The organism is Mariniflexile sp. HNIBRBA6329 (assembly GCF_043558645.1).
Taxonomy (GTDB): domain Bacteria; phylum Bacteroidota; class Bacteroidia; order Flavobacteriales; family Flavobacteriaceae; genus Mariniflexile.
In genome coordinates, this window is the sequence record NZ_JBIFXS010000006.1 from 1 (window position 1) to 57,671 (window position 57,671).

30 protein-coding genes (1 of these 30 running past the window's edge) are annotated in these 57,671 nt (G+C 33.5%); 3 read left to right on the top strand and 27 right to left on the bottom strand.

What is annotated here, in order from left to right; all coding sequences use genetic code 11:
* From ACGK9U_RS09005 to ACGK9U_RS09090, 18 genes are all read right to left on the bottom strand, one after another.
* Window positions 1–2,201 (bottom strand): SusC/RagA family TonB-linked outer membrane protein (locus tag ACGK9U_RS09005; protein ID WP_394466042.1); only part of this gene is annotated, 2,201 nt, incomplete at its 3' end.
* A gap of 22 nt (window positions 2,202–2,223) precedes the next feature.
* A complete protein-coding gene (locus tag ACGK9U_RS09010; RefSeq protein WP_394466043.1) occupies window positions 2,224–3,654 on the bottom strand; it encodes a fasciclin domain-containing protein in 1,431 nt (476 codons plus the stop codon).
* Window positions 3,655–3,693: 39 nt separating this feature from the next.
* On the bottom strand, window positions 3,694–5,370 hold the full coding sequence (locus ACGK9U_RS09015; protein ID WP_394466044.1) for a fasciclin domain-containing protein: 1,677 nt from the start codon (window positions 5,368–5,370) through the stop codon (window positions 3,694–3,696).
* Window positions 5,371–5,384: 14 nt separating this feature from the next.
* Entirely contained in the window at window positions 5,385–6,869 is a 1,485-nt protein-coding gene (locus ACGK9U_RS09020; protein ID WP_394466045.1) for a RagB/SusD family nutrient uptake outer membrane protein, read from the bottom strand.
* Between the two features lie 19 nt (window positions 6,870–6,888).
* The gene (locus ACGK9U_RS09025) at window positions 6,889–10,167 is read right to left on the bottom strand and encodes a SusC/RagA family TonB-linked outer membrane protein (RefSeq protein WP_394466046.1); all 3,279 of its coding nucleotides are present in this window, start codon (window positions 10,165–10,167) and stop codon (window positions 6,889–6,891) included.
* Between the two features lies 1 nt (window position 10,168).
* Window positions 10,169–12,406, bottom strand: coding sequence for a fasciclin domain-containing protein (locus tag ACGK9U_RS09030; protein WP_394466047.1), 2,238 nt, complete (start codon window positions 12,404–12,406; stop codon window positions 10,169–10,171).
* A 282-nt stretch (window positions 12,407–12,688) separates the two neighbouring features.
* Window positions 12,689–13,996, bottom strand: coding sequence for a rhamnogalacturonan acetylesterase (locus ACGK9U_RS09035; protein WP_394466048.1), 1,308 nt, complete (start codon window positions 13,994–13,996; stop codon window positions 12,689–12,691).
* Between the two features lie 207 nt (window positions 13,997–14,203).
* A complete protein-coding gene (locus ACGK9U_RS09040) occupies window positions 14,204–17,200 on the bottom strand; it encodes a sugar-binding domain-containing protein (protein ID WP_394466049.1) in 2,997 nt (998 codons plus the stop codon).
* A 275-nt stretch (window positions 17,201–17,475) separates the two neighbouring features.
* Window positions 17,476–21,156 (bottom strand): helix-turn-helix domain-containing protein, encoded by a 3,681-nt coding sequence (locus ACGK9U_RS09045; RefSeq protein WP_394466050.1) that lies wholly within the window; start codon window positions 21,154–21,156, stop codon window positions 17,476–17,478.
* A gap of 198 nt (window positions 21,157–21,354) precedes the next feature.
* Window positions 21,355–22,332, bottom strand: coding sequence for a hypothetical protein (locus ACGK9U_RS09050; protein ID WP_394466051.1), 978 nt, complete (start codon window positions 22,330–22,332; stop codon window positions 21,355–21,357).
* Between the two features lie 203 nt (window positions 22,333–22,535).
* On the bottom strand, window positions 22,536–26,150 hold the full coding sequence (locus ACGK9U_RS09055) for a polysaccharide lyase family protein (RefSeq protein WP_394466052.1): 3,615 nt from the start codon (window positions 26,148–26,150) through the stop codon (window positions 22,536–22,538).
* A gap of 95 nt (window positions 26,151–26,245) precedes the next feature.
* Window positions 26,246–27,247: a family 43 glycosylhydrolase gene (locus ACGK9U_RS09060; protein WP_394466053.1), complete on the bottom strand. Its 1,002-nt coding sequence runs from the start codon at window positions 27,245–27,247 to the stop codon at window positions 26,246–26,248.
* 114 nt (window positions 27,248–27,361) lie between these two features.
* Window positions 27,362–30,658, bottom strand: coding sequence for a glycosyl hydrolase (locus ACGK9U_RS09065; RefSeq protein WP_394466054.1), 3,297 nt, complete (start codon window positions 30,656–30,658; stop codon window positions 27,362–27,364).
* 55 nt (window positions 30,659–30,713) lie between these two features.
* Window positions 30,714–32,351: a glycoside hydrolase family 28 protein gene (locus ACGK9U_RS09070; protein ID WP_394466055.1), complete on the bottom strand. Its 1,638-nt coding sequence runs from the start codon at window positions 32,349–32,351 to the stop codon at window positions 30,714–30,716.
* 6 nt (window positions 32,352–32,357) lie between these two features.
* Window positions 32,358–34,739: a glycoside hydrolase family 2 TIM barrel-domain containing protein gene (locus ACGK9U_RS09075; protein ID WP_394466056.1), complete on the bottom strand. Its 2,382-nt coding sequence runs from the start codon at window positions 34,737–34,739 to the stop codon at window positions 32,358–32,360.
* A 310-nt stretch (window positions 34,740–35,049) separates the two neighbouring features.
* A complete protein-coding gene (locus tag ACGK9U_RS09080) occupies window positions 35,050–37,146 on the bottom strand; it encodes a RagB/SusD family nutrient uptake outer membrane protein (RefSeq protein ID WP_394466057.1) in 2,097 nt (698 codons plus the stop codon).
* A 45-nt stretch (window positions 37,147–37,191) separates the two neighbouring features.
* A complete protein-coding gene (locus ACGK9U_RS09085) occupies window positions 37,192–40,344 on the bottom strand; it encodes a SusC/RagA family TonB-linked outer membrane protein (protein ID WP_394466058.1) in 3,153 nt (1,050 codons plus the stop codon).
* A gap of 529 nt (window positions 40,345–40,873) precedes the next feature.
* Window positions 40,874–45,211, bottom strand: coding sequence for a two-component regulator propeller domain-containing protein (locus ACGK9U_RS09090; protein ID WP_394466059.1), 4,338 nt, complete (start codon window positions 45,209–45,211; stop codon window positions 40,874–40,876).
* Between the two features lie 492 nt (window positions 45,212–45,703).
* Here ACGK9U_RS09090 and ACGK9U_RS09095 point away from each other — a divergent pair, with 492 nt between their 5' ends.
* Window positions 45,704–46,747, top strand: coding sequence for a GntR family transcriptional regulator (locus ACGK9U_RS09095; protein ID WP_394466060.1), 1,044 nt, complete (start codon window positions 45,704–45,706; stop codon window positions 46,745–46,747).
* A 204-nt stretch (window positions 46,748–46,951) separates the two neighbouring features.
* Entirely contained in the window at window positions 46,952–47,995 is a 1,044-nt protein-coding gene (locus ACGK9U_RS09100; RefSeq protein WP_394466061.1) for a T9SS type A sorting domain-containing protein, read from the top strand.
* Between the two features lie 118 nt (window positions 47,996–48,113).
* Here the strand turns inward: ACGK9U_RS09100 and ACGK9U_RS09105 are convergent, their stop codons facing one another.
* The 8 genes from ACGK9U_RS09105 to ACGK9U_RS09140 all read right to left on the bottom strand — a co-directional run bounded on the left by ACGK9U_RS09105 (window position 48,114) and on the right by ACGK9U_RS09140 (window position 55,108).
* Window positions 48,114–48,911 (bottom strand): DUF4138 domain-containing protein, encoded by a 798-nt coding sequence (locus tag ACGK9U_RS09105; protein ID WP_394466062.1) that lies wholly within the window; start codon window positions 48,909–48,911, stop codon window positions 48,114–48,116.
* A 19-nt stretch (window positions 48,912–48,930) separates the two neighbouring features.
* Window positions 48,931–49,848, bottom strand: coding sequence for a conjugative transposon protein TraM (gene traM, locus ACGK9U_RS09110; protein WP_394466063.1), 918 nt, complete (start codon window positions 49,846–49,848; stop codon window positions 48,931–48,933).
* Window positions 49,849–49,886: 38 nt separating this feature from the next.
* Complete coding sequence (locus tag ACGK9U_RS09115; RefSeq protein ID WP_394466064.1) at window positions 49,887–50,507, bottom strand: conjugal transfer protein TraK; 621 nt, start codon at window positions 50,505–50,507, stop codon at window positions 49,887–49,889.
* Between the two features lie 58 nt (window positions 50,508–50,565).
* On the bottom strand, window positions 50,566–51,411 hold the full coding sequence (locus ACGK9U_RS09120; protein WP_394466065.1) for a hypothetical protein: 846 nt from the start codon (window positions 51,409–51,411) through the stop codon (window positions 50,566–50,568).
* 2 nt (window positions 51,412–51,413) lie between these two features.
* Window positions 51,414–51,983 carry a conjugal transfer protein gene (locus ACGK9U_RS09125; protein ID WP_394466159.1) on the bottom strand — a complete coding sequence of 190 codons (570 nt, stop codon included), beginning with the start codon at window positions 51,981–51,983 and terminating at the stop codon, window positions 51,414–51,416.
* Window positions 51,984–52,109: 126 nt separating this feature from the next.
* Window positions 52,110–54,515: a TraG family conjugative transposon ATPase gene (locus ACGK9U_RS09130; protein ID WP_394466066.1), complete on the bottom strand. Its 2,406-nt coding sequence runs from the start codon at window positions 54,513–54,515 to the stop codon at window positions 52,110–52,112.
* Entirely contained in the window at window positions 54,502–54,786 is a 285-nt protein-coding gene (locus tag ACGK9U_RS09135; RefSeq protein ID WP_394466067.1) for a hypothetical protein, read from the bottom strand. The genes ACGK9U_RS09130 and ACGK9U_RS09135 overlap by 14 nt, the downstream gene beginning before the upstream one ends.
* A 34-nt stretch (window positions 54,787–54,820) precedes the next feature.
* Window positions 54,821–55,108, bottom strand: a complete 288-nt coding sequence (locus ACGK9U_RS09140; protein ID WP_394466068.1) for a hypothetical protein — start codon at window positions 55,106–55,108, stop codon at window positions 54,821–54,823.
* Between the two features lie 195 nt (window positions 55,109–55,303).
* On the opposite strand from ACGK9U_RS09140, the gene ACGK9U_RS09145 reads away from it, so the two are divergent.
* Complete coding sequence (locus ACGK9U_RS09145) at window positions 55,304–55,942, top strand: N-acetylmuramoyl-L-alanine amidase (RefSeq protein WP_394466069.1); 639 nt, start codon at window positions 55,304–55,306, stop codon at window positions 55,940–55,942.
* 882 nt (window positions 55,943–56,824) lie between these two features.
* On the opposite strand, the gene ACGK9U_RS09150 is transcribed toward ACGK9U_RS09145, so the two are convergent.
* A protein-coding gene (locus ACGK9U_RS09150; protein ID WP_394466070.1) for a hypothetical protein crosses the window boundary here: on the bottom strand, window positions 56,825–57,671 show its 3' portion. 23 nt of this gene lie beyond the right edge of the window; 847 of the gene's 870 nt are visible here — the last part of the coding sequence; its start codon lies beyond the right edge, outside the window; its stop codon occupies window positions 56,825–56,827.

Below are 57,671 nucleotides of genomic sequence, written 5' to 3' on the forward strand. Positions count from 1 at the left end.
TTAAAACGCTCATTGAATAAAGCTAAATCAGCTCCTAAATTAAATTTACGTACAGTTTCCCATTTTAACTTTGGATTCCCAATATTTCCTCGAACCAAACCTTGAATACCTAATAGGTTTTGAGAAACGTAAAGTTGTTGAGCGGTATAGTTTCCTATGTCATCATTACCACTTACTCCTATGCTTGTACGAAGTTTAAGTAAATCTATGGCACTTGTGTTTTTCATAAAGTTTTCAGATGAAACTATCCAAGCTGCAGATAACGATCCTAATGCCGCAAAATTAATTTCCTCCCCAAATCGACTGGAGCCATCATAAGATGTATTCATGGTTAAGTAATATTTATTCGCGTAATTGTATTCTGCACTTATATAACCGTTAACCCAGTTCCATTCACCTAAAGCACCACCTACTTGTCTTAATAGGTTGCTTCCTGCACCTACTGTAGTAAAATCATCTGTAGCAGAATTAAACCCTAATCCAAGATCACTTTCAGATTCGTTTGATTGGGAACGAAGTCCAACTTTTAAATAAAAATTATGTTTATAATCAATACTTTTATTGAAGTTCAAATAACCATCTGTATATAGAGAATAATATTGTTGTACTTCACTACCACTACGATTTTTTGCAATTGCTGTTGGCAATATAATATCTGAAACACCAAAATCTGGAATAAAAAAGTTTTCACGTTCCTTGTTTAGTGTAAGGCCAACTAATAAATTCGCTTTTAAATATTTATTTATATCATATTGGAAATTTAAATTCCCATAGAAACGATAATTTTTATTAGTACCAATACTATTTTTGACGATTGCCAAAGGATTACTTACATTAAAAATATCTACATCTGCTAAATTTGGCGATACTTCACCTGTACTATTAATAGCGTTCCCAGCAACAAACGGCGATTTGGTTAGCGCTAAATACATTGGGCTAGTTTTATAAGCGAGCCCTTGGTCATGTTGATTTTCCGTATTATAAATAAAAGATAGATTAGCATTAACCGAAAGTTTTTCTGTTAAGCGCAACGCAGCATTAAGCCTTGTGTTATAGCGTTGTAAACTTGTATTGCCCATAATCCCTTCACTATTTAAATAGCCAACAGATATACCGTATTTTGCAATATTATCTCCACCTCTAATTTTTAAATAATAACTTTGGTTTTCACTAGCTTTAAATACTTTATCTTGCCAATTCGTATCATTATGGTATTGGTAATATGAACCACTATCAGTATTATCTAGCATCCACGGTCTATTTGCAATTTGTTGTTGGGTGTCTCCTCTAGTTGCTAATAACTGTGATAAGTATGTTCTATAAGCACCTGACTTCATAACTGGCAATTGATGAGGGTCTTCGTTGATACCTCCATACATAGTAAAATCAATTTTTGTACTCAAATCTACAGGACGTGTTGTAGTAATAATAATAACACCATTTGCGCCTTTTGTACCATATAGAGATGACCCATCTTTTAGAACGGTAACATCTTCAATATCTTTAACATCTAACATAGAAAGCGGTGAAGTACCATTAAATTGGATAATGCCAGAACCGTAATCCTCATCATCGTAAATCATACCATCTAAGATAATTAGAGGTTTGTTAGTGGCGTAAAGTGAATTAAACCCTCTCAATGTTAAATAGGCACCAGAACCGGGCACGCCAGAATTACCTACACTAGAAAGTCCAGCAATACGACCTTGTAAAAAGTTGCCTAAAGACTGGTTAACAGGGTTGCTCCATTGATCTTTTTCAAAATCTACAACATAGGTTGCATTTGGGTTATTATATTGTAATTTGGAATTATCGGGCAAAATAGCTGTTTGATAAAACTGGGAATAACTCGCTTCAAAAAGTGTTATTTCTAATCCATCAATTTGATTTTTTAATGGATAAACTTTAGTTTGGTAGTTCTGACCACTTACAATTAGTAAACTGTTTAGATTAGGAACATTTATTGCAAAAGTTCCATCTTCTGTTGAGATTGCTGCTGAGAAATCTTTTACAGCGATGTTTATTCCTGAAATTCCTTTTCCTGATGTAGCATTTTTGACGATGCCTTTAATTTGAATACCGCTTGTTGTCTGTAAACCTTCAATAGTAGATTTTGAAGAACTTTGGGCATGAAGTCCACTTTCTATCCCACCGAAAAGCAGTATGCATAATAGACTTGTTAGTTGCAATATTTTTAGCATAATAGTTGGTTTAAAAAACATTTTATTTAATTACTGGAACCAGTTTTAAGTAATCTAAGGTTAATGTGTTATTACCGTCAACAGATGTATTATCGGCAATGAGAGAAATTAATCCTAAACTACCAGACTCATTAAGGGTAAACTCTCCTATATAAATTTCATCATAAACGTTTGGAGCTACATCTGTATAAGGTAATAAAGCTATAGGATCTGTTGCATCTCCAATACGCAAACGCTGTTGATATGTATTTACCTGAATATCATTAACGGCCCTCCAATAAACTTTATAGGTTGTACTGTATAAGTTATTTGCACTATAATTAATTGCAAATAAGGCCGTTCTGTGGTTTTGAACCATTATATCGTAAAATAATACTCCGTTTAAATCTTCTTTTTCTCTGTAAAAAGTGTTAGCACGTTTGTCGTTTTGACTAAAACCTCTTGGTTTTTCACCTTCAATTTGAGTTGTAAGCAATCGTGTTTCAAGTGGTACATCTAAAGAATTCATTATATATACAATGCCATTACTTAATTGTACTTCTTCAACTATATTAGCTTTATTTATAGGCACTTTTACCCCAAAGCGAGAAGTAAGTGTATCTGGTAGATTTTCGCGAGTAATAGCTTTTGGAAATGCAAAATCCCTAACATTAAAATAGCTAGCATAGATCGAGGTAGAATCAGTATTGCTCTTAATTAGATAAGGCTCCAGTTTTTGTACTTCACTACTATATGCATCGTCCTCTAATAAGAAAAAAGTATATCTGTTTCTCTCATTATTTAGATTGTAAACATTTGTTAGATAAGAGTTTGTTAACGAGTCCGCGTAAAGTTCATGAAACTCATTAGCTTTTGCAATACTATCAGAAGTGTATAGGTTAAATTCATCAAGGGTTGATAAATACGCACTCATGGCATTGCTTCCTATTTTGCTTTTTAAGTATTGCCAAATATTAGATTTAGGTTCGAGAGATTTGTTTATAATATGAAACAAACCATTTGACGCGTATTCATCAGCTGTTACAACATTTGCATCATCCATAGCAGTACCGTTTTTAAACTCTAGATACTTGTTTGAAAGCATTTGTATTGTAACCGTATTTTGAGTGCTAACAGATGAAAATGCAGTTAGTGCAATATGGTTTTGTACAAATAAACGCTTACTATTTAAATCACTTAAAAAGGCCGGATCAACTTGATTCATGGCTTCATTGGTTGGTACCCAAACGGTGTAAGTTTTAGAATTTGACAATTCAATATCTAAGCCTGTTTCAGTTAAAAGTTTTGCAAACTCAGAAGTTTCAGAGGTGTTTTTTATGCGTTCACTAAGTGTTTGTTTAAGGTTATTGTCATTTGTACTGCTTCGTCCTTCCCAAGAATCGGAACAAGAAACAGCTAGCAACATGGCCATGACCGGAAATATGATTTTTGAATATTTAATTATGGATTTCATATTTAATAGAGTATAATTAGCTATTAGTTAAATTATTTTTTATTGATAGATTAGTCCATCTCCACCTGACTCGAATTTAGGATACAATTGATCCATATCCACAGGTCTAAATTCTATAACATCTATCATACTAGTACCACCTGCATTAGTTGATGATTCCATTCTAAGCTTATGTCTACCTGTTGTTTCAACGGTTATAACACCTAATAACCTAGAATTATACGCCCCATTATAAGGTTCTATATGTCTTTTGTATCCTTGAGATTCTAAAACGCGCTCAGGCGTACCACTATCTCCCCATTCTGTCATATTAAGTAACCTAGAAAGTTGCACATCGTTAAAATAAGTACGAATAGATGTGGGGGTTCTGGCTATTCTTCGGTAGGAAACCCAAACTTTATATTGTCCTTTTATAATTACTGGTGTAGTAAATTCAATATTATTTATATAAGAATCACGAAAACGATAGATTTCAAATAAATCACCATGCCATCCCATTCCACTAGTTCCTGTTGGAGCTGTATAAGTAACATTTTGACTTCCTTCCCAAGTAACATCGGCTAACTCGGCATCAGATAATGATGCCCAATTTCCTGGTTTTCTAAAAACAGAACTTAACTGTCTAAATTCTGGTTGATCTGCGGGATCAAAGTATACAGGTGCTGGTAATCTTTTCTTAATAAAGAAATTCTTTTTTACAAAATGTACCACGCCATTTGATGCTGTAATATCGCTACTTTCTCTATTAATCTCTACTCCCTTCTCTAATACACCATTAAATGTTTCTTCATTAATTAGAAGTGTATCTGCAGCAAGCTTTAAACTAATTACTTCCAAGGGAGCTTTAGTAAGTGAGGTTGGTGTTACAGCCAAATCTGCTAAATAATTCAAACCTGGTAGTATACGATAAGCCACAAATAAATTTAAACTATCTTCCGGATTCATTGGATCATTGAGATGGCTATACTTTACTTTTAAATCATCAATAGTGTTAAACCCACTATCCTGAAAAACAGCATCTGTTTGAGTTAAAACACTTAAATAGCTCGCAATACCATCTTGGTTAAAAGTTATAGGTTGGTCTAATTTATCATACCAACCTGTAGCTTTTAATGCTTCAGTAAAAATAGAAAGAGAAGGATCGCTTTCTATAGTTTTCGCAATCGTTTTGTTAGCAACACGCAGTACCTTATCAATGATATGCATAATGCCATTACCTACTTGAACATTTGAAACAATAATTTTAGAATCTTTGTTTATAGTTATACTAGAACCGTCGGCATCATTTGTTGCACCTGTAACTAAAAATTGTCCCTGCAAACTTGGAGTAGCAATTTTGCCATCTGTAAATATGGTTGTTTCTACTTTTTGATCCAATATATGTAGTTTTGCAATTTCTTTAAGATCCTCTATTGGCACATCGACAAGTGAGGTCGCTCCTATATCCGTAAGATATGTCTCTACAGCATTATTTGTTGGCAAAAACAAAGTATAAGTTCCATACGTATTCATAAAAGACGCATAATCGGTTATATCTAAAATTTCGAGGAATAACGAGTATTCACTTGCATTGGCCCTTAGATATTCAGTGATGTTTAATGTTTCATCTGTAGACTCTCTGTACTTTTCTGGAGCACAGTTAACAAAAACTGTAACTAGTAAAAGAGTTAAAAACATAAGTCTCAATAAACCAGGTAATTTGAATAAATTTTTCATGACTTAATTTTTTTTTATTTGTAAAATGGATTCTGTACGAGTGACTTATTTGTATAAAGTTCGTACTCATTTATTGGAAGGTAGTGACTATTAGGGTCTTTTAGTTTCGCTAAAATACTTTGTTGCTGATTAGCTGGCGCCGTTTTTATGGCAACGTTAAGTATGATATCTATATACTTATAGTCCTCCTTACGCGCATTACGCAATATATCAAACCAACGTTTCCCCTCAAAAGCTAACTCTCGTGCTCTTTCTGCAAGAATGTAAAGTCGAACCCCATTCTTATCTTGTCCAGTAAGCTGTTCTTCTGTCAAATAGTTAGCAGACCTAGACTCTCGTATTTGGGCAATAATCTCTAAAGCTTCATCTCCCCTATCTAATTCATTAAGCGCTTCTGCTTTCATTAATAACACATCTGCATAACGATACACAAACCAATGAGTATCAGAATCTTCAAGTGTTTTACGAGTGTCCGAATTAAGCCCTGTGAATTTATAAATTTCATTAGTACCGGGTATGAATGAAGCACGTTCTCCTCGAATATCTTTATTTTCAGGGTTTTGCAAATCCAATCCATATACACTTTCTAAAACAGAAGATTCTGCGATGTACTGAGGACGCTGTAAAAAGATTGAATAAAAGGGGTTTTGATTTTGTGTTGTATATTGTAATTCAAAAATACTTTCTGTTGAATTTCCTCTTGCAAAAACTGTTGAAAACCATTGAGAACTAGAATTAACAAGTTGAAAACCAACAACTTTATCCGCCGCAATAAGTGCTTGATCATAATCTGCCACCCATAAATATACATCTGTCTGCATAGCATTGATTGCACTCTTTGTAATACGCCCTTTATTTTCAGGTGTATTACCGTAATCTTCTACGGCAAAGCGTTCTGCATCATTTAAATCTGCAATAACTTGAGTGAAAATTTCATTTTGAGAGACTTTTGGAAGCTGAAAATTATCTCCATCCGATAAAGTAGCATCTAACTTTAAAGGCACATCTTTAAACGTACGTGCTAAAGTAAAATAAAGATAAGCTCTAATAGCTAATGCTTCCGAAAGATAGTTGTTAAGCTGTTCCTGTGTAAAGGTGGGATCTATATTTTTTACATTTGGAGCAAGCTCAATTACTGTGTTACAATAATTGATAATTCGATAGAAAGCAGACCAACTGGTAAGACTGTTGGATGATAAAATATTAGTTGTTATCATATCTCTTTGCTCATCGGTCGTAAAGGCAGCCTCTGAAACCATCCCTCCTCTTAATTCTCCATATATAAACATATATTCTGCAAGTCTCAGGTCGCTTTCAGAGGGAGGTGTATTTAGCATTGAAGAATAAATACCTATTACAGCTGCTCTTACATCTTCTTTTGTTCTCCAAAACTCCTCACGTATAGTACCATCTTCTGGCTTCAAATCTAGATAGCTATCGCAAGACACATTGAGTATTGCTATTAAAACAGCTAGTGTATATATAATTTTTGTTCTCATGAATCAAATAATTTTAGTATTAAAATCTGGTTCTCAATCCTATTGTAAAACGACGGGTAGGAGGTGTTCTTGAAAAGTCTATTGCAATTCCAAAAGGATCTCCTCCTCGCATATTTACTTCGGGATCCTGACCACGATAATTTGTAAAAGTTAAAATGTTATCGGCAGTGAAATAAACACTTAAATCTTCAAGCTTTAAACTTTTTAAAAATTCTTTTTTAAATTGGTAACTAAAGGTTGCTGATCTAAATCTTAAGAATGAAGCGTCTTCTACATATCTATCGGATCCGAGCCAGTTATATGCCGCTCCATACACAGCACGAGGCATGTTCGTAACATCTCCAGGATTTCTCCATCGAGATAGTGTAGCTGTGCTTTGGTTATCGAAAGAGTACATGTTGGTTGTTATCATATCCGTACCATTAACAATATCATAATTTAAGCGGTAAGTAAAGAACATGAGTAGCTTGAACTGTTTATTGAAGGTGATAGAGGGGCCAAAACCACCTGTAAACTTGGGGTTACTATTGCCAAGATAAACCACATCACGGCTATCAATATTACCATCTTTATTAATATCTTCATAGATGGCATCCCCTGGCTGAAACAAATAGTCGGTATTGGGATAATTAAAACGCATGTATACCGTTTGTCCATTAGGACCTATAATAACATTTCCATTAGCATCTCGTGCTTGGGTAGAGGCCAAATCTGGATATACACCTTTAAATCTATAGCCATAAAAGGATCCAAATGGGTTATCAGTTTGAAGGAAGCGCTTAAATTCTCCATTTCGGTCTACATTACCACTTTCACTTGGGTAGAATTCTGAAATTTCTCGAATTATATTTTGATTTCTAGATATGTTAAAGTTAAAATCAACCTGCCATTTATCAGATTTAAAAGGCGTGGTGTATAAACCTACTTCCCATCCTTGGTTATCTAAAGTACCTACATTTTGATCAGAAATATTTGAGTACCCAGAAACAGTAGTTAAATCCAGATTTTGAAAAAGAAGATCTTTTGTTCTGTTTTTATAAAAATCTACATCAAGCATAATTCGTTTATCAAATAACTGCAAATTGATGCCTAAATTTTTACCAGTTAAGGTTTCCCATCTTAAGTTACTCAACTCCATGTTTTGTGGATACACACCATTATACCCTAAATATTCTGAATTAAAGTTTCCGTAAACATTAAAATAACGATAATCATGACGAGGCGCTCTACCAGACTGACCTAAACTGGCACGAAAACTAAAATCATCTACAAAATCTAAATTTTTCATAAATGGTTCACCTGAAACTCTCCATCTTGCAGAAATAGAAGGAAAAAGCCCATAACGATTATTAGGTCCAAATTTCGAATTTCCATCACCACGAAGCCCTACATTTACAATATATCTATCCAATAAACTATATTGCGTATTTATTAATGCTGCAACACTGCGAGACTGACTATTATTGTTGTACAATCTTAACTCAGAGTTTTGGGTTCTAGAAGGAACCGATGGGTCTGTTAAAAATACCGATGCTGAATTTGAGGTAAGTACTTGATGTGACTCATACCTATAGTCATTTGTCTGTAATGATAGTATTGTTTGAATATTATGTTTCTCTCCAATATCCGGTGTATAAATAAAATTCGTTTTAGAAGTCACACTAGTGGCATCTACATCAGCATCCGATGCTTGATTTACAACAGTTTCCGTAAACGGTCTTCCAGTTGCGTTTTGTGGTAAAAAGGCTTTGGCTTTAGTACTATTAAAATCGAATTGAAGATCAAATGTTGAAATTAACCTGTTAGGAATTAAATCTACTTTTAAATTGAAATGAGGAACAATACGATGTCCTGTTTGTTCATTTGAAGCATATTCAGCTAAGGCAACAGGATTGTATGTACGCGAGTACCCACCTTGAATATTTTGCGCTGGTGAAAAATAATTAGGTGTCAAATCTCCTAAATCATCATATTCGTAAATACTCATATTTGGCATTTTAGAATATGCAACACCTCTTAATCGATCACGATCACTACCAGAAAAACTATTTACATAATTACGCTGGGTATTTGTATTTGTATACGACAAATCTGCTTTAAATCGAATTCTATCAGAAACAATATAATCTAAATTAAGACGTCCATTAACACGTTCAAAACCAGTACCTTTTGTTACACCTTTAGAGTTGTAGTATCCTATAGAGGTAAAATAGCGTGCTTTTTCACCACCTCCTTGTAAAGAAAGGTTGTGTTCTCCAGTAATACCTGTTTGTGAAATAGCATCTATCCAATTCGTATTATTACCATAATTTTTGTACCAATATACCTCTTGTGGGTCATACTGAAACTCTTTAACGGTAAGGGTGTTAAGAGGTGTACCATTACGATTCATAAAAGCTTCAGGAATAAACTGTGAATATTGATCACCATTAAGCATAGGTATTGTACGCGGAAGCTTGGACATAGTACCCGTATAGCTATAACCAATTTTAGGAGCACTTACAGATCCTCTTTTTGTATTAATAATCAACACCCCACTGGCAGCTCGAGCACCCCACATAGCAGTAGCTGCGGCATCTTTTAGAATTGTGATGCTTTCTATATCAGAAGGCGCTACGTTCAATAATGCTGCATAACCTTGCTCATCGGCAGAACCAAAGTTAAAATCCTCTGGTATTGATGTTTCGTAAGGCATACCGTCTACTACAACCAAGGGATCCGACGATCCGGTGATGGAAGATGTACCTCTAATACGTATTTGCATTCCAGCTCCAGGGTCACCTGAACTTGCTGTAATATCAACCCCAGGCAATCTACCTTGAAGTGCCTCATCTATAGATGCAGCTTGAGTATTTTCAAGATCTTTAGCTTGAATAGTTACAACACTTGTCGTTAAATTGCGTTCAGCAATATTCAACAATCCGTTGTCTGGTGTTTTAGTTGCACTTATAACAATTTCATCTAAACCTTCGATGGATACCTCCATATTAAAGATAAAATTCTTTTGATTGCCAATAGCAACTGTTTTAGTTTTATAACCAATAGTTGAAATAACCAGTTGGTTTTGGATGTTTCTTACACGTATAGCAAATTTGCCATCAAAATCGGTTACAACACCTGTAATAGTTCGCTTTTCAGCATCTTGTTCTATTACAGTTGCTCCAGCGAGGGGCACTTTGTTTTCATCAAATATTTGTCCTCTTATAATATTAGATTCTTGAGCTGAAAGCTGTAAAGATGCAAGACTGATTACTACAAATGAAAAACAGTAAAAAAAGTTGGTAATATTATATTTCATTTTATTCTGTGTATAAAAGATAGTTATCTACTAAGTGGATTAGTGAGCGGTCTGCTAGGTGGTTGCTGTCACTTTTTATGTAGTTTGCAATTCTATCTGCAGAGTCTACAAATATTAAATCTCCAGGTGAACTCGATATGTTTACATAAGTTTTTTCTCCTAATTCAGTTTTTAATAGAGTTTCTGTTAAACCATTAATTAGACCGTCGTCAGATGCTGTTCGGTTCACTAGAATATGGTACTGTATAAAACTTTTTATTTGATCTTTTACCCCTTGTTTACTTGGATTAAAATCTGGAGTACCAGATACGGAATCACCTGGCAAAACACCATCAACAACTGCTTGTTGAATGGCATCATTACTTGGTATAACAATTGTAAGAGGAGTACCTAGTTCTATTCCTTCTATGGCTCCCGAACCCGAATCATACAAGTCTGAATTCTTTAAATATTCAAAGAAATATTCAAATTGAGAACCTGGTTGACCAGCAAGCTCAGATAAATCGACACCCTGAGGTTGTTCACTAAATTCAATTATATTGTCTATATAATAGGTACGACCATTTCGTTGGTCTTCAAACCCTAGAATATTTACGCGGTTTCCCAGAACTTCATTTCCAGCGGCAAAAACTTGGTTATTTTCCCATTTAATGTATTCACCTGGGAGATCAAAATCTCCAGTTCTAATGATTCCAGAACCTGAAAGATCATTCAATTCATCATTAGGCGTTGGAACAATGCCATTGTACAAAACCCTAAGCAATCGTGCCCTAGCTAAGGAACCATAAACGGAATTCCCATTAATTGGAGATGTATAAACCCATTGCGAACTAAGAATATTATAATTAAAACCTAAATTCATTAATATGTCATCTGAAGGGAGAAATAAGGTATAATTGCTGTAAATATTACTAATAATATCACGGAATCCTGAACCATCATTAAAAATTCGTGTAGCCAAAGTGAACTTAGGATCCAAGTATGCCGAGGTATAAACACTAAAGAATAAGTTAGATTCCTGTACTTTGTTCGTTCCGTAAAAAAAGCCATTGCTTAAAACTTTAGCTTCTACGACATCAGTGTTCATGTCTATACGAATATTCTCATCCAGAGCATTACTGTAACCTCCTACGGCAGATGGCCAAACGGCATTCTGAATCATGTGCGCGTTAAAAAAATCTTCAAAAACGTATTTTGGTAATTTATCTAAAGAAGGATAATTTTTTAATAACACCTCATCGATAAATTTTTGTAATGCTGTATTTTCAGGAACAATTAAAGTATAAGCATCACTTTGTCCATCATTATCGGCATCTTTTATATAATTCTCATTATTTGGCGAAAATGACAATGCAGGATCGTATACCTTAACAAATACTTCGTCAGTCTTTTTCGTATAGTTACGATACGATGTAGTAGCATCTTCATCGAAAACATAATTAACCAAATTGGTTTCTAACAATTCTCTGAAAAGACTATAATCTGAACTTGTTTCGAGTTTTTGATCTAGATTTATTAACGGCAATGAAACCTTGTCCAACTCATGAATAATCCCGTTTTCTGCAACAATATCTGTTTCCGTTGCATTTCCAGCTAAGACATTGAATCCTGTATAATTAGTATTTGGGAAAAAATAGTTATAATCATAAGCACTTAAACCAAATGCATCCATATACTCGCTCACAAAATAGGTGATGTACTTATTGTTGTTGTCCCCAGGAATATAATAATCCCCTCCCGGAACATTGTTTCGATTAGAGCCAACAACAATTTTAGGGGCTCCATTTACTATTTTTGTTTGAAAACCATCATAATAAGCAGTTCTTCGTCTAAATGCGTTGTCTTCTTCCCACCCCACATTGGATTGATAATCGGAAAGTCTTTCAGTACGAAAGGCGTTATATATTAAAGCATATTTTACAATTTTAGACGCCATTAAAGAATCTATACCAGATATATCGGAAATACCATTTTCTTGAAAAAATAAGGAAAAAGCATTGTCATTTGGCGCCATCATGGTCCAATAACCAGACTTACTTAATATATCCTTATATCCTGCCTTTTCAATTAAAGCAGTTAAATTTTTAAAATTACCTCGAGCTTCCAATTGTTGATAGATTGGGGCTTCAAGATCATCAGGTCTTGCATAATAGTTATCAATTTCTTCCTTAACACTGCAGCTAGTAGTGAAAATAATCAATTGCAAGAAAATCAAATGATAGAGTACTTTATTCTTCATTATTGTTTTGTCTTATTAAGTTTGTAAAAAATTAAGTAGTAGGGTATTCTTTTTTTGTCACTAGTTTTAGTTGGTTTAATAATTTTTAGTTTTTAGTTAATAATTAGTTTTGTTGGACAGGAATTGCAGTTTTAATTAGTTTTATTAAAAAATGGAATTTTTATAAAATCAAATTTAGTCCTGCAATTTGATTTGGTTATTATCAATCATCGCCAATACTTATCAAAATCTGTCAAATTATCTAAAACAAACAATTAACATGATTTTAAGACTTTTTTATGATTAATTACCTTCTGGTTTGGTCGTATCAAACCTTAGACTCATTGGCACATTCCAATTTTGAATATTGTCGGGCTTATTGGGATTATAATTTGGTGTGTTGGGATTAATATATTTGGCTATATCTAATTTTAATTGTTGGATACCTAATAACACAGCCTTAGCAATTTCGTTAGCGCCAAAATTGTTAAAATGTGTGTTGTCTTCCAATTTTTCTGTTTGTCCAGGAAATGTATTGGACGGGTATTGTACAAAAGCATTTCTAGAAGTTTCATCTCCCCAGCTTTCATACATGAGGGTTGTCATTTTAGTTAAATCTATTAGAGGTACATTTAAGTCTTTAGCAACCTTTCGCATAGCATCAGGAAAATCACCATGTGTAGACTTTAAATCTCCATCTTCATTGAAATGACGTCTTTGTGTTGGCGTAACTAATATAGGAATACCTCCTTTTTCCCTAAACTTATATATAAATTCCTTTAATAAATTAGTATATAAACCCCAAGCTCCGTTGCCTTCTCCTTTTGTTTTCTCATCGTTATGCCCAAATTCAATAAAAAGATAATCACCTGCTTTCATCTCAGAAAGTATTTTTATCAACCTGTTTCCAGATTTAAAAGAACTTAAGGCTAAACCTGAAGCTGCATGATTTGCGATAACTACATCAGAAGAAAAGTAATTGGTAATATATTGTCCCCAAGATGCCCAAGGTTCGATATCTTGATCGGTTACTGTTGAATCTCCAGCTAAAAATATTGTTGTAACCTTGGACGTTGGCGTAATCCTGATACTTTGTATACAAAATTCCCCTAAAAATTCTAATGTTAATTTATTATCCCAATTTAAATAATCAAACTCACGAGATTTAAGTTTAACTTTATGATTATCATCAATACTAGGTGTTCGAACATTTACTGTAAAACTTTTTGTTACAGTTTCATTTCTATTGGTTTTTACACTATTTAGCATCAATCTTCTTGATTCTGCTTTAACAGTAGTAACAGCACATTTATTTCCTCCCAAAACTAAATCTACTTTATAATTTCCTTCAGGGAGTTTAACAGAAAAATACACTGATTTTATGCCTGAAAGATAATCATTCTTAAATTTTACGTTTTTATAAGACCTAAAATCAAATCCGTAACCTAAACTATCCGTATATAAAAATGGTTTATTGATTGATACTCCGGAATTCTGGCTTAAATTTTTACCAAAATTAAACTCTTTAATTAATTCATTATTTTGAGTTTTTGCACAAACGGAGGTAAAAGTGCATAAAAAAATCAGAAGGATATTTTTAAAATAATTCATTATTTCTTATCTTTTGTTTTAATTTTTTTTAAACTTAAAATCTCCTTTTTTTAAATTAAATTTTATTTAAAAAAATTGCCTACCAAAATGAAATTTCGCACTCTAATAGGCAATCAAACTAAACTACATTCTAATTAGAGATTTCATATCCTGTTTTTTCTAATAAACAACATTAGAAATACATTCAATTTCCTTTAAATATTTAGACTAATTGTTTTGATCAATTAATTGATAAAATTCTACTTCTATAATTGGAAATTGTTGTGTTGACGCATTACTACCATCTAAACCTGCACTATCTACTTTCCCTGTTATTTCAACCAAATTCATAGCATCGCTATCTTCTGTAGACCCCATTAATTCCATTTTAACCACCTTTCCTTTTGTTGGTTTAACATCGAGTGTTATATAACCTAAACTTAGAGCTGTTGTCCCTTCAAAAACAACTTGATTATCTACTAAAATTCTGATGGGATATTTTCTACTTCTCCAACCTGAAAGCTTTAACACCACTTGATTGATTATTGCTTCACGCTCTAATTCATACTGAATAACAGATGCTTCATTCTTCGTATTAGACCATCCTGTTAACTCATTATCATCAAAGCTTTTGTAAACATCTTCAACATTTGATATAGATGATGCACTAATAATTTTAATTGGTATTCTCTTTACTTTATATGATGGTGTGTTTGGTGTAGCTCCTTTTCCAAAATAAAATGGCAAACTTTGGGCAGGAATTACATTTGATAATTTATTATCATCTACATCTTTGGTATTGATAGTAATATTTGCATTCATTAAACTTTTTGCAGTAGCTGTAACTTTTATTACACCTTCTTTATCTGTGGATTTTATCAAAATTCTGTTAACGCCACATTCTACAGGAAGTTTAGTTGATCCAATATAATTATCTGGTCCTTGAGCAATGCCTCCTATAAAATTACCTTGCCCACTTACCTTAAAATCAATCATATTTAATGCTGTAGGACACCGATTTCCATTTTGATCAACAACCTCAACCTGTACGATTGCATAATCACTCCCATTTGCCAAAGTTCCCCCTGGCCTTTCTATAGTGGTTAATTTCAGTCCGTAAGGCTTTCCTGCGGTTTTTATTTCATTTTCGCATATTTGTTTACCTGCATTGTTATAACCAATGGCCTTTATAATTCCTGGCTTAAATTTTACATCTTTGAAAGTAAACAAGAACCTTTTATGTTGGATTCCTTTACCCAAACTTTCCCCGTTAACAAACAATACCACTTCATCTGCCGTTGAAACAACTGTAATATCTTTTGTTACTTTTTTGGAGTAATTCCAATGTCCTATAATATGTGCTCGTGGTGTATCGGTATCAACCCATCCATCCCAAATTACTTGATGCGCATAAAAATTATCTTTAGGAATGCGCATTGGGTCAACTTCTCCACTTCTTCTGTAGTTTTCTTGCCCTCTGTAATGTGTGTTGCTATCGCTAAAAATAATATTTACTCCACCTGAACTAACTCTTTCACCTGTTCCAGGTCTCATTTCCCAGTAGTCGAACCACCGCACTACGTTTTCGATTGCATGCGTATCTTGATTATGATTATAAGCACTTGCATCTTTTACTTTGGATCCATTAACATTTTTATGGGTAGTCCCCCCAGTACCTTCTTTATGGTATGGTGGTGTATACTCATCCCAGTATTTACGCAATCCTTCATCCCTACTATATTCTGTTGCCCAAAATGGAATACGTGCACTCTTATTTATGTACAACATTTCACCTCCATATTCTGCAACTTTACTATCTAACATTTCCCTAGATCCAATAGCTCGACCTCCATAAGGATCGTACATGTTTCTAATATTTAACATGTCTTGCATATGTTCTTCAGAAATACTTTCGTTTCCTGACTCATAAAACACAACACTTGGATTGTTTCTATTATAGATAATAGCATCTCTCATTAATTCCACACGGTGTTCCCATCTACGCCCCTGCACATCAGACTCTGAATCTCCTGCGGGCATAGCTTGCATTAAACCAACCCTATCACAAGATTCTACATCTTGTTTCCATGGTGTAACATGCATCCATCTCACTAAATTACCGTTACTTTCTACCATTAATTGATTGGAATAATCACTCATCCAAGAAGGAACAGACATCCCTAAAGAAGGCCATTCGTTACTGGTACGTTGCGCATAACCTTTCATCATAATCACTCTATCATTCAAGTACACCATTCCTTTATCAAACTTAGTCTTACGGAATCCGGTACGAGTCACTACTTTATCTACAGATTGATTATCTAAAATTATTTCACTCGTAACATCATATAAATACCCATATCCCCAACTCCAAAAATTTAAATTTGAAACAGTTTCAGCAGCATGTAAGTCTCTCATACCTTTAGGAGATATTGTATAGGCTTCACTTTTAAAGGATGCCACAGTTTTGCCTTCAATGTCCTTTATGCTTATCTTTAAATGGGCATCTATGGATTTTGAAGATTCATTTCTTACTTGAGAAGACACATTGACGACTGCCTTGTTTTCTGCAATATTAAAATCTGTTGCATACACATAGGTCCCTGTTGTACCCAAAGTAGAATACAAAGGCAAGGTTTGATAAACTTTTGAAGTTATATGCAGGTATACATTTTTAGGAATACCTCCATAATTAGCATTAAAGTTATTGTTATTCCATTGAAATTCTGAAGCTGTAAGCTTTTCCTTGTATTTCCAATCATTATCAGTTCTAACAGCAATGACGTTTTCTTCTGGATAAGCTTTTAAAAACGGTGTTAAATCTAAACCAAAGGCCATGACACCATTTTCATGTCTACAAATAAATTGTCCGTTAATAAAAACCTCCCCCATTTGACGAACACCTTCAAATTCAATAAATACTTTTTTATTTTCTGAGTTTTCAGGCAGTTGAAATGTTTTTCTATACCAAGCAATTCCTGTTGACAATTCAGTTATATCTAATTTAAAAGCCTCTGCTTGATTCCAAGCAAAAGGTAAATTAATTTCATTCCAATTTTCATCATTATATCGAACTTGGTTTGCTTCTTTAACATCTCCAACTTTTAATTTCCAACCATAATTGAAATTATATTTTACCCTCGAATTTACCTGTTCTTGTGAACCTGCAACATCTGATAAGATGATAAATAATAAAATGATTAAATAAACTTTTCTAATTTTCATGAACTATTTCTTAATACGTTTATACCTTAAAGTTGGAGTTATTTACAACATAACCATTCCAAAATTACTTTAGAAGCATGTTTTTACATGTATCACATATTCTCAAAATATATCATATCCGTTCATGAGTATGTATGATATAAATAAACAATCTTAAACTTCATTAAATATCTGTATTTATTTTAGGACAACTAAAATGACACACGAAGGATCGTTCATTTTCAACGTTTTACAAACAAAACAAAATAGCCCAATTCTAATTGGGCTATTTTGTTCTAACTTTTTTTCTTCTTTAAATAATTTGATGGACTACAACCAAAATGTTTCGAAAAGGTACGAGAAAAATTAGAAGGTTCAGAAAATCCTGTTTCATAAGCAATTTGAGAAACATTAAGATTTGAATAAATCAACAAGTTTTCTGCATGATCCATTTTAACACGAGTAATAAACTCATGTACAGTGCTACCACTTACCGCTTTAAGTTTTCTATACAATTGACTTTGACTTATTTCCAAAAGCTCTGCTAATCTATCTGAATTAAAATCAGTATTACTAATTTCTTGGGTAATAAAACCGGTTACTTTTTCTATAAATAGATGGTCTAAATCTGGTAATTCCTTCTGTAATTTATCTACAGAGGTTAAGAGTGCCTTTTGTTTTTGCAACAATAACCTATTTTCCAACACACTCTTTATTTGGGCCTTCAAAACATCAACACTAAAGGGTTTTGTTATATAAGCTTCTGCTCCATATTCATAACCTTCTATTTGATTTTCGTCAGAATCTTTTGCCGTAAGTAAAATAACAGGAATATGACAAGTGGACTCATTTAATTTTAAATGCTTACACATATCTACACCTTCCATTATGGGCATCATGATATCAGAAACTATTAAATCTGGAATATGTTCGATAGCTTTTTCTAATCCTTTTTTACCATTATATTCTTGAAGCAAAGTAAACTGACTACTTAACTCTTTATTTAAATATGCTTGTACATCTGCATTGTCTTCAACAATTAGAATGGTCGGCTTTTCATTATCTATATCAATTTGAACATTCTCCTCATTTACTTCATGAAAGCTTTTGACATTTTGAACATCCTCTTTCAATTGTTCTCCTTTAATATATGGAATTTTAATAGACACTTTGGTGCCCTTTTGAGGATAACTATCTAGTTTAATCGTTCCATTTAGTAAGTGGACTAAATTTTTAGTTAACGACAAACCAATGCCAGATGAGTTTCCATGAAAAGGTCGAGCGCCTATATTATTAAAAGGTTTAAATATTTTCTTCAAGGAAGATGACTGAATACCAATACCTGTATCTTTAATCTTTATTTTTATGAAAGAATTATCAGAATTGAGGTTTACTGAAAACAACACACTTCCACCATCTGGAGTATATTTAAAAGCATTCGATAAAATATTTATTATAATTTGCTCCGTCTTATCTATATCTAAATAACAACTCGAAGGGGCTTTATCCGCATCTAAATAAAATTTTATATTTCTATTAGCAGCTATTAATTCAAAAGAATTATAACAACTCTGAATCAACTCAGAAAAATCACAAAGTGTAGTATTTACCTTTAATTTCCCCTTTTCGGACTTTCTAAATTCTAAAATTTGGTGTATGAGTCTGTTTAAGTTTGCAACATTTCGATCTACTATGGATAGGTAAATCTCTCTATCTTGATGATTTAACTGTCCTTTCCGAAGTTGCTTTAATGGATCTGATATCAAGGTTAATGGCGTTTTCAATTCATGCGAAACACTTGTAAAAAACTCAAGTTTTTCTTTATTCAATTCAGCTTGTTGTTCTCTATTTAATCTTTCCAATTTAATTTCATTTTTCAAACGGTCTCTGTACAAAACCTCCCTAAAAACAAAATATAAAATCAAAAGCAACAAAACAATAAATATAAATTTTGCTAATGTTGTATTATACCATAATGCAGAAATATGAACTTTTAATTTAACAACCTTCCCTTTAGGATGCATGGTTGACCTAACTTTGAAAATATAATCTCCTGGTGGCACTTTATTATATGACACCTTATTATTTGTGGTTTTTATCCAATCTTCATCATATCCTTCTAGTTTATATTCAAAAACCTCTTTCGAGGCATTGTGAAAATTTAAAGAACTAAATTCAATGCCAAAATTTCTATTATCATAATCTAAGTCTATAGATTTGGTCTGAGATAATGTCTTAGACAAAATAGGCTTGTCCTTGATAGTATCCATAGGAATTACCTTTTGATTTGATATATAGAGCGACTTTAAAATCAATCTGCTTTCACCCCTAAAAACATTTCTTATCTTTTGAGGATTAAAAGAAACATATCCATTTTTTGCTCCAAAATAAATAGTGCTATGGAGCGTATCTTTATAAAATGCACGTTCCCAAAAACTCCATGAACCAAATTGATCTAATTTTTGATAATTTAAAACCTCGCCACTAATGGCTCTAATTAAAGAAATCCCTTCTTTATGAGCAATCCAAATATTTCCATCTTCATCATCTGTAATAGAAGATATATATGTCCCCGGAGTATCATATTGCAAACGAACATTCTCTACCCTAACTGGGTTTGACTTAATATCAATTTTATTTAGACCTTCACTAGAGCCTACCCAAATATCTCCTTTTTTGTCTTTGTGAAGTGCATAAATAATTTTTCTTGAAACTTTTGTTTTTAAACTTGAAGTATATAATGAATCATCAACTGTAGCTTCTAAAGCATCATTTAACTTTAGGGGCACAATACCATTTCCTTCGGTAGCTATCAATAGATGATATTTATCCAAAAATAAAATATCAGTTACACTATGGTCTTGAATCTCGTCTATAAGTTCATAAAAAACCATTTCATGGGTTTGTATATCAACTTTTGCAATTCCATTGTACAAACCTACCCATATTATGTTTTCATCAAAAGCCTCTATAGCGTAGACCGATTTAATTTCAATACCAGCATGAAACTCATCAACAATAACAGGAATAAATACCTTTGTCCTTGGGTTGTAATATTCTAGTCCATTTACGCCTCCAATCCAAACGCCTCCATTTTTGTCTTTAAATAATGTACGAACAAATTTAATCTTACTATTTGATTTGTAAAAAGGGTGATTTATATCCAACTCGTCATTATCATCATAAATCAAAACACCTTCATCTGTTCCTACCCATACTGTATTTTCTACTTTAACAATATCTCTAACGGTAGTTAACTTTGATCTATTAGTTTTTGGTTTATAGGTATAATGTAAATTGAATGGATTTCTGTTTGGGTTGGCTTTGTATATGTCTCCATTTCTTGTTCCTAACCAAATTATACTTTCATTATCAATAAAAAAAGAAGATACATAGTCATCAAACAATCTACCCGGTTGATTAATATCAGCTAAGTAGCAAAACTCTTTCTTGGTTTTTAAGTCTATAGATATAAACTGATGAGAAGACAAATAGTATACCTTTCCATCTACGACCTTATCTGCATTTATTTTATTAGAGTTATTAGCAAGCTGTGTTTTAATTAACTCTGGTACCTCACCGTCTTCTTTAATTTGGAAGTTATTTTGTTCATAATTAAACTTTACATACTTCCAGTCGAAAGTTAAGAGCCAAAGCCCATATTTATCATCAGAAACCACATTACGTATTCGGTTGTTAGGAATTGATTTAGTATCGTTTGGGTTATGATAAAACAAATCAAATGTTTTTCCATCATATCTATAAAGCCCATTCCAACTCCCAAACCAAATATATCCAATTGGATCTTTCGTTATACCGTGTATAGGAGTTATTGGATTTACACCTTGCCCATAAACTTTTTCAAAAAAAAGGTTTTGTGAAGTTGTTTGATTATTAAACAATAAAAAAAACATCCATACGATAATAACGTACAGTTTGTATTGCTTATTTTTATTTTGATAAAACCCTTTAATCATATTTAAAATTTATAATTCAATACCAAGCTATAGTCTCTTTAGAGTTAATCCAGACAACTAGTGATGATCTCCAATTATTATTTAAAATTATACGCAGACTCTATTCTTTTACAACGATATTTAAGAAGCAACAAAAGTCTTGGACTTATGCAAATCCAAGACTTCCTATTATTAAGATTATGTTCTATACTAGACTATTTATTCTTTGCACAATAATTTTATAGATTTTTGACCTTCAACTGTTTTAACTGTTGCAATCCAAATACCAGATGCTAAATTAAAATCTGTATCCGTAGTTGTTTTTAATGTTTTTACCAAAGCTCCAGTAATACTGTAAACATTTATATCTGTAATAGATTTCACATTACTCACGTAAACATGATTTCCCACAGACTTAATATTTACAGTAACTTTAGAAGCATTATCTACACTTAGTGATGGCGTAGCAATTACAGTAGTTTTATCTGCAACGGCATCATAAGAAGCTTCAATGGTTTTTCCAGAAACCGCTGCCATTGTACCAGCTGTAACATAGGTAGAAATATTTGTTGTTTGATCTCCATTTAAAATCAATGTTCCATTATCAATATTAACAACAGAACCTGCTTTCATAGTAAAGCCTGAGGCAGTTACCGAACCTGAATTAATATTCAATGTACCATTTCCGCCATATCTACTAAAGCGTATGTTGTTACATATTATAGCACCCCCGTTAACATTAAATGTACAGTCTAGAAGATAGGAAATCCTAAGTTCACCATTTGAATTAAGAGTACCTGCATTAAGATTTACAGTAGAATTTGATATATGGGCAAAACTTGTATATCCACCAAAAGTCATAATCGCAGATGGATTATCAATTGTCAAAGTACCATCAAAACTAGAATCGTTTGATGCTGTTATTGAAGCTGAAACCGTAAAAGTATTGTCTATACCCCTTAATTTTAAGGAAGCTACAGAAGTAGGATAATCTACACTTAACACAGGGTCATTGCCCATATCATTCATAACAATAGCATTTGAGGCTCCTGGCAATACTCCTGTATCCCAGTTGGTAGCAGTTGAAAAATCAGAATCCGTTGCTCCTGTCCAATTCACGTCTTGCGCATTTAATGCTCCAATAGCCAATACTGAAATAGAAAATGCTAAAATGTTTTTTTGTAATGTTGTTTTCATGAAATTTTAGTTTTTAATTGTTAATTTAATGATTGTAAAACTACATAGCAATCATTGAAATGGACTTATCAAAAACAATCAATGGTTATCATTTCCTTTCATTTATCTATTTTTTAAATAAAAAATATTTATTATCGATTTAAATTATTAAATACCTCCCTAATATTCTTATTTTGGGAGGTATTTTAATTTAACTTATCACACTAAATTTTAACAATCTTTTTGGCGTAACTTCCATGGGATGTCACTATTAGAAAATAATAGTATCCACTCTTTAATTTTTCTAAAGAAACCCTATTGCTAAATTGAGTTGATACTAATTGTCCTAAATTATTATAAACCTCAACCCTTTGTAAAGTAGACAAATTGGGTAATGATACCGACACCTCGTTATGCGTTGGATTTGGATACAACTTCACCAAATTTGATTTTTCTACTGAATCAATAGATAATGTTTCAATATCTGCCTCTAACCTAATATAATCGTACATAATGTTTCCTAGTGTTTCGCTGCCACCAATTCTAATCGTAAAACCTATTTGGTTCTCTCCAACATTAAGGAGGTCTGCTGAGAAATCAAACCTAATTTCATTAAACGTTCCGTGCGTACTCTTTCTCAACATAGCATTGGATTTATCATTAAACCCAATACCTGTTGATGGCACTGTAACGTTTGTTCCATTAACAGTCATGATAAGGGCAGAACTCTTCATTTCTGCTACTGCTACATAAACTGAAGCTGTAGAGCCACTAATTGGTAACTCATCTAAAGTAAAATTAATTTTCCACGCAGGAGAAGTTGCCCTCTTGGTTTTGTCCCAGTAGTGTACAAAATTCCAGTCGGTCGCAATATCGCTTTCTCCAATCGTAAAATTTACATCATTTGGAAATTCATCCGGATAGTTAAGGAAAATACCCCAGCGTTCATCTGGATAGGTATTACTTGTCCACCAATCATCGCCATGCCTAAACTCTCTACTATCCCTGTCTGGGACTCCAATTTCCCAAACTGTTGCCGCATGACGCGTAGGAACCCAAGTGACATTCCCTAAAGATGTTGTGTTTCCTGCAGTTACTGTTGCATAATTGGCTAAAGTAAGCTGTCCGTTTGCTCCAGAGCCATAAGCGAAAAGGTTATACGTTCCTGGCAAGACATCTGGAATTGTAAAATTACCATTCTCATCGGTCTTTACCCAAAATTGATAATTCTTACTCCAACGCTGAAACTGTGTAATATCTGTACTTCCCACTGGAGGAATTCCAAGTCCTACCCATGAATTGGCTGCTGATGCCGAAGGATTTCCCGAATCGTCAATCACTAACTTTCCAGTTACCGTTCCGCGTCCATCTTGTTTAACATACGTGGGATTAGCATGCCAATCGTATGGCCACGCTCCTTGTTCGCTTTTCGCTTTAGCCTTTGCATCCTCCCACAATGCTATTGGCGCATTTTCTGTACCTGGATTCACTTTATTACAATACAGTAGAAATGGCCCAAAATCTTTCTGCCATTCTTCTCCTGCCGCTACTTCTGTTTCTTGTCCATAACCAAAATGAGTGCCTCCTAACATATTCAATAGTACCGGAGTTGCATGGCACAATAATTCTGTATTGTCAGGACCTCCTGGGTAATACTCCTTACTTGGAGCCGTTACCCATAACCCTACATTATCAGCAGTACTGCTCCATCCCCAAGTATCAATATCTCCAAAATCAGCACTATAATCATATTTACATTCATATTTATCTTTATCAATACCTGTTGTTAGCAAAGTAACCTCTACAGGTGCTCCATTAACAGGCAAAGCATTATCAAGATCAAACTTAGAAGGCATCAAGCGATTTCGCAACTCATCTACACTTAACCAATCGAACCTTGGATTAGGATAGCTTGACATACGCCATTCTCCTCCTGGATTTTTAGGATAACTTGCTGGATGGAAAAGCGTTGCCGCTGCATAAAGCCCTGAGGTATTACGTTGTAAGGAATAATAAATATCAACATCCATGGCTGCGGTAGAAGAATTTCCGTCCCAAGTCATGTGCAATTTGATTTCAGCACCGTCATAATTATTACTATTTGGATCGGTAACTAATGTATAGACACAATTACTAGGGTTTTGATAACTAGGCATGTTCCAGCTCCAATAAATACTACCTCCACCAAAACCTCCTTGAATCAATTCAAGTCCGTTGTAAATAAGGCTTGTTACTGTGGCATTCGATTTATTAATTGTTGCTTCAACAATACCATTCTTTAATACAACAGTAGTGCCATTATCAATTACCAATACATCTGAAGGGTCTCCGCCTGAAGTTGTTACAAAAGCTAAGTTTTCACCATAATAAGTGCTTACACTATTAGTAGCATAAGCTCTAACATGATAGGTTGTATTTGGAGTAAGCCCTGTAATTGTTGTTGCGAAAGCGCCTATACCGCTTCCTGTTTCGTCTATTATTTTTGAATCGTCTATTGTTGGGTTAACAGTTGTTCCGTAAACAATACCGCGCTCAGTTATTGCAGAACCACCATCAGTAAAAATTTCACCTCCAGTAGTAACCGATGTTGAAGAAATATCAGACAAAGTAGCAGTGCTAATAAATTTTAAATGAGCTTGAACTATTGGAGTTCTCACCCCGTTGGAATTTAATTTTGTATATATAACAAAAGGATAGGTATTTCCCGCAAAAAGACTTAAATCGTTAGCTGGTTCATCAATAGCACTGTTAACAGAAGCTCCCAACATTTCTGCCCAAGCTGTGGTTCCTGCATTTTGTTTAAAAACCCTAGCTCCATTAGTATATGGAGACCCTTGATCAACAAAAGAACAGTAAAGATTACCTTCACCATCTTTGGATAGACTTATTTCAGGAGCATCTCTACTACTAAGTGGGGTTGCCGAATTCCAAGTAGCAGTTGCTTTATTGTAATCAATAACTGTTGCTTTATTTCTGTTACCAGTATTAAAATATCCTATAACTAAATTTCCCAAAGAATTTAACGCCATTGCAGGGTGCCTAATCGCCGAGGACACCGGTGTAGCAATGTTATCCCAGGTTGTACCACCATATTTATACAGTCGCAAAGCCCCTGTAGAAGAGGTCATACCAGCTAAACTAGAAAAAGAAAGCCAAGGCACATCTGATTCGTCTATTACAAGACTAACTGACACAGCTATAGTTGAAGCATTAACAGCGCCACCACCTACAGTTACCCATGAAGTTCCGTCAAATTTTTTCACAAAAGGAGTCAAAACACCATTATCGCCAAAGGCAATAAAAGGCGTGTTACTGGAATCGAATGCCAAGGAACTACGAGGGTTGTATTTATATGCCGATTGAATGGTATTGACCGAACCTGTTGATACATACAAATTATTTGTATCATTATTTATTGGCTGCCAAGTATCGGTACCTTGGTTATAAATTTTTACTGCTAGTTTTTCTCCATTATCAACATCAACAAACGTAACATAAAAATTATCCGAATTGTCTAAAAATAGTCGAGGATGCGCAATATTTGTACCTATATCACTTCCAAATTGCTGCCAATTTCCAGTAGAAAAATCTTTTCTCAATACCTTAACTGCAGCACCGGTTTCGTTCGAAAATACAACATAGGGCACATCGTTTAAAACAACAATAGATGTGTTAACGGATGCCACGGTAGAAATTTGTTCTTCCTTCCCTAAGATATTCCAATCTTGGGCAAAAGAAAATTGTACAGTCAATAAAAACAAAACCGTCTGAAATATAAGTTTCAATGGCTTCTGCTTGTCTATAAACTGTTTTGTTTTAAAAAGTTTTTTTATTTTCATTTTTAAAAATTTAGATAGTTAGTAATTGATTTTATCTGCCTATTATTTTTCTTTTAATCCCATGATTTATTTAAATTGGATCTATTAGGCGTTTTTTACTTTAAAATTTTTGTTTCTCCTGTTTTGACATTAATTGTCCAAGGCGCTGGCTCTGGCAACCATAATTTCCCGTCTCCAATTTCCATAGGCATCCATAGGTAGCGTGAATCCCATTGCGCATCGGGTTTCCAGATGTCACCCATAAAAATCACAGAAGTTTTTTCAGAGCCAATTATTTTTAATAAAAAAGTGGATTGTGAACTATAAGTATTTACTTCTGGAGGTGCAATGTTTTTAAATTCAGACCAAGGCCCTTCGAGAGAGGTAGCTGTCGCATATTGATTTGGGTTAGGATTCCAGCCTGTTAAACCTGAGCCTAAACAATAATAGAGTCCATCATTTTTTACAATAGTCCCTCCTTCAATTCTTGCTTTTACAAGCGACATATTTTTTTCTACATCCATAAAATCTTCCGTAAGCTTGGCAATTCTAAAACCTCCACTAGGTCTATCTTCAAAAATCAAATATGCTTTACCATCTTCATCTATAAATTGACCAATATCCCTGCTCTCATAACCTAATGGATGAAAACGTCTTACATATTTAAAAGGTCCTGTAGCTTTATCACTTACCGCGATTCCTACCTGGGCTAATTTGTAGTTCACATCCACATGAAAATACATGACATATTTTTTTGTTTTTTGATTGTAAAACACCTTTGGGCGTTCCAGCACCCAATTATTAGCAAGCGTGTCTGGATTAGACATTTGAAATACAATGCCTCTATTTTTCCAGTTCATTAAATCTTTAGATGAGTAACAGGCTACATAACGGGAATCTGGATCCAGTTCTTTAGAGCGTTCTGTTCCGTACCAGTAATAAGTGTTTTTAATCTTAAAAATAGCTCCACCGTGCGCCTGAATGTGTTCTCCATCTTTATCTGGCCAAACTTCACCTGGGTGAATGACATTTTTCTTTTGGGCAAATAAGCCTGTCATTGAAAATGCTAAAAAAAGCATTAGAATTATTCGTCGTTTATTAATGAGAATATGTTGCATAACAAAATGGTTTAAATGTTATTTAATTAGTTTTTATTTTAGTTTTAGAAGCTCATGAAACAGAATAAATATTTTGTTCGCTATTCTTGATTTCCAATCATAGCATAATGATTTTTACTTCTGTTTTAATCGCCTTACTATCCATAAGTCTTCCATAATCCCTGAAGGCACTAAACGGTCAGTTGCTTTTGTAACTTCTGGATAGGCATAGGTAATACGATCTTCTTGTGGTAAGGATGCATCACCAACCATTCGGTTTCTTAGAGAATTCGTAACGTGAATTTCCAGTTTGTTCTTTCCTTTCTTTACAAAAGGTGTTATATCTGCTTCCCAAGGGCTACACCATACAGTTGAAACCTCCTTACCATTAACATAAACCTGGGCAATAGATCCTAAATTTGGAAAGCGAAGCAATAGCTGTTCATTTTCATCGCTCTTCTTTAACTTAACCGTCCTTTTATAAATAGCTGTTCCTGAATAGAATTTTATTCCATCATTATCACTTTGGGTCCAATCTTCCAAACTATTAAAAGTGACTTCTCCAGGTCCTCCGTATTTTGGATTGAAAAAGACATTCCAAGAACCTTCTATTGAACTTATTTCTTCCTTAGAATTTAAGTTTTTGACTGGCAGGCTATTTGTAAAGTCTTTAGAAACGACAACAAATCCTGACTCATTAGGCTGTAATTTTAAATTTAACAATAAACCCTTATCATCTACAGATTCTACTGGAAGTTTGTATTGATTACCTGTTACAGGATCCCAATATTCTGCCTTTGTAGCATCGGTACGAAAACGAATGGTATCATTAAAAACATTTGGACTATGGTTGTTTAAAAAGTAAATATCTGTATCCGTAAGTTTACGGTGCGCAAAATACACTTTATCTGTTGGCTCGTATTTACTTTTTAATCCTGCATCTGGCTTTATACCTTCTTTTGATAAAGCTTTTTCTACACTCATCCCCCAATAAACTTTACCTTTTCCATAGGTTTTAATTCCCGATTTATCTGAGCCCCACAATTGATTAACTAAATCTTGATATTCTTTTGAAAAGGAAAGATCCTTTAAAGCTCCAGAACCTAAAGGTCTAGCGCCCCAAACAGGCACACCTGCTTTTACCAAACTTGCTATTTTCTTCAAAGCGGCATAAGAGACTACAGCCTGACGTTCTAGAATTAGCATTTGATAGCTCATGCCATCTGGCAGAACAACATGTCCATCTTTTGCCTGCATTCTCGTTATTAACCCATCCTCTGTAGTTACATCAAAATCATAACCTTCAGGAATTTCAGGCAAACGATAAGCTAATAATTTAACCGGAGAATTATCTCCTAAATAAATGCATAAATCGATTACCGCTTTACCATTTCTCATTAATGCTGCACATCTGGCTTGATAATCCCAAAATGGACGACTGTAATTCCAATACGTATTGTTCCTATTGAGCACATATTCCCTTCCTCCACCTGTACTACCAGGAAATTTATCTATCAAAGGCTGATAGGCCGAAGCACAAACAACAAATTCCTGAGCTCCAAAGGCAAAGGCATAATCGGCAACATTCTTCATATCGGCCAAAGATTGACCAAATTTCATATCTGTAAATGCTTCAGCCGACGCTATTGGCTTTCCATAAATATGAGCTGCTGAAGAAGTCCCTTTTACATCATAACTACCATGAGTTTGATAAGCCCAGAACTCTCCTTGTGGTTTTTCAACCTGACCTTTCGCCTTAACATTATCTGCTACCATGGTTAAACCATTACCTACAGCTTGTGCTGTAAATGTTACACCTTCTGCTCTACATAAACTATCTAAAGTACCAAAGTATTCTTCAGATACTAAATCCGAAAGCGTCAATCTCATATCATGAAGAAATGCACCTGTTTCCTCCCTTGAACCAACAATATAACCCTGTAAGGCAGGAAGATATTTAGTAATAGCGTACCCTCTTAATTTTTTAAATTTATTGGCATACCCTGGAGACCAGTTTTGTGAACCAGCTTCATGGCTATCCATATGCAATCCATTTAATGAAATTCCTATCTTACTTAAAGAATCTCTCATGACCTTAAAATAATTATCAAACTGAACCTTGGTAGCCTTTGCTGACAATTTATCACTTTCTAATCCCATTAAATTGGGTCTGCCATGCTTTGTTTTTACTCCAATAGGCACTCTAACGAAACGCATAATCACCCATTGCCCTTTTGGCACATGCCAATTTAATTCCCCTTTGTCGTTTAATTCCTGAGTTAAATCAATGATATCCTTAGGGTTTATTGTTGCTGAATTGGGATAGTTAGGAGTTTCATCTGCTTCTATGTATTCTGAGTTAAGCGCAGCTTTTTCTTCCCATTGATCCATTTTAGCTTGTGAAGAAATAACAACATGACCTATTTCCAATTCATGGTTTTTATCTTTAGGATGTGTCCAATCATGCAAGTTTATTCTAAAATATCTCTTTTTGGTTGCTGGAAAAGAAATTGTTCTCTGATTCCATGACGGTGATTCATACATGGGTTTTAAATCACATATTTTAGTATAATTAACACCATCATCAGACCCCTCTAACTGACCTACATTTGGTCTTGTTACATGTCCGTAGCCATAAAAAAGCTCAGAAGGAGGTCCAGGAAAATTCATTGCTCCTGTTCTTGATTTTCCTTCTGGACGAAGACTATATGTTATGCTACGTGCTGTAAATGCGCTATCAAATACTACGTTAAGGTAGACTGATTCTCCAGGTTTCTGTTCCGGAATTTTAATAAGTCCTCTGCTTTTTGGGAAGAAAACATCATTTACAATTAACTCACTGATATTGGTAGATATTTTGACTTTGGTGTTTAAACTGGTTTTCCAGTTCCCATCTGGTACGGGAAAAGCCACAACAGCAACATCGTTTACAACTCCCGACTTACTTCTGAGGTCTGGTAGAGGAAGCTTAGCGTTAAAAACCTTCCCTCCTTCAACCAAAGTATCCGCAGCAACGATACGTTGCATACTTAAATCTTCAGTAATCCATGGTCCTCCAGAAACATACCCATTAGATAGATGTGTTTCAAATGTTAAACCCAATCGCTTTGCTTCTTGAGCTGCAAAACGAAACATATCCCACCATTCGGCTGAGAAAGCTTTTAAAGCATTCTCTCCTTCACCATGTTGTTGGTCGTAATATACCACCCCGCCAACTCCTTCTCGCTTAAACGCCTCCAAATCGGCAGTAATACCTTCTCGTGTGGTTTCAGTTTCTCCATGAAACCACCACAGTTTTGTACGGGCAATATCGGTAGGAGTAGAAAATTCATTTCTAATTTTTTCTAAAGAAGCCTCTGGCTGTTGTCCATAAAGAGCTAATGAGCCTACTAGAAAAAAGAGTTTGACAATATGTTTTATATTTCTAATCATTGTAATATTTATTCTTGATCTAATAAAATTGAACCCACTCATGGATTAAACATTATTATTCCTCATTTGTAACAAATCCATTTTTTAAAGCCAAATCATTAATGTTATCATTAACATAAACCTGTCCGGATTCACTTTGAAAAGAAATGGGTGAAGAATTTTGACCCTGTAAGTTGAGTGCTAATTTTTTATAAGGCACATTAAACTGTACATTAGTAAATCCAATATTTTTGCCGTCTAAAATGTTAATACTATTATCTTTTGAGTAAATAGAAAGGTTGCGAAATAAAAAGCCATCAACATCATTTAGTTTAGGAATAAGCTCATTACAGTGCACTTCTCCATTCTCTATTAGCACATTTTTAACGGGTAATTCAGGGATACAATTAGCGTTAATGAATTTGTTTGATGATTCTACAATAAAGTCTTTAAAGTGTAAATTTCTTATTATTGGTGTTAATTCATTTACTTTTCGCTGAGGAAGTCTATCTGCAAGTTCTCCAATCCATCGACGACTACCTAACATATCCCAAACAAAAGCGTCGTTTACATCAATCATGCGTATTCTTTCATAAAGTACATTTTCTGTACCTCCGCCTCTTGGCCTAAAAGCCTTGAAACGAAAGCCTGTATATGTCCCATTAAAAACACAATCGTAGGCATAAATGTTTTTGATATTTCCAGCCGTTTCACTACCACATGTAATTGCCCCATGACCTTGTTGAGCCAAGGAATAACGAATCACTACATTTTCTGTTGGTTTCCCTATACGCTCCCCATGTTTACCTCTCCCAGATTTTAAGGTAAAGCAATCATCTCCGCAATTTAATGTGCAATATTCTATGAGCACATTTTTAGAGGACTCTACATCTATACCATCCCCTCTGGGAATTCCCAATGAGTTTACAGTGATACCTCGAATAATTACATTCTCACAGTACGTTGGAACAACATTCCAAATAGCACTTCGGGTCATTGTAACACCTTCTATAAATACATTAGTACAGTTGATAGGCGCAATAGTACGCGGTGGTTGAAATTCACGACCTTCCATACCATCAAAAAGACGTTCTTCTATAGGCATGTCTATAGGCACGTCCTTTTCCACGTCAGCCGATGTATTTGTTCGTTTTCTTACTTCTGAATCTAATTCTGGACCTAGAATAGTTCCCTTACCAGTAACAGCAATATTATCTTGACCATTAGCATAAATAAATGCACCAGCTCCTAATAATTCGATGCCTTCGTGACGTGTAAATACTGCTGGTAACCAATCTGAAACTACACCCGAAAATTCTACAATCGCTCCCTCTGATATATGAAGATTTACATCACTTTTAAGCTGTATTCTTGCCGATTTCCATTTGCCCTGGGGAATAACCACCGTACCTCCACCTTTTTCACTAACTTCATCTATTGCTCGGTTTACTATATCAGTAATTGCAATAGATTCCGTTGCGCCTTTATCAGCAATATTTACCGAAACATCGGGAAATGACGGTCTAGTAAATTCTGGCATTGAGAAAGGAGCACCAACAATAGGCTCAATATCAAAGGGCATCTCTATGATAGCACCAACTTGCGAAACGGTGGGTATGTTTAACTCCAATTTCTTTTCTTGTTCTTGACAAGCACAAAGTACTGCTATTAATGAACCAAATATTGCTATTGTTTTTTTAAAGCTTATTCCCATGTTAACCTATTTAACATGTAACGTTGCTGAAGCTGCTTTTAGCCCGGGAGTAGATACCTTAATTTTTACTTTTCCAGCGGTTTGCCCTGCTCGTAAAATTGCCATGGCAAAACCATAGTGTAGATCCTTCTTATTACCATCAAATAAATCATTGCTGGAATGATTACCATTGTCAACAGCAATAATATGTACTGGACCACTAACATCAAAAGTAACTTCACCTGTTGCCGTAGGCACTTTTCTCCCTTTACTGTCAATGGCATAAACTTTTACATATTGAAGTTCCATGCCATCTGCATTCCAATCTTCATTTTCATATTCTATTTTTAATGCCACTGCATTTCCAGTTGTTTCCAATTCGTGTTCAGCTACAACTTTTCCATTATTTCTGGCAACAGCTTTGATTGAACCCGATTCATACGGAACATCTTTCCAATAAATAGTATTTCTTTTAGATACATCAGGAGAGTTTTTTTGAACTCCAATAGATTTTCCATTCACAAATAACTCTACTTCCTCTGTATTTGTGTAAGTATATAAATTATACTTTTCACCTTGTTGTCTGTTCCAATGCGAAGAAATTACTTTCTGCCCTACTAGCACATCGTTCCACATTTTCTTTTCTCCTTCACTATCAACAACACCAATATGTACTAATGGCTCATCATTAAAGATGCTTTTAGTTAACCAAGCTTGAGGAAAAGGTTCCATAGCATGGTTAAAAAATGAATAATTCCATCCTTTTCTAGGCCATCCTTGAGATTCACCCCAATACTCAATGGCTCCCCAATACGCCAATCCAATCATTTTATCTCTATCCATACCAAAGTAAGGTGCAGCCAACTCGTTTGTGACAGCTTCACTTTGATAAATAATAAGGTTGGGATCATGTTTTAAGTACTCCTGGTAATCATCCCACTCATAATTATAACTAGCAATATCGGTAACCGTTGAAAGTTCAGGAGGAACTATATTTTCTATATCATTAAAACCTGGATCATGTCTTTTAATACCCTTTGCACGTGCAGGATACATAGCCACAGTAGTTTTACGGGTAGGATCATAACGTTTGGCTACGACGTCCATAATTCGGTAAGTAGTTACGCCCCAATCTGTTGTCGGCCAATTCCATCTTTCTTCTTGAAATTGCAATTCATTACCAAAACTCCACATAATTACCGAAGGATGATTTCTATCACGTTTTACCCACTCTTTAATATTATCATACCAGATATCGTTCCATGGAGCACTTCCTGCCCAGGCAGCTATACTTCCCCACTTATCGTACAACTCATCTACTATTAAAATACCCTTTTCATCAGCAAGTTTAAAAAATGATTCCGAGTAAGGGTTGTGAGACGTTCTAATATGATTAAAACCAAATGCTTTTAATTTGTCCATCATTCTTTCGATAGATGTTTCATAAGCTGCAGCTCCAACTGCTCCTAAGTCATGATGATTGGCTACACCTTTTAGAAAAATTTTCTTCCCATTAAGCTTCAAACCAAATTCTTTAGAAAATTCGATAGTACGTATTCCAAATTTTTCGGTGAGTTTATCAATTACTTCACCATTTAGCACCAATTCAACTTCGGCAGAATACAAATTGGGCGTTTCGCAAGACCATAGTTGAGGATTAGCTATATTAATTTTTGGCAATGGCACTTCCACTTCCAATAGTCTAGTTTTTTGAGGTGCAAAAATTTTAGTCTCAGCGACTTGTTTACCTTCTGGAGAAAATATTTTTGCAATTATCTCAACATCCAATTCCTTATCCTTAATCCCTGCTACTTCAACCTGTACACTAACTTCAGCATTCTGATCAGTAATCTTTGGCGTAGTAATAAAAACACCGTGACGTGCGATGGAAATTGAGTCTTTTATTACCAAATGCACATCGCGAAATATTCCTCCACCAGTGTACCAACGAGAATTACCTTCAGTGGTAGAACGAACTGCAACCACATTGGCTGTGTCATATCTAATAATATGTGATATATCAGCTTCAAAACCGAGATAACCATAAGGCATTCCTCCAATTTTCTTTCCATTCAACCAAACTTCCCCTGATAACATGATTCCTTCAAAATCAAGCAAAATTCGTTTACCTATCCAATTAGAATCAGCTTTGAATGTTTTTCGATACCACGCTTCTCCTAAAGCTTTATACCCACGCCCTCTGTTTGCTGTGCTATCCCAAGGCTGTTCTATCTGAAAATCATGTGGCAAATCTAACTTACGCCAGTCACTATCATCAAATGTAAAATTTGAAGCTTCAGAGTTTTTCCCTATTTTGAATTTCCAATCAAAATTAAAAAGTTGGTTGATCCTAACATTTTGTTCGTTGTTTTGAGCTATAAGTATTGAAGTGCAAAAAATGCAAATCATTAATGATATAATTCTCATTTTTATCATAGATTGATGTTTAATATTTTTTAGTATATCAATTAAAAAAAATCATTTTCCCTACACTTTAACGGACTAGCCTTTAATTGATATATTCCCAATATTTCTTATAGTTAATACCTTTGAAATAAATTTTATAAATATAGATTACAGGAGAAAAAGTGATAGACTGTGTATATTGTCTTTTTGTAGTGTATTTCTAAACAGTCAATTGTAAATATCATATTTATTACTCTAAAGACATTAAAGAGGAATAGTCTAAAAAATTTAGACTACTCCATCTTTTAACAACTTAATATCCTGGGTTTTGCCATGCAGCTTTTTGGCTATCAGATAAATTGGTACCATCTTCATTCAATAAACCATCAATAAATGATTGTGGTATTGGGCGAAGTTCGTGCTTGTTAGCTGTTATATTAGGTGCTGCTTCTGGATTAAAGGCTTTTGCACGTTTCACTAAAGTCCCAGTTCGAGACAAAGTTTCCCAACGCTGCCATTCTCCCAACAATTCTCTGGTACGTTCATTAAGAATAAAATTTAATGCACGATCATAATCACTTGTTGCACCAATTTTAGTTAACACCTCTTCATCTTCAGCAGGTAAGCTACTAGGAAATGACGTTAACGTTAAATTTGACGCCGCAGTAGTAACAGGAATAGTTGGATTAGACAAATAATATGTATTCATATTTAAATTTGAATTAATATAATTTGTAGCCGCACTTCCAACATTTAATGAATTATTGACAAACGCCTGAGAACCATCACTATAAAAAGACCTGTTTTCACCATTTTTCCATTGGGCACGAGCTCGTACCACATTAATATCTGTCATTGCATTACCATATTGGCCAAGACGCACATAGCACTCCGCGCGTAACAAATAAGTTTCAGATAGGCGTGCCATAGTTACATCGCGGTGAGCATCTCCTTTTTCAGCAAAACGTGATCCATCGTCTGTTTTATTAATTCCTGCAAAGAAATTACAAATTGGCTGACTCTTAAAGTTCGGAGCTACATAAGTTCCATTTTGATACAATACCGAAACATTAGGAACATACTGCCCTGTAGTGCTCGCTAAAGACCCTGAGGTTGCAGATTGACGTGAACCTATTTTCCATTCTGGGAGACGTCCATTATCATCTCTCCAATTTGGATTTTGGGTATAAGCACCAAAGTTGTACCCGTTATATGTCTGATCATCTTTTGTATTTAAAATCATCAAAATACCTGGATCTCCTGCTTTCACACCTAGATTAGCATTGGCAACATTATTAATACCATAAACGGTTTTAAATGTTTTCCACATACGAGCATCGTTAACATGATCAAAAACACTGTAACTATATTCGGTAGGTCGGCAACGTTGAAAATCCATACCTCCTATCCATACACCACGTCTAACCCAACCTGACGAAAAATTGGAAAATTGTGGAGTAAAATAGTTGTAAGTTCTGTTTCCAAAACGACCTGAAGTCGCAGCATCTGCATTATGCCCTGCTGCCATTAATATTTCATCAAGTTTTTCATTTTCATTATCTACTCCAGTCCAATTAGCGTAAAGGTCACTGTAATTACTTGTTAATGGCCCTCGGGCATTAATTGCATAAGTTGTAACATCTATTGCTTCTTGCAGATCGTTCTGTTTATATGAACTATTCCAAGAATCATTACGTTCTGAAGATCTAAACAATAAAGCTTTTGCTAAAAAATGGGCCGCAGTGGCCTTTGTCCATGTAATTCCCTTTCCATAAGTAAAAACTTCACCTTCAAAATGACTATATGCATTTCGTAAATCTGATACAACTTGCTCCCAACAATCTTCCTCACTTGCACGATTAAAATTGCGAATAACCCCTGCTGCTGGTTCCGTTTGAAGCACCACGCCTCCATATTGGGCTGTTAAGCGGTAGTAGTTATACCCACGTAAAAAATAAGCATGAGCTAAACAGCGATTACGTATTTCATCATTAGCAATTTTATTTGCATTGGCTATGATAGTATTACAAGAAGCAATACCATAATACATTTGATCCCATAAATCACTTGGAGACGTTGCGTTGTTATTTGCAGCACCAGTTGCAGGAGTGGGTTTTAGTGGACTAAAACGGTTATCGTACGTGTTCCACATTTCATTCGTTAAATCGTTTGCATTTGTAAACTCATCGGTTCCATAAAGTGTTGTGCCATAAGACCATTCAAATCCAAAATGCCAACGTATGTTACCATAAAGCGATATAGTCAAATCCTCTAAACCTTCTGGCGTTTCAAAATACTGTGTTGAATATTGTGTAGTAAGTTCTTCATCTAGAAAATCTTTAGCACATGAACTAACTGACAACCCCATGATTATCAAAAGTCCAATTCCAATACATTTAATGTTATTCATTTTCTTATATTTTTAATGTTATTGTTTAGTTTTATATAATTCGATTTACATTCCAATATTAATCCCAAAAGCAAAACTTCTGTTAAAAATCGTATTTCGAACATCAAAATCATACCAATCTACTGATTGATATATACTACCTGGGTTAATAGCTTGGGCATAAACCCTTAAATTACTAAATCCATTTTTAGAACAAAGTTCTTTAGGAAAATTATAACCCAAAGAAATATTTCTTATTTTGATAAATGAAGCCTTGGTAAATCCTAAAAGTCCAGAGTAATCATCTTGAGAACCAGATGTTGCTTGCCCAAGAATTGGTTTTTGAAATTCTGCGTTTGGATTATCTGGAGTCCAATAATCAATTTCACGTTGATTCGTATGAGCCGTTAGTGCTGCCCCTCCTAAATTTGCTACATAGCCCATTCTTGAATACATATTTACACTTAACTCCAATCCTTTATAGGCAAATGTGTTATTCCAACCCATCGTCCACTTAGGATTACTGTTACCCAATACAACACGATCCTCCTCAGTCATTACATAATCACCATCTTGGTCTTTTGGACGCACATTACCAGGTGTGAAATTTTCTCCATTAACATTCCATAAGGCCATTTCTGCTAGATCCTCAGGGGTATCTTGCCAAATCCCCTCATTGTCATATCCATATTGAACACTGATTGATTCCCCAATAAACCATTCATTGTCCACCATATCATTCTTTCCATAAGCTAATTCATCAATTTGATCCTTCTGCCATGCTGCATTTAAATTTGAATCCCATGTAAAACCAGATGCAGTTTCAATTGGTGTAACATTTAGAGTTATCTCTACTCCTTGATTACTAGTTTTACCTACGTTAGCAAAAGTGGAAGGAAAACCAGTTAAAGTGGGTATTATAACCTCCAATATTAAATCATTAGTGTAAGATTTATAGGTATCTATACTACCGCTTACTCTATTTCTAAATAATGAAAAGTCAATACCTAAATTGTATTGGGTTGTTTTTTCCCATCCAAGTTTTGAGTTTGCCATTGTTAACTGAGTTCCTGAATAATATGGCTCATTAGTTGTATATCCTATTTGGTTAGATAATCCGTTAAAGGGAAGAAAAATAGAAGTGATATCTCCTTTGGTTGCATAAGGACTTACTGAAGAGTTCCCTGTGGTCCCCATTCCTAAACGTAGCTTAAGGTTTTGAATCCAATCTACATTACCCATAAAATTCTCTTTATCTATACGCCATCCTAAAGCCGCACTAGGGAAAAAATCCCATTTATAACCTTCCGCAAGTTGAGATGCACCATCCCAACGTCCTGAAACCGTCAACAAATAGCGATCGTCAAAACCATAGTTTAATCTTGCCATATAAGAACTAAGTTGACGCTCTATAATTCCTGATGAAATTCTAGCACCACTAGCTGTATTAGCAATGTCTATATCATCAAATGCATTCCATAAATATGAATCTTTGGCTATACCATTGGCAGACATACTTGATGACTCTTGGTTCCATGATGAAGCCGTTTGAAGCAGGGTAAGACCAACATTGTGGATATCAGCAAATTTGCGTTCATATATCAACATATTATCTAAAGTCCATGAAAAATCACGATTATTACTTAAGCTTGCATAACTTGGACCTTCGCTACCATCAGAAATTATTCTATGAGCCGATGATCCATCTATATAAGCACCTCCTCTATTATGACGAAAATCCGGTCCAAAGTTTATTTTATAGCTAAGGCCTTCCAAAGGTTTAACAATATTCCCTATATCAAAGGCCGCAGAAAAACTTCCTAAAGCACGCATTGTTTGGTTTATCTGTGTACTCTTTTTCCATTCATCAATAATAGTGTAAGTTGTTGATTCCCCTCCTGGATTGATAACTAAATTGCCATCACTATCATAAGGCACTGCCATATTGTAAATGGTATTTGCCGCTCCATATATGGAACCTGAAACACTTCGTCCTCCCAACGTTGAATACCCAACATTCTGTTCGCTCCAAGAAACATTCATTGTCCCTGACAATGTAAACCAATCTGTTGGCTTTATTTCCGTGCTAAATTTTGTTGTATAGCGATCGTAAGACTGCCCCTTTTGTGTACCTTCATTATTCAAATAACCAAAAGACCCATAAGCTTTCATTTTTTCGGTACCTCCACTTGCACTTATAGAGTGCTCTGTAGTGATTGATGTTTTATTAACAAAATCTGTCCAATCTGTATTTACAACCTTAGACGGATCCCATGAGCCGTTTTCCCATCCTCGCAATACATTGTCTCTAGAGGTTTGCCCATCAAGACCACTATCAAAAATAGTTCTGTCATTTTCAAAAGTTGGAGAATCTGGATGTGCATATGTGTTAGGGTCTAAGTTATACGCGGCCCATCTACGAAACTCAATAAAGTCGGCCGCACTCATAGATGGTGACAGATTAACAATATTTGATGTTGTGACTGTTCCTGAATAATCCAAAGAGAAGCGCCCCACTTTTCCTTGCTTTGTGGTTACAATAATTACACCATTGGCACCACGTGATCCGTAAATAGCGGTGGAAGAAGCATCCTTTAGAACTTCAATGGATTCAATGTCTCTAGGATTTAATGTCTCTATTGCAGAAGAAGACAACAACGGAATTCCATCTACAACATAAAGCGGTGAGTTACCGGCCGATAATGATCTATTACCACGAATACGAACACTTCCAATATTACCTGGGCGCTCACTAGATGTAATATCTACCCCCGCTGCCTTACCCTGTAGAGCCTCAAAAACGTTATTCACAGGTCTATCCATTAATTCCTCCGAGCTAACACTCACAATAGATCCTGTTACATCAGATTTTTTCTGGGTGCCATACCCTACTACTATAACTTCGTCCAACTGCGAAGCATCTTCTTGTAAGGTTATGTTGTAATTGGATGTTGAACCTACAGTAATTTCAGTAGTTTTCATTCCTATATAAGAAATCACCAAAACATCGCCTGGTTTACCATTAATTGTAAAATTACCATCAAAATCCGTCTGCGCACCTTTTGTTGTGTTTTTAATAAGAACATTGACACCAGGAAGCGGTATCCCACTGGCATCCTTTACTTGCCCAGTTATAGACTTTTCTTGGGCATAAAATACCCCGCATAAAAGCATAAAAGCAGCAAAAGTTAAATACTTAAACGATAAAATTTGTTTCATAAAATTTAGTTTAATTTGGTTAAAAGTTTAATTGATTCACTATACGTTTAATTGATTCACTATACTATATGTTATTAATAAAACAAACTACTAAACAGAAAGGTGTTTCTATATAACATTTTATTAGAACAGATAGTAATTTTCAAATTTAGTATGCGAATTTTATACAATAGAAGTAATTTGTACTGATTTATGTCGAAAATCGTTCTAAGCACCGCAAGAAGACGGGTCTTAAAAGGTTTAATCTAAAAACGGCTCTATATTAAAAAACACAAAACCAATAATTTACATAAATACTTAAGAAGGAGTCATTAAAATTCCACGAGATTCTATAGAGAGATAATTTTAAAGTTAAGGAAATGACAGAAAAGGGTATGAAATATAATAAATAGTATTACTAAAGTATTACCTTTAATAACTTCCATTTGGATTCCACACAACCGAAAATACATACTAAATAAATATTTGGTATAGAAAAAATATTAAACTTAAATATGACGTTTATTTAATATACAGTAAATAGGAGTTGTTAAAATTTTTTATTAAGCCCCCTTTGGAAAATTTGATATTCTTTGGGTGATTTGCCATATTTTTTTTTAAATATTTTTGCAAAATAACGTCTATCATTGTATCCACAAATAATTCCTATATCCGCAATAGTATAATTTGTTTCCCTAATCAACAGTTCTGCCTTTTTTAGTTGTATTTCACTTATAAACTCATGTGGTGTTTCCCCAACTGTTTCTTTAATTTTTTTAAAAAAAACTGTTCTACTTAGGCCTAACTGAGATGCTATAAAGTCTAAAGAAAAGTTTAATTCACCCATACTATTTTCCACAATTTCTTTTACTCTTTCGACAAAAATTTTATCTGCCTCTGAGTTTGTCATAACGCTTAATGACAATTCGGGGTTTTTACTTAAATTGTTAATTATTTTTTTTCTTTGAGCAATGAGTACATCTATTTTAAATTTTAGATACGCTACATTGAATGGCTTATTAATATAATCGTCGGCACCAAGTTCAATAACCTCCATTTTTTTGTCTTCTGAAGCATTCGCTGTTAAAAGAATAATGGGAATGTGGTTAGTATTAAAATTGTCCTTTATTATTTTGATTGTCTCAACACCATCCATAACTGGCATCATCAAATCACAAATAACAATATCTGGTATTTTTTCAATACATAGGGCAACGCCTTCCTGTCCATTTTTGGCGGTAAATACATTAAATGAAGCATCGAACATTTTTTGCAGATACTTACGCAATTCATCGTTGTCTTCAATAATCAATATACTGTTAGCTTTAGCTTCGTTTTCTACTTTACCATTTTCATCCAAGCCATCTACTATTTTTAAACTATTGATATCAGGATTTACCAAAGTGTTTTCAGTTTCGGTTATCTCAACTTCCTCCAATTCATCTTTTGAAAAACCTTCTTTTGTGATAGGTAATTTTACGGTAAAGCATGTTCCTTGGTTTAACTCACTTTCAAATTCAATAGTTCCTTTATAACAATCTATAAGTTCTTTTACATATGATAATCCTAACCCGGAACTATTTTCACTTTTATTAAATCTCTCGAAAAGATGCTCTTGAACCTCATTCGAAATACCAACACCTTCATCCTTAACTTGAACTTTTATAAAAGTTTTGTTAGATTCCAAACTCAATAAAACTTCTACTTTTTTATTTTCTGGAGTAAATTTTATCGCATTTGACAAGAGGTTGTAAATTACTTTTTTTATAATTCTTATATCAACATACCCATAAATCTCTTTTTCCTCGGATTCAAAAGTTAAAATAATCCCCTTTTTTTCAGCCAATGGAATAAATTCGTTTTGAATACTTTTAATCACTTCAACAAGATTAGAACTTATTAAAAATAGTTTCATTTTTTCTTCCCTTATTTTTCTGAAATCAAGAATTTGCTCGACTAAGTTTAACAAATAGGATGTGCTTTTTTGAATTTCTTTAACTTGGTCTTTTACCTTCAATAAAGATCCTTTTTTGTCATTCATAATATCCTGAACATAACATGAGATCAAAGTTAGAGGCGTCTTAAATTCATGTGAAATATTTGTATAATAGATTAGCTTCTTTTCATTTAATTTTTCTGTATATACAACTTTTTCTTTAGCTGAAATTTGTTTTTTATACATATATAAAAAAACAAAAATAAGTGTACCTAAAAACACAGCTTCAATAAAATATCCTAAAGGAGATTTAAAAAAAGGAGGTGAAATTTTAATCTTTAAGTTTAAAGTTTTATTTAATTCTACACCGTCACTGTTTGTAGCTTTTAATGAGAAAACATAATTACCATGAGGCAAGTTTTGATAAGTAACGTTATTGCTTGCGAGCGGTGTACTCCAATTATTTTCAAAATTTTCTAATTTATAGGAATATAGAATCTTTTCCGGGTTTTTAAAATCCAACACCGAAAAATCCAATCGAATAGTATTTTGCTTATAAGACAGTTTTACTTCATCTTCATACTCTATATTTTGACTGATTAAATCCGACTTTCTCGGCATAATCTGAGTTCCGTTAACATAAAATTTAGATAAAACTAACGGATATTGCGAAGTATCTTTTTCAATAAGTTGAGGGTTAAAAGTAATAAACCCCTTGTAATTTCCAAAAAGCAAATTTCCAGAAATAAGCTTTAGCACACACCCTTCGGTAAAATAGTTTAACCCATGTTCCTTTTCAATAAAAAAGTATTCAAATTTATTATCTTTAGGGTAGTATTTATTGATACCATGATCTGTACTTATCCATATATGATTTTCATTATCCTCTTGAGCTGCTAACACTTTATTTGAAGACAAACCGTTTGAAGTATCTAAACACTTCCAACTAAATTTTCTTTTTTTTAAGTTTTCATAGTCTAGTACATTTAATCCTCCCCCCATAGTTGAAGCATAAATACTATTATCAGACGATTGAAATATATGATCTACGGAATTATAACTTAATGTATTTTTATTTTTTCTAGCGTTTATGATTGAAACAAAAGATTTCTCCTTTTTATTTAATTGATTTTCAGCTAAAAAACTTATTCCATCAGATGTTCCTATCCACAGATTGTCATCTTTATCAAAAAACAAGTAACGTACAAAATCACTAACAATTTCATCACTAAAAACTTTTATTTTTTGTTCACCAAAAGGATTACTTAACAAACTCAAACCTTCGCCATGAGATCCAATCCAATAATTATTGTATTTATCTTGTTGTATTGAATAAACAGTATTTAATGGTGGTTGTTTTAAATGTACAATATCCATATTTTGAGGATTTATGTTTAAAACATTCTTTAAAATATATACCCCATTTCCTTTTGTTCCTGCCCACAAATTGTTCTCTTTATCTAAAAACAAACAATAAATATTAATATTCTTTAATTTCTCCTTATTTTCTCCAGAAAAATCATCTGGAAACGTATAAACCAATTTGTCCTTTTTATAATGATATATCTTTCCTCCTTTACTGCCTAACCAAAGATTTCCATAGGAATCTTCCACAGCTGTTCTTATTTCATTTTCATAACTATTAATTGAATTATTAGAAGGATATTGCCAAACAAAATTTTCTTTACTTAAATTTATTTTATTAATACCTCCATACATGGTTCCTATCCAAAGATTTTTGGACGAATCTTCAAAAAGCTTCAATACTATATCAGAAGAAATTGATTGTCGCTTACCTTCTTCATATTTGTAATTTATAAATAAATCGTTATCACGATCAAATTTAAAAACACCTCTACTATGTATCCCGATCCAAAGGTTTTTATTACTATCTTCTAAAATTTGATGCTTATCTGGATCACCAGAAAATGCACCACTTGAGGCATTTAAATCATAAAATACCATTTCATTTTGTAAAACCGAATATCTAAAAACACCTCTTTTGTTCTTAAAAATAAGCCAAATGCTTTTAAATGAATCTCTAAAAAACGTATCAAAAACACCAAAGTCACGATTATCAGTAAATTCTACTTTGTTATTTTTAAAGTCATACACTAAAAATCCATTATCAGAAATCACAAGTAATGTTTTGTAATCAATTTGATTAATGCCCCAGACTGTGCTATTACGAAGTTGCTTATTTAATTCTTTAGCACTAATAAATGTTTGGGTTTTTAATGAATGCATAATAATATCTCCTAAACCCGTTCCAAACCAAACATTCTCCTCAAAATTATTAAAACTAATAAATTTAAGATTTTCATAATATTTTTTAATATAACTTCCATCCTTTTCAGGTTTAGACATTTTATATAATCCAGATTCAGTACCTATCCAAATATTCTCTTTTGAGTCTTCTTCAAGAAAACGAATTAATTTATTATTAAAACCATTTAATGTCTTACTTGAAACCGTGACTTTTATGTCCCTTTTATTTTTTAAATATTGAATTTTCGCAAACCCAGTTCGCCCCCAAACCCAAATATCACCATTTCTTAATATCTTAAAATTCGTAATTGACATTTTATTATCAAACAGTCTTTTTCTAACATCAATTACTTCATTTGTGAAAGGATTTATCCGTTGTAAATTAGAATCTTCAGACCAACTCCAAATAAAACCATAATTATCCTCTTTAATAATTGTCATTCTATTATTGGTTAAACTAGTGGAATCTTGCGGTATAGAATAATAATTTTTAAAATTGTTCCCGTCATATTTGCTTAGTCCGTTTAAAGTACCAAACCATAGATAACCTGATTGATCCTGAAGAATATCTAACACAGAATTATCAGCTAGTCCATCAGAAACATCAAGTTTTTCAATTTGAATATTCTGGGAAAACAAATTAAAAGTCAATGTAAAACAATAAACACATATTAGATATTTCATAAACTGAATTTTCTTAATTTCAATAATTTAGCGAAGACAACAATTTGTTTAACTACAAAAGTAATGTAAAATTAAATTAAGTGATTTTTATTATCATCCTGTAGACTCATGGTCTTTGTGAAAATTTTTACGTTAATCGTCCATTTTATAAAATAGCTTATTAAACAATTTTCATCCACTTTAAGTACAATTTTACCCCATTTACTAGTATAAGTAATCTATTTTTGTTGCATAGGTTGTTTTGGTTAAATTACTAAGGTAAACCCTCCAATTGATTACCTAAAATACAATAAAAACAACTTTTACGCATCAAGCCACCTCGGTAAATAAATATAAAAACTTATCATATAGTTTGTTTAGTTGTTTAAAAGCCATTTAAATTCCATTAATTTTTTTGGCTTTTTTACTTAAAATTTTCAACGAATATGAAGTTGAAATATAAATTCAAGAGTAAAATATTTCATTAAACTAAATAAAGTCAACTTTAAAAATATGCAAATTAATATTAAGGATGGCATTTCCTCTCCAATTTACTTACAAATAGTAAATGAAATTATTGAGAATACCTCTAGTGGCAAACTTAAGATGGGAGAAAAAATGCTTTCAATAAATAAGTTTAGTGAGAAGTATAAACTATCACGAGATACTGTAGAGAAAGCATATAATATATTAAAAAAGAAAAAGGTAATTATAGGTATAAAGGGGAAAGGAACCTATGTAAACAACTTAAAATTAATTGATAAGACAAATATATTGTTCTTAATTAACACTTCAAATCCATACAAGACTAAAGTATATTCCTCTTTTGTAAAATCTTTAAATGAGAACTACCAAATTAACCTTTTTATTTTCAACAACAATGAACCTTTCGTTTTTGATACTTTAATAGGTAGTCTTAATAAGTATGACTATTGTATAATAATGCCCCATTCTAAATCAACTTATACTGAAAATCTTAAATACCAGTATAGTCTAAATGATATAGTTGATAGAATTCCTAATGAAAAACTAATTATTTTAGATAATAATGATTATAAAACAGAAGATTGTTTTTTTCAAATTTACCAAGATAATATACATGATTTCTTTAACATATTAAAATTTAGCAAACTACAAATCTCAAAGTATAAAAGACTACATTTTATTGCCCAATTAGAAACTGATTATTCAAATTATACGGATTATAGTGCAATACTATTTGAATTACAAAAATACTGCTCTAACAATAATTTACATCTTAAAGTTTCTGACAATGCTTCATCAAATACAGATATTAATCTAGGGGATTTGTTCGTGATTTTTGAAGAAAACGATTTAGTTAAATTATTAAATCTAATAAAAACTAAAAAATTATCTATAGGAAAAGATATAGGCATAATATCTTATAATGACACCACCCTTAAACGTTATCTAAACATCACCGTTATTTCACCAAATTATAATAAAATGGGGGAAATGGCCGCAGAAATGATAGTTAATAAAACTAGAGGTAAATTAAAAAACCCATATACTTTCATCAATAGATACTCTTTATAAATCACAAAATCATAATTAAATAGAAGCAGCTCCTTTAAATTTACACCTAAGGATTGATTTAACATCACAAACACGAAATTCTACCATTAAAAGTACAATATTCCACAAACAAATTTTAATTGATTATTAATTTAGCAACCAAGCAATCTAGTATTGTAGAAATCGATTTTAAAACAAAACCAATTAAACTTTAATATTTACAACATGAAAACAAAATTACACAACTTTAAATTAATTATTGCAACACTACTAGTTTGCACGACTTACACATCGTATGCCCAAACAAATACTTGGACAGGAGATACAAATACAGACTTTTACAATTCATTAAATTGGAGTGATGAAACTATTGATTTTTCGGGAGATATTACTACTAAAACCTTAATTATTGGTGCAGGATCACCAAATGACCCTATTCAAGTAGGCGGTAGTAATCATACCACTAAAAGACCAGCCTTTTTAAATACCGAAACAGGTTGCAATTTAACCTTTAATGGCACGCTATATCCTGGAGACACCCAGTATTGGAGAGGAACAATAACCGTAAATGATGGTGCCGACATTAACATTAGAAACGTTATGTATTTAGGAAAAGAAGGCAGTGGAACTTTAAACATCACTGGCGGCTCATTTACTGTAAAGAATTATTCTATAATAGGAAGCGGTATTAATGGCGTTGGTGAGGTTAATCTATCTGGAGGTACATTTGCATCAACACTAGATATGCAAATAGCGAGTGATCCAGATGCCATCTCTGGAACCCTAAACATAACAGGAGGAAATGCTTCAGTTACACGTAACCTTACTATTGGAACTAATGGTCACATCTATATCACTAGTCCAGGTTCTTTAAGTATTACTGGTAATCAAACAACTCTTCTAAACGGATATATTTCAAGCGGTAAAATTGTAGCTACAGCTGGTGCTTTACAAGTTGTTTATGATGGTACAAAAACAACTGTTTCGGTTGATCCAACGACATTATCAATTGAAAAAAATGTAACATTAAAACAAGTTAAAGTATATCCAAATCCAACAAATGGCGAATTTACAATTGATTTACCAAATGCTCAAAATTTACTGTCTGTCGAATTATATAACATTAACGGAGGTTTAATTTCCTCACAAAATTACATGAACCCAACGCAAAAACTAAAATTAAATATCTCTGAGGTACCAACTGGAATATACTTTTTAAAAATCTTAACAGATACACCTCAAACATTTAAGATTGTAAAACAGAACTAATATCTTTCAAAAATGATAAAGGCTCTAAAAATAGGTTTTTTAGAGCCCTTTTTATTATTTTACAATTACTTAAACTGATAATAAAAATATTAAAGAACGTTCAAATTAAATCAATTATTTATTCATTTAATACGATTAACCCTCTATTTCCATTCAATTCCTTTAATTCTAAATGTAATTTTTCTCTCTTACTTAAGACAAATTTAGACAAGACTAATACAATTTTTTTTAACTCATTACATTCAAGAATTCTTGGCATATTATATTTATAAAAAACCTCCTGCTGAACATTTTGAGAAGAAGCTTTATGCCTCTTATTACCTTTAGCTATTGACACATTCAAGTAATCAATTTCAAAATCAATTCCCGAATTATTCACTATTTCCATAACCAAATACACTTCATCTTTGTTGTATACCATTTTTAGTAGTTTTAAAACGATGCCTTTTTGTCTTTTTGATGCAATGGAAGAACTCTTTGTTTTTAATAAATATTCTGAGAACCTTTTATAATAATGATTTTTTGGGTCTTCAATATTTACTGTATCACCCGTATTTAAAGCATCTATAGTCTTTGGTTTTTCATTACCTATACTTTCGTATTCCTGTATGAAATAATTAAGTTTAGATAAGCTCTTCGAATACTTTAATATATAGGAATAAACGTTTCCATCTCTAGTTATTGCCAATAAATTACTGGTTTCACCAGGATTTGCTTGTAACAATCCAAAGTATTGTTCCTTTTCCCTATTGTAGGTGAACGCAAAATCGTTAGTTCCTGTAATTCCCTGACGTATCGGGTTTGGAAAAAACAGGGCAACATTCATTTGGTCATTGGCGAAAATGGTATCCAAAGCTTGTTGGGCATGTATGGCCATGGACCAAACAATTAATAAATAGGTGATAGTAGTTTTCATAATTATATATTTAATTTCCCTACCGGGTTTTTAAGATTAATTGATAGTTATTTAAGACTGTTGCTTTGATGTGTCTATTATTTCGTTGGAATATTTTTTTTATACCACTAACTTGGGGCATGCCCGCAATATTGATGTCCTGAACCACATCATCAACAACTTCGCGTGTGGCATCTGCACGAAAACTATTTTCTATATAAATACCCTCGCTTCCATCCTGTAGATCAAATGCTTTGAGTTTTGTTGGCTGATGGTTGATGTTTTCTATTTCAATGATGACACGATTGGGCTGAAAGCTCACAAAGCCATATACTGGCGTATTTCTTGATATTTTAACATTGTTAATATTGGTGTCTTTCATCAATCGCATCCGTAATCTATAATTGGTCTTTATGGTTTGAGTACCATCTACAATAACAGGAATCGCCAAGTCATTACCCATAGTTTTAGGCTCTTTGGGATCTGAAGAAAAAAAGAGCTGATGCTCCAATGCCAATTCCTTCATTGAAATAGTAGGTGCTACTTCCAAGATTATGGAATCTGTTTTAAATTCGGTTACTTTTATAGGCTGTCTGGGAATTTTACTTCGGTATGTGCTTTCTGAATAACTGATACGTCCTTCGTTATAAATACTATCCACCATGCGCATCTTTTCCTTGTTCAATAAATCTGGGTCATAAATACCCGTTGAATCTAGCAGGCGCTCGTCATAAATACTTGGCGCATTGGTTTGCCTAACTTCCTTCAGGTCATTAAGCGCATCCAATTTGGAATCGTACTCCTTCTGCTCATCCTCCAATTTGGGTACTTGTATTTGGTTGCTATCCAAGGTTGGCACTTCATCAACACCAAGTACAAACATCGCATAGACTCCTATAAATACGATGATACCCACTAGCACCAATGCAAATACGATTTTTTTCTTTTCTAGTTTCATCTTAAGTTTTTTATTTATTACTCTGCTTTAATTATTTTTTATTCTTCATTTTGAATTTTTCTTAGAGCCTTTTCAAAAAAATTGGTAATCAATAAACCATGGGTGTTATTTGGAAAATGTCTATCCACATGTATCAAGTTTCCTATTGTTTGTAGTTCATATACATCTATGATGGTTCCGCGGTTCACTTCAAATATGGTCGTGGTTTCAAAACTGTAAGGCTCTTTTGTTATATCTACTTTGGATACAATAGACAACACTTTTTGTACTAATGAATACTGAAGCAACCGATTATAAACACCATCGGCTTTTTTCTGTCGGTATAATTCATCAACTGAACTATTGCCTAGCCAAAGCGCTTTTTCCAAATGCTTTTCATAATTACTTGCATCGATATGATAAAAATATTTATGGAACAGTTCTATATGAGCCAAAGCTTCTACTTCTAAATTTTCACGTTGCTTAACCTGTTTTAAAGGAATCACACTGCCATCCGTATTCACCATAAATGCAGTGTTGATGGTTTCTTTATGTAACTTTATGACCAACACCACAGACACAACACTGATTATTGTTGCACCAATGATGGCTGACAAAACAATAAAACGATTCAGTTTTAAGATGGTATAAATATTTTTATAAGGAGTTTTTGCTTCCATTTGGCTTTTAGTTTTTTGTTTTCAATCATTGGTTATTCGTGAATATATCTTAGAATCCTTAGGTACTACCTGAGAAGAGTTTGAATGTAAAAGCGGTGGCGCGTCTATATAGCTTGAATTTTAATAAAACAACAAACCCTATCGATCCTAACTGGATTACTGGTGCAAAAAATTGGCTGCCCCAATCCGTTCCAAATAAGGTGGACCAAAAATTAGTATTCACTTCGGTATAAAGGGTGTTTATAAATACATTGACCAGAAAAAACGCTGGCACCAGCATATATACGGCTGCATATAGCTTAAAGAAATTATAGGCCAACCCCCTAAACTTTTCAAAAACAGCTAGACTAATCACCAAAGGGAAAAATGCTTGCATAATGCCCAATAAAAAGTAGCGTTCTGCCAAAAACAGTGGATAAATGAATAGGTCTAATAACCACAAAAACAGTCCTATTATAAAAGCTACGACCTTCAATCCAAACAACGGCGTTACCAATGCTTCATAAAGTAATGCCATAGCTTTACTGGCGGCTTCCAAAACACTCACATCCTGTTCCAAATCTACATCTTGCATTTGCAATGGAAGGAGTGCTGGAGCCGTATCTCTGTATTGAGCTTCAATAGACACCAATATGGAATCAAATACACCCAATACTTGTGTGGAGAAAATAACCAATATAACTATTGCTAAATTTTTGGCAAGTTCTGCAGGCGTCAATCCCCATGTATAGCCATCATTATTGGCTATACCCTCATTATATTTTTTTAGAATATTGATCAGAAAGAACAGAATAGCCAAGGTTTTCATACCCGTAATCGTGTACTGCGAAAAATCACTGTTCTTAATGGTTGCAAATACTGCATCCACATATTCCAATCCTATGCCTAAAAAAACACCTGCCATGGCTAATAATTGGTTTCTCTATTATTGATTTTATCCTGCATCGTTCTAAATGAAATTATGCTTTTATATAACCGGGTCTTTTGTTCTATTTCTGCAACCATTTCTTTGGACTGCTGTTCTTTTTCTTTTAAAAACATAGCTCGCTCCGCATCCGTCATTTTTAGCGTATCACTTGACAAAATTTGTGCTATAAAATCGAGATTATCCAAAGATTGCTCTATGATGCTATTGAATGACTCTGAAATACGATCCACTTCATCTACTTTGATATAAGGAGAATTTAGAATTTCCCTTAAATCCTTTTGAACCATATTAAAAAGCTTCTGGTTATTTTTGGTCAACTCTTTGACGGCCTTGAGTTGCTTGATTACATTGTTAACTTTTTCAATGTTCTCCTTTTGCTGTTTTAAAAACTCTACGGATTTTAAAAGCTGAGTGGTTTGTTTTGCAGATTCTACAAGCGATTTTGCTAAACTTATAAAATTGGTATTGTCATAAACCGGCATCCCCTGGGCTACCATGTGACCAGATAATGATATGATTAGGATCAGTGTTATGATAAATGTTTTCATGGTGTTCTTATAATGTGCTCCTTGCGCATGTCTAAAATCCTGGAATAATCTGTAATTTGTTTTTATAATTTTCATAATGCTTTATTTTAATACTTTTTAATATTCAGTATTGGTTAATGATTCTTATTATTGTTTTTTGATGATGAACTCCTTAATCGCCTGTTCCATGCTTCCATGTTTGTTATAGAGGTTCATAATGATTTCACTTTCACTACCGTCGGTCAAGTAAGCCGCATATACTTCTTTGGGGACTTCCAATCTGAAGATGTTACTCTCCTTCCCTATTTTGATAAACATTTCGGTGTACTTTCTAGTACCTACCAAGTTATTACGTATGGATTTCAGTTGGTTCAAATCATGGCTCGAAAGATGCAAGCGCTTTTGAAGCTCATCATACCCTTTTTCATTTCGTAGACTATAAATAACCTGAGTGTTTTCCAAAATACTGGCCGATGTGGAATTATTGGGTAACTGGTTGATGGATTGCAAAATGATACCAATCGCACCGTTTTGCTTCCTAATAGCTTGGTAATAGAACTCCACACTTTCCAATACATTTTCAAACTTTAGTTGTTTGGCAAACTCATCAAATAGAATGATGCCTCTTTCGGCTTTGTTTCGCCAAATTGTGCGCTGAATGGCAGATTTAATAAGCTTCAACATTACCGAGAGAATTTCCTTGTTATCCTTAACTTCATCGAGTTCAAAGACTATCAATCGCTTATCTTCTATTTTATAGGTTTGGTCTTCACTAATATTGAACAGAAAACTGTACAATCCAGTTTCCACATATTCTGAAAGGATATGCAGAAAATTATAGACACTGAAATGTGCTTCTTGGATGTTTAGTGCTGTTATGAGTGTTTCCTTTTCATCATCCACAAATTGATATAGACTTGCCAGTGAATGGGCTTGCCGTGTTTTAGCATAATACCGTAGTAATACTTTCTTCATGGCCACCTGCTCTGCTTTGGTGGTTGTTTTGCCCGAAGCCATCAGCTCCAATAGAAACATTGTCAAATCCTCCAAACGTTCTGGTGTTAAATCGGCATCACTGGAAATATAAAAGGGATTGATGCCTAAATTTTTTCCTTGCTCATATTTTAAAATGATGTGGTCTTTGGGATACAACTTGGCAAATTTAGAATAGGATCCTCCCAAATCGATAATGACCAGTCGAACACCGGCCTCAAAATATTGCCTTAGGATATTGTTGGCCAAAAAGGATTTCCCCTCGCCCGTTGGAGCAAAAATGGCAAAGTTCCTCGCTTTGATGCGTTTTTTTTGCTCATCCCAAACATCTTTAAGTACAGGAATATTATACTGCCGGTCATTGAATAGGATGCCCTTGGTATCTGAACGGTAGTTAGTGTTATTGATATATAGACAGAGGGCATGCTTTAAATCGGTAACATACAAATCCGCATTCGAAAAATTGGAAGCAAAACAACAAAAGCTATTCAGGTAATAGTGCTTCCGCTCCTCGCCTTTGGGATAATAGGGTACAATATCAAGTTCCTTGAATTCTGCTTTTATTTTAGATGCTATTGTATTTAATGCTGTGACTTCGCGCGACCAAAAAACAATGTTCAGATGCCCTCGGATGATCCGTGAGGCATCATCTTCATTAATTTGGTTCACAATGTCCTCGATTTTTTTTAAAACTACTTTGTTCTGTGTCCCGAAATTGGAACTTTTGTTGAGTTCCTCTATTTTCTTCTCCAGTAGTTTTCGCCATTTGTGCTTATCATCTAAATAGATGATTTGGTTGATGATATGGTTTTCATTGAGATTCAATCCCAACCCATCAATAAAGCCTTGGTGAAATACAAAATCATCGGAGGTAAATTTATCATTCGTTTTACTGCTCTGTACGACATCTCCAAAGCAGAGTTCACTATTCACTGCCAAAACATCAAAATAGTTTTCCCCAATTTCAATATTTGATTTTTTGAGCTGAATATCGGTATCAAAACCGTCATTAAAACCATTGAAATAAGCTTCTGAAATAGATCGTATTTCAGTCTCAACCATTGGCAACAAAGATACCTTCCGGCTGTTATTGATAAATGAAACCGCATCGTTTACGGCTGTAATAAATGCTTGTACGTTTTCATCTAATGCCTTGTAAATTCCTTTTTTTATATGCCGAAACGGATTGGTAAACTTGGAGGTATTAAGCGCTTTGTTTAATGGTAATATAAAAAATAGATAGGAACTGTGATTTAGGCATTCCCTACCTTTAAAATAATTGTAGGTAGCCTGTTCTAAAAAGCTTTCATTTGGAATATTATTGGCACGATATGTTGCCTTTTGGTAAATATCCTGTTTATGGATAGCGGTACCTGTTGGGAGGGATTTAAATCCCTGAAACCAAGCGGCATGAATTTCTTCAAAGTCGGATTCGGACAAGGTGTACACTTCGGGCAACTCTACCTTATAACATAATACCACATTGCCATTATTTGCAAATAAGATATGGTCTTGGATATCCAAAATGGGATGGTATGTTGCAAGATTAATAGCCTTCATAATACAAATGACTTTGTTTTTTATTACTAATGGATTGTGGAAACACCTTTTTAAAATGCATTAAGGATGGGTTTTTTATAAAGTGTGTCAAAACGATATACAACATACCATTGAACAGAAATACCATGATGATGACCAAAAAACTAAAGGAAAAAATGATAACTAATAATGATCCTATAACGGCGGTCATCATCAGAGCAAACAATGCTATGGGCAATCCCATAATTGTTGCGCGCTTTCTAATATTTCTATAGATTTTAAAGGTTTTCATTGCTGTATCTTATTCATAAATGGTATATAACAACTTATACTACGATGCCAATGAGATAGGTAAAGATGCCTACAACGGCACCAGCTATTAGTACAAATACAAGCACACGAGTGATGCCCTTTTTCAAATCGGCATTCTCTCCAAAAAAATGACCTGCATTAAATAGAAAACCTACCAAAAATATAACACCCAAAATGATGGGGAAAATGGTTCGAATGGTATCGGAAACATCATTTACAGAATCTTCAATGCCTCCAATCTGTGCAAAAATGGAAGTTGAAATAAAGCCCAATAGCAAGGTTAAATAGATTGATTTTTTCATAAGAATAAAAATTTAAGTTTTTAATGGTTTCGATTCTTTAAAATTACAATATATTTACTTTCAAATACCTGATTATCAATATTTTATATAAATAATATTATTTGATTTCAATTGTTTTTAATTGCAATTAAATGGTGTTAAATTTTATGATTTTAGATGCAAGAAATACACTCAATTATGAAAAGTGACTTAAAAATGAAGCTCAAAAACGTCGTATTTCTTCTATCGATGCTGAAAATGTGCTTCCTTTTTGGTCAAAATTTGGATGCACGAAAAAGAATTGTTATTGATGTGGGGCATGGTGGAAAAGATTCTGGTGCCATTGGCATAAATGGTATCCAGGAAAAGGATGTGGTCTTGAATATTGCCAAGGAAATTATTAGGCTTAATAAAACGATTTTAGATGATCGAATGGATATTTTTTTGACCAGATACTCTGATACGTTTATTGCACTTTCTGATAGAAGCCGATTGGCTAAAGCTTTAACGGCGGATGTGTTTGTGTCTTTGCATTGTAATGCATCTCTAAAATCCTCAAAAGGCATTGAAGTTTATGTGCATAATTCTGAAAAATTGCATATTAAAGAATCCATTGCTTTGGGGTTATCAATTTTAAATGAAAGTTCCAGTAAATTAGGGTTCGAGAAACGAGGTGTGAAGTTTGCTGATTTTCAAGTCTTACGCGAAATGACTAATTTTTGTCCAACTATTCTTGCTGAATTGGGGTTTGTGACCAATAAAGATGAAGCTGATTATTTTTTGAAGCCTGAAAATATACATGCCGTAGCTTTAGTTATCTTATTAGAGATATGTAATTATTTAGGTGTGTTTTAATTTGTGAAATAAATTGGAATTATACATAAGAATAATTATAGTACTAATGTTATCATAAGTAAAATAGCGAATAGAACTTTTTCTGTTCTATTTTACATAGTTGCAGATATGATGCCTTTAGGTTCATATCGATAGCAATTATGTAACAGCTATTTTACGACCAGCAGTTTGTTAAACATTCGTAAGCTATAATGTAGTATTATGTAAAATATCCCAGAAGCATTTGTTTTCATAAGAATAATTGGAACTTGGGTCATTAAACTTATAAGCGGTTTGCTTCGCAGAGCTTTTTAAAACATTATGTATCTATAATTAGCCGTTATGTAAAATAGCCGCTACCAAGCGCTCGATTGTTTTATAAAATCAAATTGCTCTTGCAATTTATTTTATACACAATTATCCATCGCTTGCCAACGCCAAAATAAAAGCTAACCTTTTTGCTCTTATTAAAAATCGCGTATTCGATAAAATGTACGTTATAAAAAATTTTACGCGATTCTCGTGGATTGCCACAAGAGTATAAAATTTTCCCAACCGCATTATCCTTGCTTAAAAATTTCTATACACTTGTTTTATTATTCTTCCAATTCAACTTTTCTTTTTAATGCGTTATCTTTTGTCTTGAAACAAAAGAAACAAAAATTCAAGGCTGCATAAACTTTTGGAAACAATTTACGGCTCATTCGCTATATTTTAGGAAACATTACAACGCGTTAACATTGCTTTGAAATCCCTTGTATACTCTTATAACTCTAAAGAAACTGTATTACTAAACCCCTAAAATATGTACGCTTACTTCACCTTATTGTTTTACCAAAATTTTATGAGGCCAAGTTTAACATCGAGATTCTATTTTACATAATATAGAGCTTTAATTTTATTTCACATTGGAACTTTAGTCCTATGATGAGCTAATTTTCTTTGAAATAGATTTAAAACAGATTCAGTAAGTAGCTTTGTATTATTTAAAACATCTTGGACGAAATTATTAAGAACTAACTCAGAAACCATACCTCCTCCAGAAGGCACAGGAAAGCCACCAGTACTTGAGCTATCATAATTATTTATAACATATTCATTAAATGTTGAATCAACCGTTAAGTTTAAAGAATAACCATGAATATAACTGTTTCGCAGAGAATTAATTTGAGATAGATACTGTTCCAAATAAGTGCGATGAGAGCTTAACCAAAGATAAAACTCATCATTTTTTCTATAATCTAATTCAACAAGATTATCCCAATAAGAAATCAAAACCTTTAAGTGTACACTTAAATGTGGATTTCTGTTTCCAAATACAACTCTTTTTTTAATTAGTATTTCTATGAGTTTTACAAGATTTTCATACAACGTTGCAATCCGCAATATGAATAATTGAAATTTCATATCTACTACTTCCTTGTACATATGAGAGTCTATAATTTCGATTGTCTTTTTTATTACTCTTGTTCCATAATTAAATTCAGTATCTATCAATTTAGTTCCAATTAGTCGATTGAAAATAATAATGTTTTTATCATATTCTGTACCAAAATATGTATGATAAATAATCTCTGCTTCTCTTAGTTTTAATTCAATTGCTTCAATAATTATTTGTACATCTTGAATTCTCAATTTGTCTTTACTCTGAGAACCACGATTAAAAATATCGTGTAAGTTCTGATCAAATAATCCGTTTCCTTGCTTAATTATAAGTGAGGATATAATTGAGTTTTTTTGAATTGAATAA

Bases quoted from the DNA above. Each gene is read 5' to 3' on its own strand.
- ACGK9U_RS09020 (WP_394466045.1), bottom strand. From the start codon at position 6,869: ATGAGAACAAAAATTATATATACACTAGCTGTTTTAATAGCAATACTC.
- ACGK9U_RS09050 (WP_394466051.1), bottom strand. From the start codon at position 22,332: ATGAAAACAACATTACAAAAAAACATTTTAGCATTTTCTATTTCAGTA.
- ACGK9U_RS09045 (WP_394466050.1), bottom strand. From the start codon at position 21,156: ATGATTAAAGGGTTTTATCAAAATAAAAATAAGCAATACAAACTGTAC.
- ACGK9U_RS09125 (WP_394466159.1), bottom strand. From the start codon at position 51,983: ATGAAAACATTTATCATAACACTGATCCTAATCATATCATTATCTGGT.
- ACGK9U_RS09090 (WP_394466059.1), bottom strand. From the start codon at position 45,211: ATGAAATATCTAATATGTGTTTATTGTTTTACATTGACTTTTAATTTG.
- ACGK9U_RS09135 (WP_394466067.1), bottom strand. From the start codon at position 54,786: ATGAAAACCTTTAAAATCTATAGAAATATTAGAAAGCGCGCAACAATT.
- ACGK9U_RS09105 (WP_394466062.1), bottom strand. From the start codon at position 48,911: ATGAAAACTACTATCACCTATTTATTAATTGTTTGGTCCATGGCCATA.
- ACGK9U_RS09040 (WP_394466049.1), bottom strand. From the start codon at position 17,200: ATGAAAATTAGAAAAGTTTATTTAATCATTTTATTATTTATCATCTTA.
- ACGK9U_RS09065 (WP_394466054.1), bottom strand. From the start codon at position 30,658: ATGATTAGAAATATAAAACATATTGTCAAACTCTTTTTTCTAGTAGGC.
- ACGK9U_RS09060 (WP_394466053.1), bottom strand. From the start codon at position 27,247: ATGCAACATATTCTCATTAATAAACGACGAATAATTCTAATGCTTTTT.
- ACGK9U_RS09115 (WP_394466064.1), bottom strand. From the start codon at position 50,507: ATGGAAGCAAAAACTCCTTATAAAAATATTTATACCATCTTAAAACTG.
- ACGK9U_RS09085 (WP_394466058.1), bottom strand. From the start codon at position 40,344: ATGAAACAAATTTTATCGTTTAAGTATTTAACTTTTGCTGCTTTTATG.
- ACGK9U_RS09100 (WP_394466061.1), top strand. From the start codon at position 46,952: ATGAAAACAAAATTACACAACTTTAAATTAATTATTGCAACACTACTA.
- ACGK9U_RS09145 (WP_394466069.1), top strand. From the start codon at position 55,304: ATGAAGCTCAAAAACGTCGTATTTCTTCTATCGATGCTGAAAATGTGC.
- ACGK9U_RS09035 (WP_394466048.1), bottom strand. From the start codon at position 13,996: ATGAATTATTTTAAAAATATCCTTCTGATTTTTTTATGCACTTTTACC.
- ACGK9U_RS09025 (WP_394466046.1), bottom strand. From the start codon at position 10,167: ATGAAATATAATATTACCAACTTTTTTTACTGTTTTTCATTTGTAGTA.
- ACGK9U_RS09080 (WP_394466057.1), bottom strand. From the start codon at position 37,146: ATGAATAACATTAAATGTATTGGAATTGGACTTTTGATAATCATGGGG.
- ACGK9U_RS09015 (WP_394466044.1), bottom strand. From the start codon at position 5,370: ATGAAAAATTTATTCAAATTACCTGGTTTATTGAGACTTATGTTTTTA.
- ACGK9U_RS09070 (WP_394466055.1), bottom strand. From the start codon at position 32,351: ATGGGAATAAGCTTTAAAAAAACAATAGCAATATTTGGTTCATTAATA.
- ACGK9U_RS09055 (WP_394466052.1), bottom strand. From the start codon at position 26,150: ATGAAAATAAAAAAACTTTTTAAAACAAAACAGTTTATAGACAAGCAG.
- ACGK9U_RS09075 (WP_394466056.1), bottom strand. From the start codon at position 34,739: ATGATTTGCATTTTTTGCACTTCAATACTTATAGCTCAAAACAACGAA.
- traM (WP_394466063.1), bottom strand. From the start codon at position 49,848: ATGAAACTAGAAAAGAAAAAAATCGTATTTGCATTGGTGCTAGTGGGT.
- ACGK9U_RS09120 (WP_394466065.1), bottom strand. From the start codon at position 51,411: ATGGCAGGTGTTTTTTTAGGCATAGGATTGGAATATGTGGATGCAGTA.
- ACGK9U_RS09140 (WP_394466068.1), bottom strand. From the start codon at position 55,108: ATGAAAAAATCAATCTATTTAACCTTGCTATTGGGCTTTATTTCAACT.
- ACGK9U_RS09095 (WP_394466060.1), top strand. From the start codon at position 45,704: ATGCAAATTAATATTAAGGATGGCATTTCCTCTCCAATTTACTTACAA.
- ACGK9U_RS09010 (WP_394466043.1), bottom strand. From the start codon at position 3,654: ATGAAATCCATAATTAAATATTCAAAAATCATATTTCCGGTCATGGCC.
- ACGK9U_RS09030 (WP_394466047.1), bottom strand. From the start codon at position 12,406: ATGAAGAATAAAGTACTCTATCATTTGATTTTCTTGCAATTGATTATT.
- ACGK9U_RS09130 (WP_394466066.1), bottom strand. From the start codon at position 54,515: ATGAAGGCTATTAATCTTGCAACATACCATCCCATTTTGGATATCCAA.